Source organism: Nocardioides allogilvus (assembly GCF_003047285.1).
GTDB lineage: Bacteria > Actinomycetota > Actinomycetes > Propionibacteriales > Nocardioidaceae > Nocardioides > Nocardioides allogilvus.
Map to the genome: position 1 here is coordinate 558,436 of NZ_PZYX01000002.1, position 52,213 is coordinate 610,648.

At 70.8% G+C, this 52,213-nt stretch carries 62 protein-coding genes, 3 tRNA genes, 1 pseudogene and 1 riboswitch (2 of these 67 running past the window's edge); of the genes and pseudogenes, 23 read left to right on the forward strand and 43 right to left on the reverse strand.

What is annotated here, in order from left to right; genetic code table 11:
* Both orn and C9J87_RS06060 read left to right on the forward strand, forming a co-directional pair.
* Positions 1 to 175, forward strand: partial view of an oligoribonuclease gene (orn, locus tag C9J87_RS06055; RefSeq protein ID WP_107705024.1) — the 3' end only. It extends 458 nt beyond the left edge of the window; 175 of the gene's 633 nt are visible here — the last part of the coding sequence; its start codon lies beyond the left edge, outside the window; it ends in the stop codon at positions 173 to 175.
* A gap of 46 nt (positions 176 to 221) precedes the next feature.
* A tRNA-His gene (locus C9J87_RS06060) sits at positions 222 to 297 on the forward strand.
* Positions 298 to 357: 60 nt separating this feature from the next.
* Here C9J87_RS06060 and C9J87_RS06065 read toward each other — a convergent pair.
* Positions 358 to 1,008 (reverse strand): DUF4396 domain-containing protein, encoded by a 651-nt coding sequence (locus tag C9J87_RS06065; protein ID WP_232819844.1) that lies wholly within the window; start codon positions 1,006 to 1,008, stop codon positions 358 to 360.
* Between the two features lie 74 nt (positions 1,009 to 1,082).
* Here C9J87_RS06065 and C9J87_RS06070 point away from each other — a divergent pair, with 74 nt between their 5' ends.
* The 3 genes from C9J87_RS06070 (at position 1,083) to C9J87_RS06080 (ending at position 3,473) form a co-directional block, all read left to right on the forward strand.
* Positions 1,083 to 1,703 (forward strand): DUF305 domain-containing protein, encoded by a 621-nt coding sequence (locus tag C9J87_RS06070; RefSeq protein ID WP_107704967.1) that lies wholly within the window; start codon positions 1,083 to 1,085, stop codon positions 1,701 to 1,703.
* A gap of 36 nt (positions 1,704 to 1,739) precedes the next feature.
* Positions 1,740 to 3,320 carry a phytoene desaturase family protein gene (locus C9J87_RS06075; RefSeq protein WP_107704968.1) on the forward strand — a complete coding sequence of 527 codons (1,581 nt, stop codon included), beginning with the start codon at positions 1,740 to 1,742 and terminating at the stop codon, positions 3,318 to 3,320.
* An 80-nt stretch (positions 3,321 to 3,400) separates the two neighbouring features.
* Positions 3,401 to 3,473, forward strand: a tRNA-Lys gene (locus C9J87_RS06080).
* A 22-nt stretch (positions 3,474 to 3,495) separates the two neighbouring features.
* Here the strand turns inward: C9J87_RS06080 and C9J87_RS20535 are convergent.
* From C9J87_RS20535 to C9J87_RS06115, 8 genes and pseudogenes are all read right to left on the reverse strand, one after another.
* Positions 3,496 to 3,591 (reverse strand): annotated as a pseudogene (locus C9J87_RS20535) (toxin-antitoxin system HicB family antitoxin); the annotation flags it as partial.
* Positions 3,592 to 3,612: 21 nt separating this feature from the next.
* The gene (locus tag C9J87_RS06090; protein WP_232819845.1) at positions 3,613 to 4,119 is read right to left on the reverse strand and encodes a pyridoxamine 5'-phosphate oxidase family protein; all 507 of its coding nucleotides are present in this window, start codon (positions 4,117 to 4,119) and stop codon (positions 3,613 to 3,615) included.
* Positions 4,120 to 4,290: 171 nt separating this feature from the next.
* A complete protein-coding gene (locus tag C9J87_RS06095) occupies positions 4,291 to 4,590 on the reverse strand; it encodes a GroES family chaperonin (protein ID WP_051204383.1) in 300 nt (99 codons plus the stop codon).
* Between the two features lie 52 nt (positions 4,591 to 4,642).
* Complete coding sequence (locus C9J87_RS06100) at positions 4,643 to 4,891, reverse strand: DUF3618 domain-containing protein (RefSeq protein ID WP_107704969.1); 249 nt, start codon at positions 4,889 to 4,891, stop codon at positions 4,643 to 4,645.
* On the reverse strand, positions 4,888 to 5,643 hold the full coding sequence (locus C9J87_RS06105) for an energy-coupling factor ABC transporter ATP-binding protein (protein ID WP_010832040.1): 756 nt from the start codon (positions 5,641 to 5,643) through the stop codon (positions 4,888 to 4,890). Before C9J87_RS06105 ends, C9J87_RS06100 begins: the two co-directional genes overlap by 4 nt.
* The gene (gene cbiQ / locus C9J87_RS06110) at positions 5,640 to 6,305 is read right to left on the reverse strand and encodes a cobalt ECF transporter T component CbiQ (protein ID WP_107704970.1); all 666 of its coding nucleotides are present in this window, start codon (positions 6,303 to 6,305) and stop codon (positions 5,640 to 5,642) included. The genes C9J87_RS06105 and cbiQ overlap by 4 nt, the downstream gene beginning before the upstream one ends.
* A complete protein-coding gene (locus C9J87_RS19915; protein WP_010832038.1) occupies positions 6,305 to 6,631 on the reverse strand; it encodes a PDGLE domain-containing protein in 327 nt (108 codons plus the stop codon). The genes cbiQ and C9J87_RS19915 overlap by 1 nt, the downstream gene beginning before the upstream one ends.
* Positions 6,628 to 7,326 (reverse strand): energy-coupling factor ABC transporter permease, encoded by a 699-nt coding sequence (locus C9J87_RS06115; protein WP_010832037.1) that lies wholly within the window; start codon positions 7,324 to 7,326, stop codon positions 6,628 to 6,630. The genes C9J87_RS19915 and C9J87_RS06115 overlap by 4 nt, the downstream gene beginning before the upstream one ends.
* Before the next feature lie 166 nt (positions 7,327 to 7,492).
* Here C9J87_RS06115 and bcp point away from each other — a divergent pair, with 166 nt between their 5' ends.
* From bcp to C9J87_RS06130, 3 genes are all read left to right on the forward strand, one after another.
* Complete coding sequence (bcp, locus tag C9J87_RS06120; protein ID WP_107704971.1) at positions 7,493 to 7,963, forward strand: thioredoxin-dependent thiol peroxidase; 471 nt, start codon at positions 7,493 to 7,495, stop codon at positions 7,961 to 7,963.
* A gap of 146 nt (positions 7,964 to 8,109) precedes the next feature.
* Positions 8,110 to 8,182 (forward strand) — tRNA-Leu (locus tag C9J87_RS06125).
* Between the two features lie 61 nt (positions 8,183 to 8,243).
* Positions 8,244 to 9,116 (forward strand): bile acid:sodium symporter family protein, encoded by an 873-nt coding sequence (locus tag C9J87_RS06130; RefSeq protein WP_010832035.1) that lies wholly within the window; start codon positions 8,244 to 8,246, stop codon positions 9,114 to 9,116.
* Here the strand turns inward: C9J87_RS06130 and C9J87_RS06135 are convergent, their stop codons facing one another.
* The 5 genes from C9J87_RS06135 to C9J87_RS06155 form a co-directional block, all read right to left on the reverse strand.
* The gene (locus tag C9J87_RS06135; RefSeq protein ID WP_107704972.1) at positions 9,117 to 9,728 is read right to left on the reverse strand and encodes a non-canonical purine NTP pyrophosphatase; all 612 of its coding nucleotides are present in this window, start codon (positions 9,726 to 9,728) and stop codon (positions 9,117 to 9,119) included.
* Positions 9,725 to 10,462 carry a ribonuclease PH gene (rph, locus tag C9J87_RS06140; RefSeq protein WP_107704973.1) on the reverse strand — a complete coding sequence of 246 codons (738 nt, stop codon included), beginning with the start codon at positions 10,460 to 10,462 and terminating at the stop codon, positions 9,725 to 9,727. Before rph ends, C9J87_RS06135 begins: the two co-directional genes overlap by 4 nt.
* Before the next feature lie 14 nt (positions 10,463 to 10,476).
* Positions 10,477 to 11,310, reverse strand: a complete 834-nt coding sequence (locus C9J87_RS06145) for an SGNH/GDSL hydrolase family protein (protein WP_107704974.1) — start codon at positions 11,308 to 11,310, stop codon at positions 10,477 to 10,479.
* Between the two features lie 176 nt (positions 11,311 to 11,486).
* Entirely contained in the window at positions 11,487 to 12,299 is an 813-nt protein-coding gene (locus tag C9J87_RS06150) for an ABC transporter permease subunit (RefSeq protein WP_010832031.1), read from the reverse strand.
* On the reverse strand, positions 12,296 to 13,213 hold the full coding sequence (locus tag C9J87_RS06155) for an ABC transporter ATP-binding protein (RefSeq protein ID WP_036490273.1): 918 nt from the start codon (positions 13,211 to 13,213) through the stop codon (positions 12,296 to 12,298). The genes C9J87_RS06150 and C9J87_RS06155 overlap by 4 nt, the downstream gene beginning before the upstream one ends.
* Before the next feature lie 99 nt (positions 13,214 to 13,312).
* Here C9J87_RS06155 and C9J87_RS06160 point away from each other — a divergent pair, with 99 nt between their 5' ends.
* Positions 13,313 to 14,491 (forward strand): sensor histidine kinase, encoded by a 1,179-nt coding sequence (locus C9J87_RS06160; RefSeq protein WP_010832029.1) that lies wholly within the window; start codon positions 13,313 to 13,315, stop codon positions 14,489 to 14,491.
* Positions 14,488 to 15,156 carry a response regulator transcription factor gene (locus C9J87_RS06165; RefSeq protein WP_010832028.1) on the forward strand — a complete coding sequence of 223 codons (669 nt, stop codon included), beginning with the start codon at positions 14,488 to 14,490 and terminating at the stop codon, positions 15,154 to 15,156. Before C9J87_RS06160 ends, C9J87_RS06165 begins: the two co-directional genes overlap by 4 nt.
* A 38-nt stretch (positions 15,157 to 15,194) precedes the next feature.
* Here C9J87_RS06165 and C9J87_RS06170 read toward each other — a convergent pair whose 3' ends face one another.
* The 3 genes from C9J87_RS06170 to C9J87_RS06180 form a co-directional block, all read right to left on the reverse strand.
* Positions 15,195 to 15,956 (reverse strand): MBL fold metallo-hydrolase, encoded by a 762-nt coding sequence (locus C9J87_RS06170; RefSeq protein ID WP_010832027.1) that lies wholly within the window; start codon positions 15,954 to 15,956, stop codon positions 15,195 to 15,197.
* On the reverse strand, positions 15,953 to 16,765 hold the full coding sequence (gene murI / locus C9J87_RS06175; protein WP_010832026.1) for a glutamate racemase: 813 nt from the start codon (positions 16,763 to 16,765) through the stop codon (positions 15,953 to 15,955). The genes C9J87_RS06170 and murI overlap by 4 nt, the downstream gene beginning before the upstream one ends.
* Positions 16,766 to 16,829: 64 nt before the next feature.
* Positions 16,830 to 17,195 (reverse strand): winged helix-turn-helix transcriptional regulator, encoded by a 366-nt coding sequence (locus C9J87_RS06180; protein WP_107704975.1) that lies wholly within the window; start codon positions 17,193 to 17,195, stop codon positions 16,830 to 16,832.
* Between the two features lie 100 nt (positions 17,196 to 17,295).
* Between C9J87_RS06180 and C9J87_RS06185 the strand changes: the two genes are divergently transcribed.
* Together C9J87_RS06185 and C9J87_RS06190 are read left to right on the forward strand one after the other, a co-directional pair.
* Positions 17,296 to 18,156 (forward strand): NAD(P)H-binding protein, encoded by an 861-nt coding sequence (locus tag C9J87_RS06185; protein ID WP_107704976.1) that lies wholly within the window; start codon positions 17,296 to 17,298, stop codon positions 18,154 to 18,156.
* An 80-nt stretch (positions 18,157 to 18,236) separates the two neighbouring features.
* Positions 18,237 to 19,295, forward strand: coding sequence for an alkaline phosphatase family protein (locus tag C9J87_RS06190; protein ID WP_010832023.1), 1,059 nt, complete (start codon positions 18,237 to 18,239; stop codon positions 19,293 to 19,295).
* Positions 19,296 to 19,307: 12 nt separating this feature from the next.
* Here the strand turns inward: C9J87_RS06190 and C9J87_RS06195 are convergent, their stop codons facing one another.
* The 6 genes from C9J87_RS06195 to clpS all read right to left on the reverse strand — a co-directional run bounded on the left by C9J87_RS06195 (position 19,308) and on the right by clpS (position 22,856).
* The gene (locus C9J87_RS06195; protein ID WP_010832022.1) at positions 19,308 to 20,258 is read right to left on the reverse strand and encodes a PLP-dependent cysteine synthase family protein; all 951 of its coding nucleotides are present in this window, start codon (positions 20,256 to 20,258) and stop codon (positions 19,308 to 19,310) included.
* Entirely contained in the window at positions 20,255 to 20,527 is a 273-nt protein-coding gene (locus C9J87_RS06200; RefSeq protein WP_010832021.1) for a MoaD/ThiS family protein, read from the reverse strand. The genes C9J87_RS06195 and C9J87_RS06200 overlap by 4 nt, the downstream gene beginning before the upstream one ends.
* Positions 20,527 to 20,964, reverse strand: a complete 438-nt coding sequence (locus C9J87_RS06205; protein WP_036490269.1) for a Mov34/MPN/PAD-1 family protein — start codon at positions 20,962 to 20,964, stop codon at positions 20,527 to 20,529. Before C9J87_RS06205 ends, C9J87_RS06200 begins: the two co-directional genes overlap by 1 nt.
* 191 nt (positions 20,965 to 21,155) lie before the next feature.
* Positions 21,156 to 21,968 carry an NUDIX hydrolase gene (locus C9J87_RS06210; RefSeq protein ID WP_232819846.1) on the reverse strand — a complete coding sequence of 271 codons (813 nt, stop codon included), beginning with the start codon at positions 21,966 to 21,968 and terminating at the stop codon, positions 21,156 to 21,158.
* Positions 21,965 to 22,549 (reverse strand): DUF2017 domain-containing protein, encoded by a 585-nt coding sequence (locus C9J87_RS06215; protein ID WP_010832018.1) that lies wholly within the window; start codon positions 22,547 to 22,549, stop codon positions 21,965 to 21,967. The genes C9J87_RS06210 and C9J87_RS06215 overlap by 4 nt, the downstream gene beginning before the upstream one ends.
* Before the next feature lies 1 nt (position 22,550).
* Positions 22,551 to 22,856 (reverse strand): ATP-dependent Clp protease adapter ClpS, encoded by a 306-nt coding sequence (gene clpS, locus C9J87_RS06220; RefSeq protein ID WP_010832017.1) that lies wholly within the window; start codon positions 22,854 to 22,856, stop codon positions 22,551 to 22,553.
* Positions 22,857 to 22,958: 102 nt separating this feature from the next.
* Between clpS and C9J87_RS06225 the strand changes: the two genes are divergently transcribed.
* The gene (locus C9J87_RS06225) at positions 22,959 to 23,729 is read left to right on the forward strand and encodes an enoyl-CoA hydratase-related protein (RefSeq protein WP_010832016.1); all 771 of its coding nucleotides are present in this window, start codon (positions 22,959 to 22,961) and stop codon (positions 23,727 to 23,729) included.
* Here the strand turns inward: C9J87_RS06225 and C9J87_RS06230 are convergent, their stop codons facing one another.
* Entirely contained in the window at positions 23,730 to 24,257 is a 528-nt protein-coding gene (locus C9J87_RS06230) for a DUF1697 domain-containing protein (RefSeq protein ID WP_036490266.1), read from the reverse strand.
* A 43-nt stretch (positions 24,258 to 24,300) separates the two neighbouring features.
* On the opposite strand from C9J87_RS06230, the gene C9J87_RS06235 reads away from it, so the two are divergent.
* From C9J87_RS06235 to C9J87_RS06245, 3 genes are read left to right on the forward strand one after another with little or no spacing between them, the layout of a single operon-like run.
* Positions 24,301 to 25,089: a transporter substrate-binding domain-containing protein gene (locus tag C9J87_RS06235; RefSeq protein WP_010832014.1), complete on the forward strand. Its 789-nt coding sequence runs from the start codon at positions 24,301 to 24,303 to the stop codon at positions 25,087 to 25,089.
* Between the two features lie 44 nt (positions 25,090 to 25,133).
* Positions 25,134 to 25,925, forward strand: coding sequence for an amino acid ABC transporter permease (locus tag C9J87_RS06240; RefSeq protein ID WP_010832013.1), 792 nt, complete (start codon positions 25,134 to 25,136; stop codon positions 25,923 to 25,925).
* Positions 25,925 to 26,686: an amino acid ABC transporter ATP-binding protein gene (locus tag C9J87_RS06245; RefSeq protein ID WP_010832012.1), complete on the forward strand. Its 762-nt coding sequence runs from the start codon at positions 25,925 to 25,927 to the stop codon at positions 26,684 to 26,686. Before C9J87_RS06240 ends, C9J87_RS06245 begins: the two co-directional genes overlap by 1 nt.
* On the opposite strand, the gene C9J87_RS06250 is transcribed toward C9J87_RS06245, so the two are convergent.
* Positions 26,683 to 27,600 carry a LysR family transcriptional regulator ArgP gene (locus C9J87_RS06250; RefSeq protein WP_010832011.1) on the reverse strand — a complete coding sequence of 306 codons (918 nt, stop codon included), beginning with the start codon at positions 27,598 to 27,600 and terminating at the stop codon, positions 26,683 to 26,685. The genes C9J87_RS06245 and C9J87_RS06250 overlap by 4 nt on opposite strands.
* Positions 27,601 to 27,672: 72 nt before the next feature.
* Here C9J87_RS06250 and C9J87_RS06255 point away from each other — a divergent pair, with 72 nt between their 5' ends.
* Positions 27,673 to 28,272: a LysE/ArgO family amino acid transporter gene (locus C9J87_RS06255; RefSeq protein WP_010832010.1), complete on the forward strand. Its 600-nt coding sequence runs from the start codon at positions 27,673 to 27,675 to the stop codon at positions 28,270 to 28,272.
* A gap of 84 nt (positions 28,273 to 28,356) precedes the next feature.
* Positions 28,357 to 29,199, forward strand: a complete 843-nt coding sequence (locus tag C9J87_RS06260) for a phosphatidylinositol-specific phospholipase C/glycerophosphodiester phosphodiesterase family protein (RefSeq protein WP_107705028.1) — start codon at positions 28,357 to 28,359, stop codon at positions 29,197 to 29,199.
* On the opposite strand, the gene C9J87_RS06265 is transcribed toward C9J87_RS06260, so the two are convergent.
* Positions 29,178 to 29,975: a helix-hairpin-helix domain-containing protein gene (locus tag C9J87_RS06265; protein ID WP_010832008.1), complete on the reverse strand. Its 798-nt coding sequence runs from the start codon at positions 29,973 to 29,975 to the stop codon at positions 29,178 to 29,180. The two genes, C9J87_RS06260 and C9J87_RS06265, sit on opposite strands and share 22 nt — an antisense overlap.
* A gap of 95 nt (positions 29,976 to 30,070) precedes the next feature.
* Between C9J87_RS06265 and C9J87_RS06270 the strand changes: the two genes are divergently transcribed.
* Complete coding sequence (locus C9J87_RS06270; protein WP_010832007.1) at positions 30,071 to 30,949, forward strand: oxygenase MpaB family protein; 879 nt, start codon at positions 30,071 to 30,073, stop codon at positions 30,947 to 30,949.
* 108 nt (positions 30,950 to 31,057) lie between these two features.
* On the opposite strand, the gene hppD is transcribed toward C9J87_RS06270, so the two are convergent.
* Entirely contained in the window at positions 31,058 to 32,269 is a 1,212-nt protein-coding gene (gene hppD, locus C9J87_RS06275) for a 4-hydroxyphenylpyruvate dioxygenase (RefSeq protein ID WP_107704977.1), read from the reverse strand.
* Positions 32,270 to 32,351: 82 nt separating this feature from the next.
* Between hppD and C9J87_RS06280 the strand changes: the two genes are divergently transcribed.
* The gene (locus tag C9J87_RS06280; protein ID WP_010832005.1) at positions 32,352 to 32,819 is read left to right on the forward strand and encodes an Lrp/AsnC family transcriptional regulator; all 468 of its coding nucleotides are present in this window, start codon (positions 32,352 to 32,354) and stop codon (positions 32,817 to 32,819) included.
* A 13-nt stretch (positions 32,820 to 32,832) separates the two neighbouring features.
* Here C9J87_RS06280 and C9J87_RS06285 read toward each other — a convergent pair whose 3' ends face one another.
* Positions 32,833 to 33,471 (reverse strand): IclR family transcriptional regulator, encoded by a 639-nt coding sequence (locus tag C9J87_RS06285; RefSeq protein WP_107704978.1) that lies wholly within the window; start codon positions 33,469 to 33,471, stop codon positions 32,833 to 32,835.
* Between the two features lie 114 nt (positions 33,472 to 33,585).
* Between C9J87_RS06285 and C9J87_RS06290 the strand changes: the two genes are divergently transcribed.
* Positions 33,586 to 35,100, forward strand: coding sequence for a calcium-binding protein (locus C9J87_RS06290; RefSeq protein ID WP_107704979.1), 1,515 nt, complete (start codon positions 33,586 to 33,588; stop codon positions 35,098 to 35,100).
* Positions 35,101 to 35,197: 97 nt separating this feature from the next.
* On the opposite strand, the gene C9J87_RS06295 is transcribed toward C9J87_RS06290, so the two are convergent.
* The 4 genes from C9J87_RS06295 to C9J87_RS06310 all read right to left on the reverse strand — a co-directional run bounded on the left by C9J87_RS06295 (position 35,198) and on the right by C9J87_RS06310 (position 38,548).
* Positions 35,198 to 36,988 (reverse strand): DEAD/DEAH box helicase, encoded by a 1,791-nt coding sequence (locus C9J87_RS06295; protein WP_107704980.1) that lies wholly within the window; start codon positions 36,986 to 36,988, stop codon positions 35,198 to 35,200.
* Entirely contained in the window at positions 36,985 to 37,263 is a 279-nt protein-coding gene (locus C9J87_RS06300) for a DUF3039 domain-containing protein (RefSeq protein WP_010832001.1), read from the reverse strand. The genes C9J87_RS06295 and C9J87_RS06300 overlap by 4 nt, the downstream gene beginning before the upstream one ends.
* A 57-nt stretch (positions 37,264 to 37,320) precedes the next feature.
* On the reverse strand, positions 37,321 to 37,887 hold the full coding sequence (locus C9J87_RS06305; RefSeq protein ID WP_107704981.1) for a YqgE/AlgH family protein: 567 nt from the start codon (positions 37,885 to 37,887) through the stop codon (positions 37,321 to 37,323).
* 130 nt (positions 37,888 to 38,017) lie between these two features.
* Positions 38,018 to 38,548, reverse strand: coding sequence for a hypothetical protein (locus C9J87_RS06310; RefSeq protein ID WP_107704982.1), 531 nt, complete (start codon positions 38,546 to 38,548; stop codon positions 38,018 to 38,020).
* A 143-nt stretch (positions 38,549 to 38,691) separates the two neighbouring features.
* Here C9J87_RS06310 and C9J87_RS06315 point away from each other — a divergent pair, with 143 nt between their 5' ends.
* On the forward strand, positions 38,692 to 39,396 hold the full coding sequence (locus tag C9J87_RS06315; RefSeq protein ID WP_107704983.1) for a TetR/AcrR family transcriptional regulator: 705 nt from the start codon (positions 38,692 to 38,694) through the stop codon (positions 39,394 to 39,396).
* Between the two features lie 3 nt (positions 39,397 to 39,399).
* Here the strand turns inward: C9J87_RS06315 and C9J87_RS06320 are convergent, their stop codons facing one another.
* From C9J87_RS06320 to C9J87_RS06355, 8 genes are all read right to left on the reverse strand, one after another.
* Positions 39,400 to 40,383, reverse strand: a complete 984-nt coding sequence (locus tag C9J87_RS06320; RefSeq protein ID WP_010831997.1) for a DUF3048 domain-containing protein — start codon at positions 40,381 to 40,383, stop codon at positions 39,400 to 39,402.
* 128 nt (positions 40,384 to 40,511) lie between these two features.
* Complete coding sequence (locus C9J87_RS06325) at positions 40,512 to 41,627, reverse strand: HupE/UreJ family protein (protein ID WP_198652283.1); 1,116 nt, start codon at positions 41,625 to 41,627, stop codon at positions 40,512 to 40,514.
* Positions 41,624 to 45,163 carry a metallophosphoesterase gene (locus tag C9J87_RS06330; RefSeq protein WP_107704984.1) on the reverse strand — a complete coding sequence of 1,180 codons (3,540 nt, stop codon included), beginning with the start codon at positions 45,161 to 45,163 and terminating at the stop codon, positions 41,624 to 41,626. The genes C9J87_RS06325 and C9J87_RS06330 overlap by 4 nt, the downstream gene beginning before the upstream one ends.
* 405 nt (positions 45,164 to 45,568) lie before the next feature.
* Positions 45,569 to 46,138, reverse strand: coding sequence for a C40 family peptidase (locus tag C9J87_RS06335; protein WP_084622784.1), 570 nt, complete (start codon positions 46,136 to 46,138; stop codon positions 45,569 to 45,571).
* Between the two features lie 4 nt (positions 46,139 to 46,142).
* A riboswitch (cyclic di-AMP (ydaO/yuaA leader) is annotated at positions 46,143 to 46,302 on the reverse strand.
* A gap of 205 nt (positions 46,303 to 46,507) precedes the next feature.
* Positions 46,508 to 47,275 (reverse strand): SDR family NAD(P)-dependent oxidoreductase, encoded by a 768-nt coding sequence (locus tag C9J87_RS06340; RefSeq protein WP_107704985.1) that lies wholly within the window; start codon positions 47,273 to 47,275, stop codon positions 46,508 to 46,510.
* Between the two features lie 37 nt (positions 47,276 to 47,312).
* Complete coding sequence (locus tag C9J87_RS06345) at positions 47,313 to 48,431, reverse strand: hypothetical protein (RefSeq protein ID WP_010831991.1); 1,119 nt, start codon at positions 48,429 to 48,431, stop codon at positions 47,313 to 47,315.
* 41 nt (positions 48,432 to 48,472) lie between these two features.
* Positions 48,473 to 48,895: an HIT family protein gene (locus C9J87_RS06350; protein WP_107704986.1), complete on the reverse strand. Its 423-nt coding sequence runs from the start codon at positions 48,893 to 48,895 to the stop codon at positions 48,473 to 48,475.
* On the reverse strand, positions 48,888 to 49,520 hold the full coding sequence (locus tag C9J87_RS06355; protein WP_107704987.1) for a sulfotransferase family 2 domain-containing protein: 633 nt from the start codon (positions 49,518 to 49,520) through the stop codon (positions 48,888 to 48,890). Before C9J87_RS06355 ends, C9J87_RS06350 begins: the two co-directional genes overlap by 8 nt.
* A gap of 51 nt (positions 49,521 to 49,571) precedes the next feature.
* Here C9J87_RS06355 and C9J87_RS06360 point away from each other — a divergent pair, with 51 nt between their 5' ends.
* Entirely contained in the window at positions 49,572 to 50,234 is a 663-nt protein-coding gene (locus C9J87_RS06360; RefSeq protein ID WP_157953126.1) for a hypothetical protein, read from the forward strand.
* 5 nt (positions 50,235 to 50,239) lie between these two features.
* Here C9J87_RS06360 and C9J87_RS06365 read toward each other — a convergent pair whose 3' ends face one another.
* The 3 genes in view from C9J87_RS06365 to C9J87_RS06375 are tightly spaced (each overlapping or abutting the next) and all read right to left on the reverse strand, a layout consistent with a single transcriptional unit that may run on beyond the window.
* Positions 50,240 to 51,394 (reverse strand): NAD(P)/FAD-dependent oxidoreductase, encoded by a 1,155-nt coding sequence (locus tag C9J87_RS06365; RefSeq protein WP_107704989.1) that lies wholly within the window; start codon positions 51,392 to 51,394, stop codon positions 50,240 to 50,242.
* Entirely contained in the window at positions 51,391 to 52,011 is a 621-nt protein-coding gene (gene folE / locus C9J87_RS06370; protein ID WP_010831986.1) for a GTP cyclohydrolase I FolE, read from the reverse strand. The genes C9J87_RS06365 and folE overlap by 4 nt, the downstream gene beginning before the upstream one ends.
* Positions 52,008 to 52,213, reverse strand: the 3' end of a protein-coding gene (locus C9J87_RS06375) for a hypothetical protein (RefSeq protein ID WP_107704990.1). Its footprint extends 220 nt past the window's final position; 206 of the gene's 426 nt are visible here — the last part of the coding sequence; its start codon lies beyond the right edge, outside the window; it ends in the stop codon at positions 52,008 to 52,010. The genes folE and C9J87_RS06375 overlap by 4 nt, the downstream gene beginning before the upstream one ends.

Genomic DNA, 52,213 nt, shown 5'->3' on the forward strand with positions numbered 1-52,213 from the left:
CGGCAACCACCGGGCGCTGGCCGACATCCAGGAGAGCATCGAGGAGCTGCGCTACTACCGCGAGGCGGTCTTCGTCCCGCAGCCCGGCCTTGACAGCACCGCTGCCCGCGAGATCGCGGCCAAGCACGCCGGCACGATCACCGGCCTCGGCCCCGATTCAGAATCCGCGCACTGATTGCCCTACACTTCTCTCGGTCTCGCGCCGTTGTGCGCGAGCCATGGTGGGTATAGCTCAGCTGGTAGAGCGCCGCCTTGTGGTGGCGGATGTCGCGGGTTCAAGTCCCGTTACTCACCCCAATGAAACCGCAGGTCAGGGACATGTCTCCTGACCTGCGGTTTCTGCTTTTCCACGCAGCGTCAGCGTCGACTCGATGCATGCGAGGTCTCCGTCACCTGCTCGTCCCCGAGCCGGTCGGCGACCGAGACCACGAACCCGCCGAGCATGAACGCCACGATGGCTGCGACCAGGGTCGCGGTCGTCAGCGTAGGGATGAAGCGGCGCGCGCCGCTCACCGCTCCCCCGGCGTGGTGGCCGTGGGTCAGCGCGTGACCCTTGCCGCGCTGGAGGAGGTAGCGGTTGACCGGCCAGGCAGCGAAGAAGGCGACGGTCAGGGCGAGCATCATGCTGGCCCAGAAGACGGGGTTGACCAGACCTGCGTCCATGGCCCCCGGGATGAGGGCCATCACCGCGTTGTCCACGACCTCCATGGTCGCGATCGACAGCGTGTCCGCGGCGAGCACGAGGCTGAGCGCGGCACCGAACCCCAGGCCCGCCTTGACCAACGGCAGCGTCGAGAGCGCATAACCGAACAGGAAGGCGAGGGACACCGCGAGGAGGATGGTCCAGCCGGCGCTCAGGCCGATCGCGGTGCCGATCATGAGGCCGGCGATCTCACCGATGGCGCAGCCGGTGAGGCAGTGCAGGGTGGCGCTGAGCGCCATCGAGTTCACCCCGCTCATCGCTGCATGGTCGTGCCCGGCGTGTCCGTGGTGCGGCGTGCTGGTCATCTGGCTTCCTCCGTTGTGAATGATGGAGTGGTTCATACCGACTCGAACCAATACCCTAGGGGGGTATATTCCTCATGCGCCACCCCAATGTCGGCGGAGTGCTCCGCACGACCGCCGTGGCTCTCATCCTCGCCCTGGCCGTCGCCTGTGGCGAGGACTCCGCGTCCGCGCCGGAGCGCTCCGCGACCGAGCACAACGCCGCCGACGTCACCTTCGCCTCCGAGATGCTCCAGCACCACGCGCAGGCGCTCTCGATGGTCGACCTGACCCTGGACCGCCCGCTCGACCCGGAGGTGCAGGACATCGCCGAGCAGGTACGCGCCGCCCAGGCACCCGAGATCCAGACGTTCTCCGAGTGGCTCACCGACTGGGACGAACCGATCCCCGAGACGATGCGCGACCACTCCAACGCCGGTCACGACATGGAGCACATGGGTGAGTCGATGGAGGGCCTCGACACGAGCATGCCCGGCATGATGTCGGCCGACGAGATGACCGCTCTCGAGGAGGCCCCCGACGGCGAGTTCCAGGCGATGTGGCTCGACATGATGATCGAGCACCACCGCGGAGCCGTCGAGATGGCGCAGGCCGAGACCGAGGACGGGCAGTACGAACCAGCCGTCGAGCTGGCCGAGGACGTCATCGACACCCAGAGCGCCGAGATCGAGGCGATGGAGGCCCTGCTGCCCTCCTGACCGCTCTCACCCGAGGGTGGGACTACCTTGGCTCAGGTGAGCAACGGTCAGCACAGCTACGACGTCGCCATCGTCGGCGGCGGCCACAACGGTCTCGTCGCGGCCGCCTACCTCGCCCGCGCGGGCCTCTCGGTGGTCGTCCTCGAACGCCTCGGCCACACCGGCGGCGCGGCCGTCTCGGTCAGCCCGTTCGCCGGCCTGCCGGCCCGGCTGTCGCGCTACTCCTACCTCGTCAGCCTCCTGCCCGAGCAGCTGATGGCCGACCTCGACCTCGACGTCCGGCTGGCGTCACGGAGCACGGCCTCCTACACGCCGTACACCCGGGACGGACAGGCCGGCGGCCTCCTCATCGAACGGCCGGAGGGTGAGCTGACAAGGAAGTCGTTCGCCGCCCTGACGGGATCGGACCGGGAGTACGACGCCTGGCGGGAGTTCTACGCCGACGTGACCGACCTCGCGCACGCCGTCGCGCCGACCCTGATGTCACCGCTCCCCCTGGAGCGCGAGCTGCGCGAGGCCGTCGATCCCGGCCTCTGGCGCGACGTCGTCACCCAGCCGCTCGGACGGACGATCGAGGAGCGTTTCCTCGACGACACGGTCCGCGGCGTGGTCGCCACCGACGCCCTGATCGGCACCTTCGCGTCGCTGCACGACCCGACGCTGGTCCAGAACCGCTGCTTCCTCTACCACCTGATCGGCAACGGCACCGGCGAGTGGCGCGTGCCCATCGGCGGCATGGGCGCGGTGACCGACGCGCTGGCCCGTGCGGCCACCTCGGCGGGCGCTGAGATCCTCACCGGCGCAGGCGTGAGCCGGATCGAACCGGGCTCCAACTCGGCCACCGTGGTCTGGCACGACGGGTCGCGCGAGCAGTCGCTGACCTGTCGCCGCGTCCTGTCGGGTGTCGCGCCGTGGGTGCTGCGCATCCTGCTCGGCGACGGCGAGGACGACGCCAGCAAGCCGGAGGGCTCGCAGCTCAAGATCAACTTCCTCCTGGACCGGCTGCCCGAGCTCAGGTCGGGCGCTGACCCGGCCGTCGCCTTCGCCGGCACCCTGCACCTCGGCGAGGACTACACACAGCTCGAGACGGCGTACGCCGAGGCGTCGGCCGGGCAGGTCCCGACCACGATGCCGGGCGAGGTCTACTGCCACTCCCTCAGCGACCCCTCGATCCTCGGGGACCTGGCCGCGCAGGGCGCGCACACGCTGACCTACTTCGGGCTGCACACCCCGGCGAGCCTGTTCGAGGGGCCGGGTGGTGCGGCGGCCAAGGACCTCGCGGTCGAGCGCGCGATCGCCTCGCTCGACGAGCACCTGGTCGGATCGATCCGCGACTGCATCGCCACCGACACCGACGGCAACCCCTGCATCGAGGCGAAGGTCCCCCAGGACATCGAGCGCGACCTGGCCATGCCGGGCGGCCACATCTTCCACGGCGACCTGGACTGGCCGTGGGCGCCCAACCGCGCCCGCCGCAACACCGCGGCCCAGCAGTGGGGCGTCGCGACCGACCACGACGTGGTGCTGCTCTGCGGCTCCGGGGCGCGGCGCGGCGGCGCCGTCTCCGGCCTCGGCGGCCACAACGCGGCCCAGGCCGTGCTCGCAGATCTCGGCTGACACATCTCGATTTCACCCGTGGGTCGCATGCGTGTAGAGTTCAACCTCGTTGCGCAGCGCTCCACCGCGCTGCGCAATATGCGCCAGTAGCTCAATTGGCAGAGCAGCTGACTCTTAATCAGCGGGTTCGGGGTTCAAGTCCCTGCTGGCGTACAAATGAGAAGGTCAGGACCGGTCACCGGTCCTGACCTTCTTGCGTTCGAGCCGCCTCGGCCGCGTGCACGACGAGGTCCCGGTGGAGTCCTTCACCGATGCGCACGTTGAAAGTCCCGGAGGCCTTCGGACGAGCGGTTCAGTCGAGCTCCCGGACGGAGGCCGCGGTCGTGCCGCCGAGCTCCATGGCCGGCAGGCCGAGCTTGCGGTGGTCCCAGGTCCGGGTTCGCTCGACGTCGAGGCGCACCACCACACGGTTGTGCATCATCAGGTCGAGGAAGGGCCGCAGCTCAGGTGTGTACGGCGCGTTGTAGCGCTCGAAGATCTGCAGGCACACACGCTCCAGCAGCTCGGCGTCGTCATCGAGGACCACCCCGCGGCCCTCCATCGAGACGCCGCGCAGCTGGTCGTAGGTGTGACCGGCCTCGACCAGGAACGTCATCCGGTCGTCGCGGCGCAGGTTGCGCACCTTCTGCGACTTCGGCTTCGTCTCCAGCCAGACGTGTCCGTCGACCCACGCGAACCACATGCCGACGAGGTGGAGCTGGCCCTGCGGACCCAGCGTGGCCACCGTCGAGCTGCGCTGCTGGCCCAGGAAGGTGTCGATCTCGGAGTCGTCCATGACGATCACGTCGCGCTGCTTCACGCGCTCACCCTAGGCGGTGAGCGGGGCGGACGGCCTGCACGAGCGGGGGGATCCGCACAGGCCGTCCAACGACGTCTCGACATTCACGGGGGTAATGTCGCGACCCAGCCATCCTCACCCCGGCCGGGGTCCCGTGGCTAGCCCCTCACCGGGACTTCCCGCTTTTCGCTCCTACAGGTAGAGGCCCGTGGAACCCGCGTCCAACCGCTCGGCGGCGACCGCGTGCGCGTCGCGCTCGCGCATCACGATGTAGACGTCTCCCTGCACCTCGACCTCGGACTTCTCGTCGGGGTCGAACAGCACCCGGTCGCCGACCTCGACGGCCCGGACGTGCGGGCCGACGGCGATGACTCGCGACCACGCGAGTCGGCGGGCGCCCATCTCAGCGGTCGCGGGAATGACGATGCCGCCAGACGAGCGACGCTCTCCCGACTCGGGGTCGAGCTCGACCAGGAGACGGTCGTGCAGCATCTTGATGGCTGCTGCGCCCGAGGTGGTGCTCACGGGTGGATCAGGCCCGCGGTCAGCGGACGATCTTGCGCAGCAGGGCGAGCACCACGATCGCGCCGACGACTCCGCCGGCGACCTTGATGATGTTGTCGGTGCGCGGGGCGCCCGTCTCGAGGTCCACGAAGCTGGACTTCACCGACGTCACCTGGCGACCGACGATGGTCTTCGGGCTGGCGCGGTGGGTGAGCTGGTCGATCGTGCTGGCGAGGCGCTGCCGCGTCTCCTCGATCTCGCGCTCGAGCGCGCTCAGTTCGTTGGTCACGCCGGAAGGCTACCAACCGAGCGCGGATCGAACCCCCAGGGCAGTTCCAGCCGGTGGGCGGCCATGAGCGGCGCATCGGTGAGCACGTCGAAGGTCCGACCGTCCGCCACCACGATCCCGTCGCTCAGGACCAGTGAGCGCGGGCAGAGCTCCAGGGCGTACGGCAGGTCGTGGGTCACCATCAGCAGCGTCACGTCGAGGCTGCGCAGGATGTCGGCGAGCTCGCGACGACTGGCGGGGTCGAGGTTGGAGCTGGGCTCGTCGAGCACGAGGATCTCGGGCTCCATCGCCAGCACCGTCGCCATCGCCACGCGCCGCCGTTGCCCGAAGGAGAGGTGGTGGGGCGGGCGGTCCGCGAAGTCGGCCATGCCGACCAGGTCGAGCGCCGTCATCACCCGCTTGTCGAGCGCCGCGCCCTTGAGACCGAGGTTGGCGGGGCCGAAGGCGACGTCCTGGCGGACCGTCCCGAGGAAGAGCTGGTCGTCGGGGTCCTGGAAGACGATGCCGACCCGTCGCCGGATCTCCTGCAGGTTCCGCTTCGCGACCGGCAGCCCGCTCACGGCCACCTCGCCGGCGCCGGCGGTGAGGATGCCGTTGAGGTGGAGCACCAGCGTCGTCTTGCCCGCGCCGTTGGGTCCGAGGAGGGCGACCCGCTCCCCCTGGTGGACGTGCAGGTCGACGCCGTACAGCGCCTGGTGTCCGTCGGGGTAGGCGAATGCCAGGCCGCGGACGTCGAGGACCGGGGTGCTCATGGCAGACGTCCGTCGTAGCCGCGCGACAGCATCGCGAGGTGGACCCGCTCACCGCGCTCGTAGGAGCGGATGAACAGCGACCCCATCGCCCGCGCCAGGGTCGGCCAGTGCTGGGGCGAGCGAGGCTCGCAGCCGCGCGAGCGCATGGCGACCATCATCCGCGCCAGCTCGGCGGTGACGACGTCGAGGTAGCGGATCATGAATCCCATGATCTGCACGATCAGGTCGGGCATCCGCAGGCGTTCGAGACCGCGGAGCACGTCCTGCGGCTCGGTGGTCGCAGCGAGGGTGAGCGAGGCCAGCACGCCCAGGGTGCCCTTGATCAGCAGCGCCCCGGCCGCGAGCAGCCCCGGTTCGGAGACGCTGACGCCGAGGACGTCGATGCGTGGGCCGTAGGCGACGAACGGCACCAGCACCGCGAAGACCGCGAACGGCACCTCGATCACCATGCGCTTGGCGAGGTACGGCGCAGGCACCCGCGACAGCAGGACGACGCCGACCAGGGCGGCGGCCTCGACGGCGAACACGGCATAGGCCTGGCGCGGCGTGGCGACGACCACGAGCATGAAGACGACGAGGGCGACGATCTTCAGGTGGGCCGGCGCGCGGTGGATAGGACTGTGCGCGTGGAAGTGCAGGCGGTGGCCGTGGCCGGCGCCCATCAGCCGTCGTCCTGGTCGGTGCCCGGCTCCTCGGCGCGGGAGCGGCGGCCGAGGGTCCAGAAGAGCGCACCGCCGAGCAGCGCGACCAGCCCCACCCCGGCCAGCCCGGCCAGGGCGCCGCTGAGGCGCTCGTCCTCGACCCCCTCGGTCTGGTAGTCGGCCAGCGGGCTGTCGTCCGTCGCCGAGTCCTCGGCCGAGTCACCGAAGCCGGTCTGGCCGGCGACGTACTCCAGGCCGTCGGGGTGGCTGCTGGCGTAGTAGCTCGCCACCCCGGCGAGCAGCAGCGTCAGCAGGACGCCGATCGCGAAGAAGGTGCGCCGGTTCATCGCACGACCTGCGAGTCGGGCAGGCGGATCTCGAGCTCGCGGGCCTGTAGCACCGGCGCGGCGCCGTACACGAGGTCGGGGCGCACGCCGATCACGCTGGCGACGACCAGGCCGGTGATGGCCGCCTCCCCCAGCGCGATCAGGGTGTGCCAGCCCACCATCGCGACCAGCACCTTGGCCGGGTCGACCGGGAGGGTGCCACCGAGCGAGAAGAGGGCAGTGAAGGTCGTGGCGGCCGCGAGCACGCTGACGAAGCCGGCGACGGCCGCCGCGGCCACGATCGAGGGCGTACTGCGCGGCAGAACCCGGCGCAGCCCCGCGAAGACCAGCCACCCGATGCCGGCGCCGACGAGCGCCATCAACGTGACATTGGTGCCCAGCGCGGTGATGCCGCCGTCGGCCATGAACAGGGCCTGGACGAGCAGCACCACCGAGATGCAGAGCACGGCCGACCACGGACCGACGAGGACCGCCGCCAGCGCTCCGCCGAGGAGGTGGCCGCTGGTGCCGGCGCCGACCGGGAAGTTGATCATCTGAGCGGCGAACACGAAGGTGGCGACGAGGCCTGCCATCGGGGCCGTTCGGTCGTCGAGCTCGCGGCGCGCACCCCGCAGGGCGAGTCCCACGCCAGCAGCCGCGATCGCACCCGTCGCCAACGAGGTCGGTACGTCGAGAAAGCCTTCGGGGACGTGCACGCGTGCCTCCTGGAGCGGTCGGTAGATTGCCGGTGGGCGGGCTCCCCCGAACGCCGCCCACCTGGCACCGCCACCTTATTGCATCTTGTTTGCAACAACCACCTGACCCCAACGACGGGATCCGACCTGTCCGCCCGGGCAGGTCCCCCGACCCAGGAGACCCCGGATGACCGACCGCCTCGCCCCCGGCGACACCGCCCCCGACTTCACCCTCACCGACGACACCGGCGCCGAGGTGACGCTGTCCGGGCTCCGCGGACGCAAGGTGATCGTTTACTTCTACCCCGCCGCCATGACCCCCGGTTGCACCAAGCAGGCCTGCGACTTCACCGAGTCCCTGGAGTCGCTCAAGGGCGCCGGCTACGAGGTGCTGGGAGTCTCGAAGGACAAGCCCGCCAAGCTCGCGAAGTTCCGCGAGCGTGACCAGCTCACGCTCGCGCTGCTGTCCGACGAGTCGCTGGAGGTCCACCGGGCCTACGGCGCGTTCGGCGAAAAGAAGCTCTACGGCAAGGTCGTCGAGGGCGTCATCCGCTCGACCTTCGTGATCGACGAGGACGGCAAGATCGAGCTCGCGCAGTACAACGTCAAGGCCACCGGCCACGTCGCCAAGCTGCGTCGGGACCTCGGGCTCGCCTGACGGCGGGCTGCGCTGCTCGTCGGGGGCGCGGGGTAGTCAAGTGAGACCTTGTGGGAAAACCGTCGACGGAGTGCAAACTCTCACTCAACTACCCCGCGCACCCCGCGCGTACCCGTCCGCGCAAGCACCTACGCTGGGCGCACCAGGCGCTCGTAGCCCAACGGCAGAGGCAACAGGTTTAGGTCCTGTCCAGTGAGAGTTCGAATCTCTCCGAGCGCACCCCACGCAACGTGATCGCGATTTCGGCCCCGCCGAGGCCTCACGTCGCTAGTGTCCGCACATGGACTCTGCGCTGACAACCATCGGGCTCCCGATCGCACTCGGCATCATCATGCTCGGACTCGGGCTCGACCTGACGATGGCCGACTTCCGTCGCATCGGGAAGAACCCCAAGGCCGTGCTGGTGGCCCTCGCTGCACAGCTGGTGATCCTGCCGATCATCTGCTTCGGCCTGGTGCTGCTCTTCGACCTGCCACCGCTGCTCGGCATCGGCATGATGCTCCTCGCGGCCAGCCCGGGCGGGACGACCGCCAACCTGTTCAGCCACCTGTTCCGCGGCGACGTCGCGCTCAACATCACGCTGACCGCGATCAACTCGATCATCGCGATCGCGACGCTGCCGATCATCACCAACCTCGCGATCGCCTACTTCGACCGCAGCGACGACGTCAGCATGCCCTTCGCCGAGGTGGTCAAGGTGTTCGCCATCATCTTGATCCCGGTCGGCATAGGCATGGCGATCCGTCACCGTTCACCCGAGTTCGCCGCCCGCATGGACCGCCCGGTCCGCATCGGCTCGGCCATCATCCTGGCGACCCTGGTCCTGGGCATCATGGTCGACCAGCGCAACAACATCCTCGACTACCTCGGTGACGTCGGCCTGATCGCGGCCATCTTCTGCGCGACCAGCCTCGTCGTGGGCTACGTCATCCCCAGGGCCGTCGGCATCGTCGAGTCCCAGGCCATCGCGTCGTCGTTCGAGATCGGGGTGCACAACGGGGCCCTGGCGATCTTCGTCGCGGTCGAGGTCCTCGACAGCGTCGAGATCTCGGTGCCGGCCGCGGTCTACTCCGTCGTCATGTTCGCCCTGGCCACCCTGTGGGGGATGGCCGTCTGCCTCAAGATCGACTCGCAGGAATACGTCGACGCCTGATCAGGCGAGCGCCGCGGCGATCCGCGGCGCCAGCGCCCGCAGCGCCTGGCCGCGGTGGGAGATGCGGTCCTTCTCGGCCGGGTCGAGCTCGGCGGAGGTCAGGTCGGCCTCGGCGTGCTCGTCCGCCACGAAGAGCACGTCGTAGCCGAAGCCACCGCTGCCCCGCGTCTCCCGGATGATCCGGCCGGGCATCCGGCCGTGCTCGACCAGCTCGGCGCCGTCGGCACCGACGAACGCGACGGCGCACTCGAACCACGCGTCGCGCCTCTCGTCCGGTACGTCGCTGAGCTGGGCGAGCAACAGAGCGTTGTTGCGCTCGTCGCTCTTGGGAGGGCCGGCCCAGCGAGCCGAGAGCACGCCCGGCATCTCGTTGAGCGCGCTCACGCACAACCCGCTGTCGTCGGCGATCGTCGGCAGCCCGGTCGCCGCGAACCCGGCGCGCGCCTTGAGCAGGGCGTTGCCCGCGAACGTCGGCTGGTCCTCGACCGGCTCGGCGTAGTCGGTGACGTCGTCGAGCCCGACGACCTCCACCCCGTCGACGTGCTCGGCCAGGATGCGCTGCATCTCCACCAGCTTCTTGGCGTTGCGCGAGGCGAGGAAGACGCGGCTCATCGAGCGAGCGCCTCCTGCTGCAGGCGCGTCAGGTCGACGCAGCCCTTGGCCGCCAGGTCGAGCAGCGCGTCCAGCTCGGCGCGGTCGAAGGCAGCGCCCTCGGCCGTGCCCTGCACCTCGACGAAGGACCCGGTGCCGGTCATCACGACGTTCATGTCGGTCTCGGCGCGGACGTCCTCCTCGTAGGGCAGGTCGAGGCGCGGCACGCCGTCGATGATGCCGACGCTGACGGCAGCGACCGAGCCGGTCAGCGGCTCTCCCATCAGCGCACCGGTCGAGTGCAGGTGGGCGACCGCGTCGGCGAGCGCGACGTAGGCGCCCGTGATCGCGGCGGTGCGGGTGCCGCCGTCGGCCTGGAGCACGTCGCAGTCCAGCACGATCGTGTTCTCGCCGAGTGCCTGGTAGTCGATGATCGCCCGCAGCGAGCGGCCGATCAGGCGCGAGATCTCGTGGGTGCGACCGCCGATGCGGCCCTTGACCGACTCGCGGTCGGAACGGGTGTTGGTCGCCGCGGGGAGCATCGCGTACTCGGCCGTCACCCAGCCCAGGCCCGAGCCCTTGCGCCAGCGCGGCACGCCCTCGGAGGCCGACGCCGAGCACAGCACCTTGGTGCCGCCGAACTCGACCAGCACCGAGCCGGCGGCGTGGTCGAGCCAGTTGCGGGTGATGGTGATCGGGCGGAGCTGGTCGTCCGTGCGGCCGTCGGCGCGGGCGGGGGCGATGGGAGTCGTCATGGGGACAAACCTAGTCAGGCGACGACCTCGTCGCGGAGCGGGCCGACGTCGGGCCCCGGCAGGGCCGGCATCCGCGCCAGCTCGCCGCCTCGCCGGGCACCCAGCTCCGCCAGCGCCATCCGCGCGCCCCACGGTCCGAGGTCGCCCGCCCGCCGCGCGAGCCACGGCAGGCCGGCCCTGGCCAGCCAGGCCAGGTCCTCCCGCCGGGAGGGCGCCAGACCCGCGTCGCTCCCGGCCGGAGGAGGTACGACGAGATATCCGCACTCGGCCAGCAGCTCGGCGTACCACCGCGCGACCGCCCGGTGACCCGACCCCGAGGGATGCAGCCGATCCACCGACCAGAAGGCGCGTGTCGCCACCTCCGGACGCTGCGCCAGGTCGATGCGCACCCCGCCGTGCTGCGCATGGATCTCGTCGTACGTCGCATTGAGCTGCTGGATCCGCCGCCACATCGGCCGTCGGAGCCAGCCGGGGAGGCCGAGCACCGAGGCATGGTCGTGGTAGCGGACCGTCAGCAGCAGGGCACCGGAGCCGGCCAGCCCGGCGGCTGCCGCGAGCAGCCGCTCGCGGACCAGGACTGGGTCCCAGGACGACTTCATCGTGTCGTTGACGCCGACGATCAGGGAGGCGAGGTCGGGCCGCTGGGCCAGCGCGCTCCCGAGCTGTGGGTCGAGGACGTCTCTCGTGGTCCCGCCGGAGACCGCGAGGTTGGTGAAGCGCACGTCGTAGGACTCATCCAGCGCGTCGGCCAGCAGGGCCGCCCAGCCCCGCCACCCGCCGTGCACCGGGTCGCCGACGCCGAAGGTGGTGCTGTCGCCGAGGGCCGCGAACCGCAGCTGACACCGCATGCCCGCAGCGTGCCGGCGCCCGGGAAGCGGCGCGCTGTTTCCCGGTGACGGTGAGTCCAACGCGGCGTGAAGATCCGCGGTGGTGACGCACACGCCAGCCGGGGCCGGTCATCCCCGTGGAAGACCGGACCCGGCTCGGTGTGGCCCCTCCCCCGCGGTGGGCCAGCCTGTGGGAGCTACTTGAGCTCAGCCCTCGCCACCCGGCGCAGGCCGAGGACGAACGGCAGCACGACCCAGATCAGGACCGTGACGATCACCCGCATGAGATCGGTGGTGTCGGTCTCTTCACCGGTGGTGAAGACGGAGGTGGCGAAGCCCAGGTCGATCCACGGGATGATGTCCCGGGCCCAGGCGAAGAATCCGTAGAGCGCCCCGTAGACCATGAACGGCAGCAGCATGGCGACGATGTAGTAGACGGCGACCGCGGCCGGGGTGCTCAGCAGGGTCAGGCCGAAGGCGAACGCCATCGAGAAGTAGGCGACCTGGGTGAGGACGGTCCACGCCAGGGTGCCCGCCTCCATGTCCCACACCGGGTCGATGCCCGAGACGGCGGCGCCGACGATGTTGCCCAGGGCGCCCAACGCAACGGCCAGGGCGACGGTGGCGAGCGCCAGCAGGAGCACGGTGACGAACTTCGCCCACACGACGCGCATGCGGTGGGGCTCGAGGGTGAAGGACACGAGGCCGGTGCGCTGGCTCCACTCGCTGGTCACACTGGTGATCGCGAGCACCGGCACCAGCAGCGACACCGGCGCGGTCATGATCTGGCCCCAGGTGTTGGCCGAGATCGTCTCGTCGGTGAGAGCGAGCACGATGAGCGGAATGCCCAGCGCCAGCGCGATCAACGCGCCGGTGAGGGCGAGCAGCCAGAAGCCGGCCCGGGTGTCGTACATCTTGCGCAGCTCGACCGAGACCAGGCGCCCGAAGGGCACCTGCGAGGTCGAGGAGAGGTCGATCGTGGGGGTCGGGTCTGCAGCAACGGCGGTCATACCGCGACTTCTTCGGCAGTGATGCTCTCGCGCTGGGTGTCCGCGGTGAGCTCGAGGAACAGGTTCTCCAGGCCGCCCTCGGCGGGCCGCAGGTCGGTCAGGACGAGCTGCTTGTCCGCTGCCACCCGGCCCACCTGCACCGGGTCGGTCTCGACGCGCAGGCCCTCGCCGGCGGCCGACACGGCGAAGCCGCCGGCCTCCAGCGCGCTCGAGAGCGACGCGAGGTCCAGCGCGGTGACGTGGGTGGCGCCGCCGGCGCGTCCGGCCAGCAGCTCCTGCTTGGTGCCGCTGGCGACGATCTGGCCGCGGCCGATGAGGATCATCTCGTCGGCGATCAGCTCGACCTCGTTGAGGAGGTGGCTGGAGAGCAGGACCGTTCCGCCGCGGTCGGCGTAGTCCTTCAGCAGCCCGCGCATCCAGCGGATGCCGGCGGGGTCGAGACCGTTCGCGGGCTCGTCGAGGATCAGCACCGACGGGTCGCCGAGCAGGGCGTGGGCGATGCCGAGTCGCTGGCGCATGCCGAGCGAGTAGTCGCGCAGTCGGCGCGTCGCCTCGAGGTCGGACAGGCTCACCAGCGCGAGCATCTCGTCCACCCGCGAGAGGGGCAGGCCCATCAGCTTGGCGCCCAGGGTGAGGATCTCGCGACCGGTGCGACCCGCGTGCTGGGCTGACGCGTCGAGGAGCACGCCGACGTGCCGGCCGGGGTTGGGGATGTCGCGGTAGTGGTGGCCGCCGATCGTGACCTCGCCCGCGGTCGCGGGTGTCAGGCCAACCATCACCCGCATCGTGGTGGTCTTGCCGGCACCGTTGGGTCCCAGGAAGCCCGTCACCCGACCCGGACGGCAGGTGAAGCTCACGTCCTTGACGGCCGCGAAGTCGCCGTACTGCTTGGTCAGAGAGTCCACCCGAATCATGTCCGCCACTCTGTCCGGTGGGGGACGCACGGACATCGGTCGCAGGGCTCGACCTTGCCCCTACCAAAGTAGGGGTGCGCGCCCCTTAGCCTTGCCCCCATGGACGGCCCACCCGAACGCCCGCGCGCCGAGGACACCCGGCCGGAGCTGACGTTCGGGGGCCAGGCCTGGCGCCTGGCCGTCTGCCTCGCCTTCTCGATGCTCGTCTGGTCGCAAGCGGTCGAGAAGGAGTGGAGCGAGCACCGCTCGATCTTCTGGTTCGAGATCGCCCTGGGGGCGACCGCGTTCGTCGTGGTCATCTTCCGGCGCCGAGCACCCGCCGCCATCGCGGCCGTGACCGCGGGCCTGAGCATGTTCTCCGGTATCGCGGCGGGCCCGGCCACGCTGGCCGCCGTGTCGCTCGCCACCCTGCGGCGCCCGACCCCGATCATCGGCATCGGCCTGCTCAACTTCGCCTGCGCCATGACCTACACGCTCTACGCGCCCTTCGACCTGACCGAGCCCATCTGGGTCTCGGTCGTCATCAACCTCGTCGTCAACGCAGGCATGATGGGCTGGGGCATGTATCTCGGCTCCCGGCGCGAGCTCATCTGGACCCTGCGCCAGCGCGCGTCGCGCGCCGAGGCGGAGCAGGAGCTCCGGGTGGCGCAGGGCCGCAGCCAGGAGCGCGAGCGCATCGCCCGTGAGATGCACGACGTGCTCGCGCACCGCATCGCCCAGATCTCCATGCAGGCCGGCGCTCTCGCCTTCCGCGACGACCTGGCCGCCGAGCAGCTCCGCGACGGCCTGGGCGAGATCCAGGGCAAGTCCAGCGAGGCGATCAACGAGCTGCGCGGGGTGCTCGGGGTGCTCCGCGACCGCACGACGGGCGAGCTGGTCGAGGGGCCGCAGCCGACGTACGACGACATCGCCGCCCTGGTCGAGGAGTCCCGCGCGCACGGGGTGCACGTCGAGCTCAGCGACCGGGTGGACCGCTCGACCGAGGCCGTGCCCGACCCCGTCGGCCGCGCGCTCTACCGGATCATCCAAGAGGGGCTCACCAACGCGACCAAGCACGCGCCCGGCGCCCTCGTCACCATCGCGCTCAGCGGATCGCCGGCGCACGGCATCGACGTGGTCATCCGCAACCCGCTGGGGTTTGCGACCGGCTCCACCCCCGGCGCCGGGCTCGGGCTCGTGGGACTGGCCGAGCGGGCCGAGCTGCGCGGTGGCACGCTCGAGCACGGCAGCGACGACGGCGTGTTCGTGCTGAGCGGCTCTATACCGTGGACCCCATGAAGCCGGCGACGAGAACCATCCGGGTGCTCGTGGTCGACGACGATCCGCTCGTCCGCTCGGCTCTGGCGCTGATGCTGGGGGGCCAGCCCGACATCGCGCTCGTCGGCGAGGCCGGCGACGGCGTCGAGGCGCTCGCCATGACGGAGCGCGAGCGTCCGCAGGTCGTGCTGATGGACATCCGGATGCCGGTCATGAACGGCCTCGACGCGACGAAGGCGCTGGTGCAGCTGCCGCAGCCCCCGGCCGTGATCGTGCTGACGACCTTCCACGCCGACGACTACGTCTTCGCCGCCGTCGCGGCCGGCGCCGACGGGTTCCTGCTCAAGGACACTCCCCCGCACGAGATTGTCTCTGCCGTACGCCGAGTGGCTGACGGCGAGGCGATCCTCTCGCCCTCGGTGACCCGCACCGTGCTGGAGCAGATGCGCCTGACGCAGCCGCTCGACCGGTCGGCCGCCGCGGAGGAGCGGATGGCGGCGCTGACCCTGCGCGAGCGGGAGGTCGCGATCTGCGTGGGCCGGGGGCTGAGCAACGCCGAGATCGCGGGCGAGCTCTATCTCTCGATCCCGACCGTCAAGGCCCACGTCTCGCGGCTCTTCGACAAGCTCGACTCGACCAACCGCGTCCAGATCGCGATGGTCGTGCACGACGCGGGCCTCGTCTGAGGACAACGGGCGTCCGGCCACCCGGCGGGGCCGAGCGCTCAGAGCTCGATGACCATCCCGGCGACGGCGAGGTCGAGCGGACCGCTCCACGTCGTCCTGGCCTCGACCAGCGCGTCCTGCTGGTCGTGCCACGGCGGGATGTGGGTGAGCACGAGCCGTGCGACACCGGCCTCGGTGGCGGTCGCGCCGCAGTCGGAGCCGGTCATGTGCAGGTCGGGCGGGTTGTCGGCACCGTCGCGGAACGACGCCTCGCACAAGAGCACGTCCGCGCCGGCCGCGAGCTCCGTCAGCTCCGGGCAGGGACCGGTGTCGCCGCTGTAGACGACGGTGCGACCGCCCACGGTGACCTTCAGCGCGAACGCGTCGACCGGGTGCACGACCCGGGTGGACTCGATCGTGAAGGGGCCGATCCGCACGGGCTCGCCGTGCGCGAAGAAGTCGAACTCCTCCGTCATGCCGGGCTCGAGGGGCAGGTCGTAGGCGCGCGCGAGCCGGCCGGGGGTGTCCGCCGGTCCCCACACGGGGATGCGCGGCTGGGCACCGGTCGGGTGGTACTTGCGCATGACGTAGTAGCCGCACATGTCGAGGCAGTGGTCGGCGTGCAGGTGGCTGATGAACACCGCGTCGATCGTCAGCGGGTCGACGTAGCGGTGCAGCTGTCCCAACGAGCCGTTGCCCAGGTCGAGCAGGATCCGGAAGGCCCGTCCGTCCTGCTCGGCCTCGAGGAGGTAGCAGCTGGCGGGCGAGTCCGGGCCGGGGTAGGACCCGGAGCACCCGATGACGGTGAGACGGGCGGTCATGACAGGCCACCGGCGAACTGCGAGGCGCCCAGCAGCTCGGTGCCGAGGAAGCGGCGACCGATCGTCTCGAACTCGGCAGGGTCGCCGGTGGTGGCGAACGAGTAGGCCGGCACGCCGCCCTCGCGCATCAGGTCGGTGCGGACCAACAGCTTGTAGACGTCCTTGGCGCACTCCTCGGCCGAGCTGACCAGGGTGACGCCGTCGCCCATGACGAGCGAGATGACCCCGGTGAGCAGCGGGTAGTGGGTGCAGCCGAGCACGAGGGTGTCGACCCCTGCGTCGACGAGCGGCTGGAGGTAGTCGTGCGCGACGTCGATGAGCTCGCTGCCTCCGGTCACGCCCTGCTCAACGAAGTCGACGAAGCGGGGGCACGCGCGGGTCAGGAGCTCGACCTGAGGGGCTGCGGCGAACGCATCGTCGTAGGCCATCGACTCGGCGGTGGCGCGCGTGCAGATCACCCCGATCCGGCCGGTCCGCGACGCAGCGACGGCGCGACGGGTGGCGGGCAGGATCACCTCGACCACGGGCACGTCGTAGCGCTCCCGGGCGTCGCGCAGCATCGCCGCGCTCGCGGAGTTGCACGCGATGACCAACGCCTTGACACCCTCGGCATAGAGGTGGTCGAGGCACTCGAGGGCGTATTCGCGGACCTCGCCGATCGGCTTGGCGCCGTACGGCGCTCGCGCGGTGTCGCCGACGTAGCGGATCGATTCGTGCGGGAGCTGGTCGATGACCGAGCGTGCGACCGTCAGTCCGCCGAAGCCGGAGTCGAAGATCCCGATCGGGGCTTCGCGGTCTTGGGTGGGCACGGGGCAAGGCTAGGGCCGCGGTCTGGGAAAGGCACGCGCCGGGCCGCGTTGGCCCGGTCACACGTCACGTGGTCGGGCGGTCCCCCGCGTGCCCGGCGACCCACTGCATCAACGGGACGAGGAGCGCGGCCAGCTGTTCGCCGGGCTCGGTCAGGGAGTACTCCACGTGGGGCGGTACGACGGGTCGGGCCTCGCGATGGACCAACCCGTCGTCGGCCAGGGTGCGCAGCGTCTGCGCCAGCATCTTCTCGCTGACGCCCTGCGCGCGGCGGCGCAGCTCGCTCCAGCGCAGCGGCTCCCCCTCGGAGAGGGCCAGCAGCACCAGCACGCCCCACTTGCTCATCACGTGGTCGAGCAGGACCCGGCTCTGGCAGGCCGCCGGGAACACGCCGTCGGGATAGAGCTCGCGGAGGTTGCCACTTACCAACATGTGCGTACCTTACTTCAAAGTGGGTACTACCCCATGGGAAGTTAGCGGTGCCCCCCTTCGTTGGACCGGACGACAAGCCCTCCAACGAACAGGACATGACATGACCACCTACCTCGTCACCGGCGCCAGCGGCCAGCTCGGCCGCCTCACTGTCCAGGCCCTCCTCGAGCAGGGGGTGGCGGCCTCCGACGTCGTCGCGACCGCGCGCAACACCGACGCCATCGCCGACCTGGCCGCCCTCGGCGTCGTGACCCGCGCCGCCGACTACACCGACCCGACCTCGCTCAAGGAGGCCTTCGCCGGCGTCGACCGAGCCCTGCTCGTCTCGTCCAGCGCCGTCGGCGAGCGGGTCGCCCAGCACGCCAACGTCATCGGCGCGGCACGCGATGCGGGCGTCGAGCTGCTCGGATACACCAGCATCACCCGGGCCGACAGGGCGCAGATGATCTTGGCCGGCGAGCACCGCGCGACCGAGGACCTGCTGGCCGCGTCCGGGCTGCCGGTCGTGCTGCTGCGCAACTCGTGGTACCTCGAGAACTACACCGCGCAGGTCGCCACCGCCCTCGAGCACGGGGTCGTGCTCGGTGCCGCCGGCGAGGGTCGGGTCAGCGCCGCCACCCGCGCCGACTTCGCGGCCGCGGCCGCCGCCGCACTGGTCGCCGACGACCAGGCCGGTCGCGTGCACGAGCTCGGTGGCGACACCGCCTTCACCCTCGAGGAGTACGCCGCAACGCTGGCCGCCGAGTCCGGCCGGCCCGTCGCCTACCAGGACCTGCCCGCGCCGGAGCTCAGTGCCGCCCTGGTCGGCGCCGGCCTGCCCGAGCCGTACGCCGACGTGCTCGCCGACTCCGACCTGGGCCTGGCGCGCGGTGAGCTGCTGGTCGACTCCGGCGACCTGTCCCGGCTGATCGGTCGCCCCACGACCACGCCGGCCGAGGCGATCCGCGCCGCCCTCGCGTGACGCCGTCCCGGCCGCGCGGTGCGACGCACCGCGCGGCCGGCGGTGCGGACTGCGCCGTACCGCCCGCTTAGGCTTCTCGCATGTCGCGTCTCGGAGTCGTCCTGCCCGCACTCACGCTCGTCCTGTCCGGTGGCCTGGCCTGCGCCGCCGCCAGCGAGGCTCCCGACGCGGCGGCGCGGCCCACGACGGCCGAGCGTCGGATCGACACGCTGGGCCCCATCGACACCGTCGTGGCCATCTCGATCGACGGCCTCAACCCCAATGCGATCACCAAGCTGCGCAAGCGCGGCACTCCCGCGCTGCACCGGCTGATCCGCACCGGCGCGAGCACGCTCAACGCACGCACCGAGCTCGAGCTGACCGACACGCTGCCCAACCACACGGGCATGGTCACCGGGCGCCGCATCGAGGCCGCCACCGGTGGGCACGGCGTGACGTGGAACGACGATCGACGCAGGCCCTCGACGGTGCAGGCTGCGGCCGGCCACGAGGTCGAGTCGGTGTTCGACGTCGTGCACGACGCGGGTGGGAGCACCGCCTACTTCGCCAGCAAGACGAAGTTCTCGCTGTGGGAGCGCTCCTGGGACGAGGCCATCGACACCGACGTGATCATCGAGAACAACCGGCGGCTGACGCGACGGTTCGTCGCGGACCTGGCCGGCACCACCCGCAGCTTCCGCCTCCTGCACCTCTCCGCGCCCGACGCCGCCGGTCACGACCACGGGTTCATGAGCCCGCGCTACCTCGAGACGGTCACGGCCACCGACCGGCTCGTCGGCAAGGTGCTGCGGGCGATCTCGAGCTCCCCGACGCTCTCCGGGCACACCGCCGTCATCCTGACCTCGGACCACGGCGGCCGTGGCGCCAGCCACCGTGCGCCGAACCGACCGGCCAACTACACGGTGCCCTTCATGGTCTGGGGTCCCGACGTCGCCGTCGCCGACCTCTACGACATCAACCCGACCTACACCGATCCCGGTCGCACCCAGTCGACCTACGACGACGCGACCATCCGCAACGGCGACGTCGCCAACCTCGCGCTCGACCTGCTCGAGCTGCCCGCCGTCACGGACAGCGAGCACAACGTCGCGCAGGACCTCGTCACCCTCACGACCGACCCGAATCCGGCCGCGGGCTGACGCTCGGAGGCGTCAGGCCCAGAGCTGGCCGTCGAGGCGGTCCTCGGCCTCGTCGACGGTGCCCTCGTAGGCACCGGTCGAGAGGTACTTCCAACCGCCGTCGGCCACCACGAACGCGATGTCGGCCTTCTCCCCCGCCTTGACCGCCTTCGCGGCCTGGCCGAGCGCGGCATGCAGGATCGCGCCCGTGGAGATGCCGGCGAAGATGCCCTCGAGCTCGAGGAGCTCACGGACGCGGCGTACGGCGTCGCGCGGGCCGACCGAGAACCGTGAGTCGATCAGGGTCGCGTCGTAGAGCTCCGGCACGAAGCCCTCGTCGAGGTTGCGCAGGCCGTAGACGAGCTCGCCGTAGCGGGGCTCGGCGGCGACGATGCGGACGTCGGGCTTGGTCTTGCGGAAGAACCGCGAGACGCCCATCAGGGTGCCGGTGGTGCCGAGCCCGGCGACGAAGTGGGTGATCTCGGGGAGGTCGGCCAGCAGCTCGGGGCCGGTGCCCTCCTCGTGCGAGAGGGCGTTGGCCTCGTTGCCGTACTGGTAGAGCATGACCCAGTCGGGGTGCTCTCCAGCGATCTTCTTGGCGACCCGGACGGCCTCGTTGGAGCCGCCCGCGGCGGGCGAGGAGACGATCTCGGCGCCCCACATGCGCAGCAGCTGGCGGCGTTCCTCGGAGGTGTTCTCCGGCATCACGCAGACGATGCGATAGCCCTTGAGCTTGGCGGCCATGGCCAGTGAGATGCCGGTGTTGCCGCTCGTCGGCTCGAGGATCGTGGCGCCGGGTCGCAGCGTCCCGTCCTTCTCCGCCTGCTCGATCATCTTGAGCGCGGGCCGGTCCTTGATGGAGCCGGTGGGGTTGCGGTCCTCGAGCTTGGCCCAGATGCGGACATCGGGGCTCGGCGACAGTCGCGGCAGCCCGATCAGCGGCGTGCCGCCCACGGACTCCAGCAGGCTGTCGAAGCGGGTCATCCGCCTGCGACCGCCGGCAGCACGACGACCTGGTCGCCGTCGGCGAGCTCCGCGTCGAGGCCACCGATGAAGCGGACGTCCTCGTCGTTGATGTAGACGTTGACGAACCGGCGCAGGTCGCCGTTGTCGATCAGGCGCTCCTTGATGCCGGGGTGGTTGCCCTCTAGGTCGTCGATCAGCGCCGTCAGCGTCGCGCCCTCGGCCTCGACCGCCTTGGCGCCGTCGGTGTAGGTGCGAAGGATGGTGGGGATGCGGACCTCGATGGCCATCAGGGGGTGCTCTCTTCCGTAGGCGTGATCGTGACGTCTTCTTCGGTCACGACACCGTCGATGATTCTGTATGACCTGAACTCGACGGGGCCGTCGTTATTCCCGTGCTCGCGGGTGCTGACCAGGACGTAGTGCGCGTTGGGCTCGCTCGCCAGCCCGATGTCGGTGCGACTGGGATAGGCCTCGGTGGCTGTGTGCGAGTGGTAGACCACCACCGGCTCCTCGTCCCGCTCGTCCATGTCCTTGTAGAGCTGGAACAGGTCGGTGGAGTCGAACTCGTAGAACGTCGGGCTGCCCGCGGCGTTGACCATCTCGATGAAGCGCTCGGGCCGGTCGCTGCCCTCGGGGCCGGCGACGACGCCGCAGGCCTCGTCGGGGTGGTCGCGCTTCGCGTGCGCGACGATCGCGTCGTACGTCGCCTGGTCGATGGTCAACACGAGGTCAAGGGTAGGCGGCGCCTCCGCCCGCGCCGTACCGCGTCTCAGACGAGCGCGACGGCGGTCACCTTCCGCCTCCCCCCTGAACTTCCACTCGTGCGGGTGGAAGTCCATCCGCCGCTGAGCGGGGGACGGGCGGATCGGGCCTGAACTTCCACTCGTGCGGGTGGAAGTTCATCGGTGCGGACGGTTCAGACGAGGGCCGCTGCGGCGCACGTGGCGCTGCAGGCGTCGAGCAGCTCGCCCTCGGAGAAGCCCGAGCCGGCGAACCATGCGGGCGCCGTCAGGCCCAGCGCGAGCAGGGACTCGCGCGAGGTGTCCCGCGTCGGGTCCTCCTCGAAGACCTGCACCAGCTCCGGGTCGCTGGTCTCGCGGACCAGGTCGACCAGGTCGGCGATCGTCGTGGCGACGTGCACCGTCGCCCTGCCCTCGGGCCCGAGGAGCACGCCCACCCAGCCTGCTGCGCAGGAGGTCACGCCCAGCACCGGAGCAGCCGGACGCAGCGGCTCCGGGCCGATCTCGGCCTCGGACCTCCCCACGAACCGCGCCTCGCGCTCGTCGGCGAGCCCGGCCTCGACCCGGCCGGCCATGCGGGCGGACATCGGCGGCAGGTCGTCGACGGGCCACCAGCGGACGTCGGTGGACTCGTCATCGGCCACGTGGGCGGCACCGCTCACCCAGGTGCAGGAGAACGTCAGGTCGAGGTAGGCCGCCCGGTCGCCGTTGTCGTAGGTGAGCTCGGGCAGCACGGTGGTGGCGGCCAGGCGATCGACGCTGATCACGACGCCGGTCTCCTCCAGCGCCTCGCGGGCCGCCGCGATCGCGGGCTCCTCGCCCGGGTCGACGATGCCGGTGACGGGCGTCCAGGCACCGTTGTCGGAGCGCTTGACCAGGAGCACATGGTCGTCGCCGCGGGTGATGACGGCGGTGACGCCGGGCAGCCACAGGGGGTGGTGGCCGATCATCTCGCGCATCTCGACGACGAAGTCGGGGATCGGGCTCACGCCGTCAGGGCCTCGACGATCGTCTCCTGCAGCCAGCCGACCCACTCGTAGATGTCGTGGGCCTGCGCGCGGGGGTCGTCGTCGTCCATGGCGTCCCAGATCTCCTCGTCGCCGTCCTCCACGCCGAGGCGGGTGGCGAGCGCGAGCCGGATGTCGGTGAACGACCGCATCCAGGTCTCGGCGGTCGGCTCGTCGAGCTCGACGTCGATCATCAGGCCGTCCTCCTCGAGCTCGGGCGGCAGCCCGGCCTCCTCGAGGCAGTCGATGATCGTGCAGGCGGCCGCGGCCTTGCCGTCGCGCAGGCTGCCCTCGGTGAAGCGCCGGAACTCCGACGCGGCCTCGTCGTCCTCGAGATAGGCGGTGGGGAACAACCGCTGCAGCACCGGGTCCTCCGGCTCGCTGGTCGGTCCGGAGAAGTCCATCATCGCCTCGAAGGGATCGCGCGCGTCGTCGGGCACAGCCGCCTCGTTGCGCAGCAGCTCGACGATCTGCGAGGCCAGCGAGCGCAGCAGGTCGGACTCGAAGCCGGTGAAGTTGGCGATGATCAGCCGCGACTTCCGGTGGCGCGTGAAAGCCCCCACGTCAGGTCGCCTTCTCCATGGTCGCCCACAGGCCGTATTCATGCATCGCCTGCACGTCGCGCTCCATCTCCTCGCGGGTGCCGGTGGACACGACGGACCGGCCGTCGTTGTGCACCTCGAGCATCAGCTTGGTGGCCTTGGCCTCGGAGTAGCCGAAGTACTTCCGGAAGACATAGCTGACGTAGTTCATCAGGTTGACGGGGTCGTTCCACACGATGGTCACCCACGGCTTGGCCAGGAAGGTGATCTCGTCGGGGGTCAGGGTCGGTTCGACCTCGACGGGGCTTGCGGCTGACACGTTCGCCATCGTGGCACACCCGAGGGCGACTCCTCACCAGCCGGCTGCCGAGAAGACGGCGGGCCCTTCGTTCCTCCCCGGCACGCCGACCCCGGCGATACTGTCGCCGGCATGCCCGATCTCCTCACCGACGTGGCCGACGGCGTGCTGACGCTGACCTTCAACCGGCCGGAGGTCTTCAACGCGTTGAGCGGAGAGATGTCGCTCGGCCTCGCCGACCAGCTCGAGGGCGCGGTGTCCCGCTCGGACGTGCGGGTGGTCGTGATCACGGGCACCGGCGCCGCCTTCAGCACCGGGGCGGACATCGGCGGTGCCGACGCGCACGAGCGCTTCGACGCACGCGCACTCGACCTGGCCAACCGGATGGTGCGCGCGGTCGTCAACCTCGACAAGCCGGTGCTCGCGGGGGTCAACGGCATCGCAGCGGGGGTCGGCGCCAGCATCGCGCTGGCCGCCGACATCATCGTCGCGAAGGAGTCGGCCGCCTTCCTGCTGGCCTTCTCGCGAGTCGGCCTGATGCCCGACGGAGGCGCGAGCGCCACCATCGCGGCCGGGGTGGGCCGCGCGCGGGCCATGCGGATGGCGCTGCTCGCCGAGCCGCTGGGCGCCAGCGAGGCCCTCGACGCTGGGTTGATCACCCACCTCAGCACGGACGATGAGTTCGACACGACCGTCGCCACGCTCGCGCGGCGCCTCGCCGCCGGGCCGCCGCTGGCCTTCACGGCGACGAAGAGGGCCATCAACGCCGCGACCCTGAGCCACCTCGAGGGTGCCCTCGAGCGCGAGCGCACCGGCCAGACCATCCTGCTCAGGACGGCGGACGCCGCGGAGGGCATGCGCGCGTTCGGCGAGAAGCGCAGGCCCACCTTCACCGGGCGCTGATCAGCACCACTTGCGCGCCAGGGTCGTGACGACGTTGAAGTTGCGATTGGTCGCGACGCCGATCAGCCGTTCGACCCGCAGCGGGTCGACGGCGCCGGCCTCGTACGTCGGCCCCAGCAACAGGTGGCACGCACGACCGCGTACGACGGCGCGGTGCTCGGCCGTGGACAGCGCCTCGACGGCGGCCTCATCCGCGACGGGTTCCTTGAGCAACAGGACGTAATGACGCGACAGCTCGCGCTCCGCGGAGAGCTCCTCGGCGTCCCTACCGATCTGCGCGAGCTCCGCCCTGGTGAAGGCGATCGTCGGCACCTCGAAGCCGGCGACCTCGGCGAACGCGCTCTCGAGGGCCGCCTCGACCTTGACCCGGGAGCGCAGCGAGGACGTCACCCGGACGTTGCCGGTGTTGATGTAGGTCTCGACGTCGCTGAACCCGGCCATCTCGCACGCCGCCCTGATCGCTTCCTTGGGGAACTTGCGCCTGGCGCCGAGGTTGATGGCACGGAGAAACGCCACGTGGGTGGTCATGGATGAGATCATGCACACAGTCCGTTGGGTCTAAGGTGCTGGCATGAACACACGCACTCTTGCCCTCGGCCTCGGCGCCATCGCCCTCTCCTTTGCGGCCACCGGTTGCGCCAAGGACGACACCTCCTCGACCACCGAGTCGGGCATCCAGCTCGTCAAGGAAGGTGTGCTGACGATCTGCACGCACCTGCCCTACGAGCCCTTCGAGTTCACGGAGGGCGGCGAGGTCGTCGGTTTCGACCCCGCGGTGCTGGAGATCGCTGCCGACAACGAGGGGCTCGACACCGAGGTCATCGACGTCGCGTGGGAGACGATCACGACGGGCGAGGCCCTCAACAGCGGCCAGTGCGACGTGGCCGCCGGCGCCATGACGATCAACCCCGAGCGTGAGGCCGTCATGGACTTCACCGACCCCTACTTCACGGCCACCCAGGCCCTCATGACCAAGACCGGCGCGGGCATCACGTCGCTCGAGGACCTCGCGGGCAAGAAGGTCGCTGTCCAGGACGGCACGACCGGAGCCGACTACGTCCGCGAGAACGCCCCCAAGAACACCGAGGTCGTCTCCTACGAGGACTCCTCGCTCATGCAGCAGGCGGTCCTGACCGGCCGGGCCGACGCCGGCGTCAACGACAACGGCCTGCTCAACTACTTCGTCAGCGAGAACCCCGAGGTCGAGGTCGTCACGGAGTTCGAGACCGGCGAGGAGTACGGCTTCTCGGTGAAGAAGGACAGCAACGACGAGCTGCTCGCCGCCATCAACGACGGCATCGCGAGCGACGAGTACGACGCGGTCTACGAAGAGTGGTTCGGCACCGCCCCGCCCAGCTGATCGCCCCCTTCCCCGCCGACCCGTCCAAGAAGGTGACCTGATTCATGGCGAGTCCCCGCCAACGTGCCGCCCGGTGGCGTTACGTCCAGTACGCCATTCTCGTCGCCGCGTTGTTGGCGATCGCGTTCATCGCCGACTGGGCCCAGATCCAGCGGGCGTTCTGGAACTGGGAGCTGGTCAAGGAGCAGTTCCCGCGCGTCCTGACCATCGCCCTGAAGAACACGATCGTCTACACCGCGTGCGGCTTCGCCTTCGGACTGGCCCTCGGCTTGTTGCTGGCGCTGATGCGTCTCTCGAGCGTCGGGCCCTACCGGTGGATCGCGACCGGCATCATCGAGCTCTTCCGTGGCCTGCCCGCCCTGGTCGTCTTCATCGCGCTGAGCGTCGGGTTCAACCTGGCCTTCCCGGCCTACGAAATTCCGTTCGGCAACCTGGGCATCGTCACCCTGGCCCTGGGCCTCGTCGGCGGCGCCTACATGGCAGAGACGATCCGGGCCGGCATCCAGGCGGTGCCGAAGGGCCAGCTCGAGGCTGCGCGATCGCTCGGGATGTCGCACGGTCGGGCGATGATCAGCGTGGTGGTCCCGCAGGCGTTCCGGATCATCCTGCCGCCGCTGACCAACGAGCTGATCCTGCTGACGAAGGACTCGTCGCTGGTCTACATCCTCGGGCTCTCCCTCTCGGGCTACGAGCTCACCAAGTTCGGCCGGGAGGGCATGAACTCCGCCTCCAACCTGACCCCGATCATCGTGATCGCCCTGTGCTACCTGCTGATCACGGTGCCGCTGTCGATCGTCGTACGCCGCATGGAGAGCCGCTCGGAGAGGGCCCGCTGATGACCACCACCCAGAGCGACACCAGTCGAGGCGCGGCAGCGATCGACGTCCAGGACCTGCACAAGTACTTCGGCGACAACGAAGTGCTCAAGGGCATCGACTTCCACGTCAGCAACGGCCAGGTGGTCTGCGTCATCGGCCCCAGCGGCTCGGGCAAGTCCACCCTGCTGCGCTGCGTCAACATGCTCGAGACGCCGACCAGCGGCAAGATCTTCGTCGAGGGCGACGAGATCACCGACCCGGACGCCGACATCGACAAGCTGCGCGCGCGCATCGGGATGGTCTTCCAGCAGTTCAACCTGTTCCCGCACATGACCGTGCTGCGCAACCTGACCATCTCCCAGGAGAAGGTCAAGGGGCGCAAGAAGGCCGAAGCGGTCGAGGTCGCCCGCAAGAACCTCGAGAAGGTCGGGCTCGCCGACCGGGAGGACGCCTACCCAGCCCACCTCTCCGGCGGGCAGCAGCAGCGCGTGGCGATCGCCCGGGCGCTGTCGATGGATCCCGACATGATGCTCTTCGACGAGCCGACGTCGGCCCTCGACCCGGAGCTGGTCGGCGACGTGCTGGCCGTCATGAAGGACCTCGCCTCCGAGGGCATGACGATGATGGTCGTCACCCACGAGATGGGCTTCGCCCGCGAGGTCGGCAACAAGCTGGTCTTCATGGACGGCGGCGTCATCGTCGAGGAGGGCGACCCCGCCGCCGTGCTCGCCGACCCGCAGCACGAGCGCACGCAGGCGTTCTTGTCCAAGGTCCTCTAGGACCCGAGCCACTCCCTGGCCGAGGCGACCACCGCCTCGGTCAGGTCGGCGACCACGGCCGAGCCGAGGCGCCAGTGCTGCCAGTAGAGCGGCACGTCCGAGTGCCTCCCGGGGTGCAGCTCGACGAGCCGGCCGCTGGCGAGGTCGTCCCCCGCCTGGCCGATCGGGATCATCCCCCAGCCCATCCCCCGCCGCACCGCGTTGTCGAACTCGCGCACCGAGGGGATCCACGTCACCGGGGGCGCCAGGTGTCGCCGGGTGACCTTGCGCAGGAAGTCGTGCTGCAGGGTGTCGTTGCGGTCGAACGCCACGATCGGCGCCTTCGCGAGATCGGCCGTCGTCGCACCGTCCGGCAGGTGCGCGGCCATGAACTCGGGTGTCGCCACCGCGACGTAGCGCAACCGCCCGAGCCGCACCACCCGGCAGCCGGGCACCGGGCGCGGCTCCGAGGTGATGGCCGCCATGACGTCGCCGCGCCGCAGCCGCTCGGTGGTGCGTGACTGGTCCTCGCGCACGACCTCGAACGTCACGCGGTGGGCGCGCTGCACCGTGACCAGCGCGTCGATCAGCCAGGTGTAGAGAGCGTCGGCGTTCACCGCGATCGGCACCGAGGCGTACGGCGTGTCCTCGTCACCGGCCTCCCCCGCCTCGACGAGCTCGGCGACGGCCTCCCGCTCGAGGAGCTCGACCTGGGTCGCGAGCCGCACCAGCACGTCACCCGCCTCGGTCGCGGAGATCGGCTTGACCCGGTGCACCAGCACCCGCCCGACCCGCGTCTCCAGGGCCTTGATCCGCTGGCTGATCGCCGACGGTGTCACGTGCAGCTCGCGGGCTGCCGCTTCGAAGGTGCCGAAGCGGATCACGGCGGCCAGGGTGCGCAGGGCGACGGGGTCGATCTGGGTGAGGTCTTTCACAATTAGAGATCCTAATGATCCTTGCAAATACTTCGCTGGGTTAAAGGCACCTCACCCCCTAGCGTTGACCGCATGTTGAGCATCTTCGTCACCGGTCTGCTGACCGGACTCGCCCTGATCGTGGCGGTCGGCGCGCAGAACGCCTTCGTCCTGCGCCAGGGGATCCGCGGCGAGCACGTCGTCGCGGTGATCGCCGTCTGCCTGGTCTCGGACGTCGTCGCGATCACCGCCGGCGTGGCCGGCCTCGGCGTCGTGATGGAGCGCTGGCCGGCCGTGCTGCCGATCGCGCAGATCGGCGGCGGGATCTATCTCATCGCCTTCGGCATCCAGTCGGCCATGCGCGCGTGGCGGCCGAGCGCACTCGCCGCGGAGACGGGCACCACGATGTCACTGCGTCGCGCGATGCTGCTGGCGCTGGCGCTGACCTGGCTCAACCCGCACTTCTACCTCGACGCGCTGCTCATGCTCGGCACCGTCGCCAACAGCTTCGGCGACCAGCGCTGGTGGTTCTGGGCCGGTTCGCTCGTCGCCAGCAGCATCTGGTTCCCCACCCTGGGCCTCGGCGCCCGCGCGCTGCGCGGCATCTTCGCCCGCCCGTCGGCCTGGCGGGTGCTCGACTCCGGCATCGCCGTGGTGATGGGCGGCCTGGGCGTCGGGCTGCTCGTGCACTGAGCCGCGTCGGGACGTCGCGATCACGTCACCCGGCGTGCACGACGGCGCCACGTGGGCGTCAACCCCGCCGGGTCGACTCGGGACATGACCTCCCGGATCCTGGCCACCCTGTTCGCACCCGCCCTGCTGGCGTCGCTCGCGCTCTCTGCCCCGGCGGCGGCCACGACCGGAGCCGCCCCCGAGCCGGTCGTCGCGCTCCAGCAGGCCCACGCCCACAACGACTACGAGCACCAGCGCCCGCTGCTCGACGCACTCGACCACGGCTTCACCTCGGTCGAGGCCGACGTCTGGCTGGTCGATGGTGAGCTGCTGGTCGCGCACGACCTGGCCGACGTCCAGCCCGGCCGGACGCTGGAGTCGCTCTACCTCGAGCCGCTGGCCAAGATCGTGGCTGACAACGGCGGGACCGTCCACCCGGGCTGGGACGGCACCTTCCAGCTGCTGATCGACGTCAAGAGCGACGCCCGCCCGACGTACGACGCCATCCACGCGGCGCTCGCCGCCCACGAGGAGATCATGACCCGCTTCCAGCACGGCGCGCGCAAGCAGCGGGCCGTCGACGCCGTGATCAGCGGCAACCGCGACCTCGCCTTCATGTCGTCGCAGAAGAAGCGCTTCGCGGGGTACGACGGCCGGCTGGGCGACCTCGGGTCAGGCCTGTCGGCCAACGTGATGCCCCTCGTCAGCGACAACTGGACGCGCCACTTCACCTGGCAGGGCGTGGGCCCGATGCCGGCAGCCGAGCGTGCCGAGCTGGAGGCGATCGTCGCGCAGGCTCACGCAGCCGGTTACCGCGTCCGGTTCTGGGCCACCCCCGATGCTGCCCTGCCCAACCGGGAGGCGGTCTGGCAGGCACTGCGCAACGCCGGCGTCGACCACATCAACACCGACGACCTCGCGGGCCTTCAGGCGTTCCTGTCGTCCTGAGCGAACACCAGCGACTGCGCTTCCAGCGCCTCGCGCAGCCGGTCGATCGCGATCGGCCCGACGCCGTGCAGGGCGCCGAGCTCGGCCGCGGTCAGGGCGGCCACCTGCTCGAGCGTGGTGATCCCCGCCGCGCGCAACGCCTTGGTCGCCGGGGCGCCGATCCTCGGCAGCTTCGTGCCCGCGGGCCGCGGTGTGCGCTGACGCGGTGCCGACAGGCCCGAGTCGACGACGGCCTGGCCGCGGGGCGAGAGGAGGTAGCCGATGTCGAGCGACTCGGTCAGGCCGAGTTCCTTGAGCTTGCGGACGTCCTTCTTGAAGTCGGCCGTGTCGCGCCCGACCTGCGCGGCCAGGTCGGGGGCCCGCACCGTCGGGTTGAGGTCGATCAGGTCGAGGGTCTCGCGGGTCCAGGCGCCGTACGCCGATGCCTTGTCCAGCCTCGCCAGCCTGGCGTCGATCTCGGCGATCTCCTCGGCGGTGGGGATGCTCTCCCGCAGCGCCTCGCGCGGGTCCGCGCCGGCGTAGGCCAGCCCGACGCGCCAGATCGGGTCGTCCGGACGAGTGGCGAGGGCCTTGGCCAGGGCGGCGGGGGTCAGCCCCGAACGGCGGGCGTCGTCGGGCGTCGGCTCGAGGACCCGCTCGACGGAGGTCACCTCGACGACACCCACAGCCGTGCGCATCTGGGTGCCGACGACCACCCGCGGGGTGGCCCAGCGACGCAGCGCGAGGTCGACCTCCCCCGCCTTGATCGCATCGAGGATGTCGCGCCGGATCATCATGACGGGCAAGCCTGCCAGAGTCGGCCGTCGGGCGGCAGGTCGCCCGTCGGCCGCGATCCTCGGTGGGGCATGGGCCGGGCTCGTAGGCTCGATGCATGCCGTCCCTCCGCGCTCGACTGGGCCACGAGCTGTTCCGCCGCGTCGCCGGGCCCGACGGGCCGCGGCATCGCGAACGCATCCATGGCACGCCCGGGCCGCGATGGTTCGACCGCGACTCCCAGATCGTCCGCGTGCACGGCGATGCCTCGATGTTCATCGGCGGCATCCGCGCGATCCTGCTGCAGACGATGCACCCCGCCGCGATGCAGGCGGTCGCCGACCACTCGGGCTTCCGCGGCGACATGTGGGGCCGGCTCGCCCGCACCAGCCAGTTCCTCGCGGTGACCACCTTCGGCACGGCCGAGCATGCCGAACAGGCTGTCCGCGCCGTACGCACCATCCACGAGCGGGTGACGGGGACGATGCCTGACGGCACGCCCTATGCGGCCTCCGACCCGCACCTGCTGGCGTGGGTGCACGCGGCCGAGGTCGACAGCTTCCTGCTCGCGCACCAGACGTACGGCGCCCGCCCGCTCGACGCAGCCGGGTGCGACGCCTATGTCGCGCAGGCGGCGGAGATCGGCGCCCGCCTCGGGGTCATCGACCCCCCGCGCACCGTCGCCGAGCTGCGTCGGGTGCTGGACGACTTCCGGCCCGAGCTGCGTGCCACCGACGAGGCGCGCAGTGCCGTGCGGTTCCTGGTGCTCCACCCCGACCTGCCGCTCGCCGCGCGCCCTGCCTACGGCGTGCTGATCGCGGCCGGCGTCGCCCTGCTCCCCCGCTGGACCCGCCGCCCGCTGCGCCTGCCGTGGCTGCCGGTCTCCGAGCGGACCGTGGTCAGGGCGCTCGGCGTCCTCGCCACCGGCACCATTCGCTGGGCCATGACGCCCGGAGTCGACGAGGCACGCGAGCTGAGGGCCTCCGCGCAGGCGTGACCATTTGCCTGCTCAAGCGTCGAGCTCGACGCCCGACGACCCGCAGTCCCAGCGTTGAGCGTCCATGCGGACGCTTGAGCCGGGAAACCGACGCCCGGCCTCAGTCCCCTACAAGTTCCCGCGGGCGTCCTGCTCGCGCTCGATCGCCTCGAAGAGCGCCTTGAAGTTGCCCTTGCCGAAGCCGAGCGAGCCGTGGCGCTCGATGAACTCGTAGAACACCGTCGGCCGGTCACCCATCGGCTTGGTGAAGATCTGCAGGAGATAGCCGTCCTCGTCGCGGTCGACCAGGATCTTGCGCTTCTTCAGCTCCTCGATCGGCACCCGCACCTCACCGATGCGGGCACGCAGGGCCGGGTCGTCGTAGTAGGAGTCGGGGGTGTCGAGGAACTGGATGCCGTTGTCGCGCAGGATGTCGACCGAGCGCAGGATGTCGTTGGTCGCGAGCGCGATGTGCTGGCAGCCGGCGCCGTCGTAGAACTCGAGGTACTCGTCGATCTGCGACTTCTTCTTCGCGATCGCCGGCTCGTTGAGCGGGAACTTCACGCGGTGGTTGCCGCTCGCGACGACCTTCGACATCAGCGCGGAGTAGTCGGTGGCGATGTCGTCACCGATGAACTCCGCCATGTTCGTGAAGCCGAGCACCTTGTTGTAGAACGTCACCCACTCGTCCATCTTGCCGAGCTCGACGTTGCCGACGCAGTGGTCGACAGCCTGGAACAGCCGCTTGGGGTGGCCCTCGCGGCGGACCACCGTGGACTCGCGGGCGACGAAGCCCGGCAGGTAGGGCCCGCTGTAGCGCGAGCGGTCGACGAGGGTGTGGCGGGTCTCGCCGTACGTCGCGATCGCCGCCAGCCGCACGGTGCCGTGCTCGTCGGACTCGTCGTGCGGCTCGACCAGGACCGTGGCGCCCATGGCGCGGGCGTGGTCGATGCACTTGTCGACGTCGGACACCTCGATCGCCAGGTCGACGACGCCGTCGCCGTGCCTGCGGTGGTGCTCGAGCACGGGGCTGTCGGGGGTGACGCCGCCGGTGAAGACGAAGCGGGCGGAGCCGCTGCGCAGGACATAGGTCTTGGATTCGCGGTGGCCGGTCTCGGGGCCGCGGTAGGCCTCGAGCTCCATGCCGAGCGCGAGCTGGTAGAAGTTCGCGGTCTGGGTCGCGTTGCCGACGACGAAGCAGACGGCGTCCTGCGCGATCACAGGGAACGGGTCGCTCGACGCGTCGTACTCGACGAGCCCGACCAGCTGCTGGAGCTGCTCGAGGGTGAGCCCGGCCTGCTGCTCCTCGGCGGTGAGCACGGTCAGCGTGGTGTCAGTCATGCGGTCAACTCTGTCGAGGACAGGCAAGGTGTGCAACAGTACGGCGAAGTGCTGGACAACTTGCCTCATCAGGAGTCATCGCATGGACGATCTGGACAGCAGATTGATCGATCTCTTCGCTGCCGAGCCGCGCATCGGCGTCCTCGAGGCGAGTCGGCGCCTCGGTGTCGCCCGCGGGACCGTGCAGGCCAGGCTCGACCGGCTGAGCTCGAGCAGCGTCGTGATCGGCTGGGGTCCCGAGCTCTCCCCCGAGGCGCTCGGCTTCCCGGTGATGGCATTCTTGACCCTGGAGATCCGCCAGGGGTCGGGCCACAACGCGATCGCCCGCCACCTCGCCGCGATCCCCGAGGTGCTGGAGGCCTACACGATCACCGGCGCCGGCGACATGTGGGCGCGGGTCGTGGCACGGTCCAACGCCGATCTCCAGCGGGTGATCGACCAGGTGCTCGCGGACCGTGGCATCGAGCGTTCCACGACCGTGATCGCGCTCGCCGCGCAGATCGAGCACCGGGTGCTCCCGCTGGCGCGCGCCGCCGTCACGCCGGGCTAGCGGCAGCCGAGCCTCAGCGCAGCCGCTCCGCGACCTGCTGGGCCGCCGCGAGGACACGGGGTGCGACCAGCTTCTCGTCGATAGCGCCGTCGAGGGTCACGATGCCGACGCTGGCGCGCAGCCCCTCGAGCCCGCGCACCGGGGCGGCCAGCCCGTGGGCACCGGACTGGAGCTCCCCACTGGTGACGGCGTACGCCGCCGTGTCAGCGTCGCTGAGCAGGCTGATCGCCTTCCCTGCCGCCCCCGCAGTGAGCGGGTGACGCGAGCCGACGCGGTAGGCCACGTGGTAGTCGGTCCAGGTCGGCTCGACGACCGCCAGCGCCAGGGCCTCGTCGCCGTCGGCCACGGTGAAGTGGGCGGTGCACCCGATGGCCTCGGCGAGCGAGCGCAGCACCGGCACGGCGAGGTCGCGCAGCAGCGGCTGGACGGCCGAGGCGAGGTGCAGCACGCCGAGTCCCACGCACAGCCGACCACGGCCGTCGCGGCGGACCAGGGCGTGCTGCTCGAGCGTGCTGATGAGCCGGTAGACCACGGTCCGGTTGACGCCCATCTGCTGCGACAGCTCGGTGACCGTCAGCCCCTGCGGAGCCTCGGCGAGCACCTCCAGGACGCGCAGGCCTCGATCGAGCGTCTGGGAGGTCTCGGTGGCCATGGATCCAATCTAGTGACAACTTCGTGCGCGCGGCCCCCATCACACCCTCGAGTGCCTTTTGGCACCAACCCCGAGACGGGGTGTCCACACACCAGTCGATCAAGGGAGAAATCCATGCATCGCCACGTACGCCGCACGTTCGCCAGCACCGGGACGACGGCGCTCCTCGCCGCAGCACTGCTCACCGCCCCCGGTGCCCAGGCTGCCGCAGCCACGACCTGTCAGGGGAAGGAGGTGACCATCGACGGCACCGGGCAGGCCACCGTCACCGGCACTCCCGCCAACGACGTGATCGCGGCCGGCCAGGGCTCGAGCGTCTCGGCACTCGCCGGGGACGACACCATCTGTGTGCTCCCCAGCACGGCCACCACGCCCACGTCGGTCGATGCCGGCGAGGGCAACGACTCCGTCGACACGTCCACGCTCGCCGCGGGTGTCACCGTCACCACGACGTTGGGCGCCGGTGACGACACCTACGCCGGTGGCGCCGCCTCCGACCAGGTCGCCACCCGCGAAGGCGCGGACACGGTCTCGACCGGGGCCGGCAACGACGGCGTCGGCAGCGGCATCGCCGCCCAGCCCAACGGGGACAAGCTCGACCTCGGTGTCGGCGACGACGTCCTCGACTGGCACGGCATCCAGGCGCCGGGCGGCAGTGTCGACCTCGGCGAGGGCGCCAACACCCTGGCCGACAGCGACGGCGGCGTCGTCGCCATCAACGCCGTACCCCGCAAGCTCGACCGCAACGCTGTCACGGCCCTGCAGTGGAAGGGCACGGTGACGACCTACGTCGTCGAGTCCACGGCGACGTCCGCCGCGTTCACCGGCACCAACGACGCCGAGACCTTCATCCTGCGCGACCCGGCTGCCGGGGCGACGCCGACGAAGGTGGCCGTCGACATGGCCGGCGGCAACGACACCGTCACCATCCGCTCCAACGTCATCGACGGCTCGAGCTGGGCCGGTGGCGACGGCACGGACCTGTTCCAGGTCGCCCACAACTACGGCGAGCTGCTGATCAACCTCAACAGCGGGCAGTTCGAGACCGGGGCGCCGGACGTGACGGTCGACCAGACCGTCCGGACCTTCGAGAACGTCGACGCCGTCACGACGTCGATGACCGTCAAGGGCACGCACCAGGCCAACGTCATCAACGTGGAGGGCTGCGACGTGCGGCTCGCCGGTCGCGCCGGCGACGACAAGCTCGCCTTCGGCACGGACATCGAGAACGCGCCGAGCGTGACCTGCTCGACGACGACGATGACCGCTCGAGGCGGGAAGAACGACGACGAGATCACCGGCACGAACGGTGCCGACAAGCTGTTCGGCAACCGCGGCCGCGACTCGATCGACGCCCTCGCCGGCAACGACGTCATCTTCGGTGGCGACGACACCGACCGCGTCAACGGCAACGCCGGGGACGACAAGGTCCGTGGTGGCCGAGGCAACGACGAGGTCGGCGGCAACGACGGCAACGACCGCGTCCAGGGCGACCAGGGCAACGACCGCCTGCTCGGCCAGGCCGGCAACGACGTCCTCGTCGGTGGCCGCGGCTTCGACCGCGCCAACGGTGCGGACGGCTTCGACAAGTGCTTCGCCGTCGAGCGTCGCCGCAACTGTGAGCGCTGAGCAAGACTGATCACAGCACACCGGCCGTCGTCCGCACCCGCGGGCGGCGGCCGGTCCGCGTCCCCGGGCGGGACGGTGAGTCGGTCGTACGTCGCCGTCAGGACGTCTTCTTGACGGCCCACTCGCGCACGCGGTTGATGCGGGCGTGCAGCTGCTCGGCGGTGGCGACCGCGGCTGCGGGACCGCCGCACTCCTTGCGCAGCGCGGCGTGGGTGATGCCGTGGGCCTGGCCCGTGCGGTGGTGCCAGGCGGCGACCAGGCCGTTGAGCTCGCGACGCAGCACCGCGAGCTGCTCGTGGGTGGTCAGCTCGGCGACCGTGTCGGGCTCGCGCCCTGCCGCGGCGGCCTTCTGGCGCTTGGCGCGCTCGCTGGTGCGCGAGTGCAGGAGCTCCCGCACCTGGTCGGGCTCGAGCAGGCCGGGGATGCCGAGGAAGTCCATCTCCTCCTCCGAGCCGACGTGCACCTCTCCGGAGTGGCCGAACTCGCCGCCGTCGTAGAGCACCCGGTCGAAGGACGCGGTCGAGCCGAGGGCCTCGAAGGACATCTCCAGCTCGCCGGAGGCGCTCTCGCTGGCGTTGGCCTGGGCCAGCAGGTCGTTCTCCGCGGCGAAGATGTCGTCCTCGTTGCCGACCTTGCGGCCCAGCACGTGGTCGCGCTCCACCTCCATCTCGGAGGCGTAGCCCAGCAGGCGCGGCACGGACGGCAGGAACACCGACGCCGTCTCGCCGCGGCCCCTGGCACGCACGAAGCGGCCGACCGCCTGCGCGAAGAAGAGCTGGGTGCCGGTGGTGGTGGCCCAGACCCCGACGGCCAGTCGCGGCACGTCGACGCCTTCGGAGACCATGCGGACCGCGACCATCCAGCGCTTGTCGGACTCGGCGAACTGGCTGATCTTCTTCGACGCGGCCTTCTCGTCGGAGAGCACGACGACCGGCGACTCGCCGGTGATCTTCTTCAGCAGCCCGGCGTAGGCGCGAGCGGACTCCTGGTCGGAGGAGATGACCAGCCCTCCGGCGTCGGGCATGTGGCGGCGTACTTCCGAGAGGCGCTTGTCTGCGGCCTCGAGCACGGCCGGCATCCACGACCCCGAGGGATCGAGCGCGGTGCGCAGCGCCTGGGCGTGCATGTCCTTCGTCAGGGGCTCGCCCAGCCGGGCGAGGATCTCGTCACCGGCACGGGTGCGCCAGGTCATCTCCCCCGAGTAGGCCATGAAGAGCACCGGGCGCACGACGTGGTCGGCCAGCGCGTGGGCATAGCCGTAGGTGAAGTCGGCGACCGAGCGAGGGATGCCGTCCTCGCCGGGCGCATAGGTGACGAACGGGATCGGGTTGATGTCGGACCGGAAGGGCGTGCCGGTCAGGGCGAGCCGCCGGGTCGCCGGCTGGAAGGCCTCCTGGACTCCCTCGCCCCACGACATCGCATCACCCGCGTGGTGGATCTCGTCGAGGATCACCAGGGTCTTGAAGCGCTCGGTGCGGATGCGCATCGCGAGCGGGTTGACCGCGACCCCGGCATAGGTCACGGCGATGCCGACGAAGTCCTTCGAGGTCTTGCCGGAGCCCGCGCTGTAGGTCGGGTCGAGCGGGATGCCGGCTCGCGCCGCGGCCTCGGCCCACTGGGTCTTGAGGTGCTCGGTCGGCGCGACGACGGTGATCCGGTCGATGATCCGCCGGCCCAGCAGCTCGGCTGCGACCGTCAGCGCGAAGGTCGTCTTGCCGGCGCCCGGCGTCGCCACGGCGAGGAAGTCGCGCGGGGAGGTGGCGGCGTACTTGTCCATCGCCGCCTGCTGCCACGCACGCAGCGACGGGGCCGTCCCCCACGCGGCACGATCGGGCCAGGCTGGGGTGAGGACGGGCGCAGGGGTGATGGGCTCGGGGCGCCCAGTCACGCGTCGGGGCCCTGATTGCCCGAGTCGCCGCCTCCGGGCTTCATCTGCTCCCAGATGTCCTTGCAGTCGGGGCAGACCGGGAACTTCTCCGGCGCACGCGACGGCACCCAGACCTTCCCGCACAGGGCGATCACGGGGGTGCCCATGACCATCGCCTCGGTGAGCTTGTCCTTGGGGACGTAGTGACTGAACTTCTCGTGGTCACCCTCATCGGTCGGCTGGGTCCGACGGTCTTCGATCGTCTGCGTGCCGGGCGAGAAACCGATGGTGCTCATGACCCCAAGCCTAACGTCCGCAGCGAGCGAAGGGGACCTCGGCGACACCCCTCGCCTTCAGTTGGTCTCCGGATCGAGGGGTCGGGTCAGGTGCCAGGCGAGATGGCCCGGCTGTCGACGGATGATGTCGCGCCACAGGTCCGTCGTGTCGGCCCGGAAGGCGTCGGCACTCTCCCCCGCCACGACATACCAGCTGCCCTCCTCGATCTCGCCCTGCAGCTGTCCGGTGTCCCAACCGGCATAGCCGGCATAGACCCGGAGGCCGCCGAGGCTGCCGTCGAGGAGCTCGACAGGAGTGTCGAGGTCGAGCATCCCCAGGCGCCCCACGACCGACCGGTAGCCCACCGGCTCGTCGTCGGCGTCGCGCAGCAGCGCGACCGCGAGGGCGCCGTCGGGGCTGACCGGGCCGCCCCGGAAGAGCACCTCGGGTTCGGCGCACAGGGCGTCCCAGGGCCGCAGCACCTCCGCCACCGGCACGGGCGACGGCCGGTTGAGCACGACGCCGAGCACGCCCTCGTCGTTGACGTCGAGCAGCAGGATGACGGTCTTCGCGAAGTTGGGATCGATCAGCTCGGCCGTCGCCAGCAGCAGCGTGCCCGGTGCCACGTCGGTCCCGTGGATCATGGCGCCAGTATGGCGCACGCGGACCGTGCCCACCGAGACGCAGGACGACCCCCGTCCGACGCTGGGAGGGAGGATGCGGCTGGGAGGAACCGCGGGCGTCGGACGAGGGCCGTCACATTCGAGGTGGCCGTCAGGCCGCGTGCAGCACCGCCCGCAGTCGATCGACGAACGAGGTCGGCGCGGGAGAGATGACGCGCTGCGACGCAGGCGCCAGGGCCGCTCGGGCACGCTCGGCGATCTGGGCACCGACACGGGCCGCACGCTCGTCGCGCGCGGACGTCGCACCCGCCATCACGGCCAGCAGCGTGTGCTCCTTGGCCGTCGAGGTCGCCATGGCCGAGGCCATCGCGTCGTCGAGGGGCTCGGCGCGGTGCCGGTCGAGGATCGCCAGCACACCGGGGAGCTCCTCGGCGGTGGCCTGCCAGGCGTCGATGACGGCGCCCTCGAGGTCCATCGGCTGGGTCATGAGCTCGCGCTCGATGCGACCGGCCAGGCGGGTGTGCCAGCGCAGCGTCAGGGCGCCGAGCAGCGTCAGCTCGTCTCCGAAGGTCTCAGTGACACCTTCGACGCTCATCGGCAGGTGGCCGTCGCGTCGGGCGTCGGCCTCGGTGATCACGGCACGAAGGACTTCTCCGCGGCGGTGAAAGGACGTCCAGGTCATGGCAGATCCCTTTCTGTGTGAGTCACATACCGTTGGTACGTACTCAGAGTATGCGATGGTTCTTCGGCATTCAAACAACACCGCCGTGACTCCGCCCACACGGGCTCCGTGGACTCTCCGCGCCGCGGTCCTAGACTCGCGGGATGACCAACGCCTCCAAGCTGATCCCGAAGGTGCCGGGGGTTCCCCGGGTGCCGAGCCGGCGGGCGCAGTTCTCCTCCTCCACCAAGCGTGCCCTCGTCGAGGTCGCCGAGGAGCTCTTCGCCGAGCAGGGCTATCCCGCGACCTCGCTGGACCAGATCGTGGCCGGGGCCGAGGTGACCAAGGGAGCGCTCTACCACCACTTCTCGGGCAAGCAGGCCCTGTTCGAGGCGGTCTTCGAGCGGATCGAGAACGAGGCCCGCAAGTCGATCCAGGCCGGCCTCAAGGGCGAGCGCGATCCCTGGCGCAAGGCCCAGGCGGGGCTGCGGGCGTTCCTCGACGTCGTCCAGGAGCCGGGCTACCGCCGGGTCGTGATCCAGGACGGACCGTCGGTGCTGGGCTACGAGCGGTTTCGCGAGCACGAGGAGCGCTCGACGTTCGCGACCGTCGTGGAGATCGTGCGCGCCGTACTCACAGCCGGCGAGTGGGACCTCGACGAGGAGATGCTGCAGACCTTCACCCGCATCTTCTTCGGCGCGATGTCGTCAGCCGGCGAGTCGGTGGCCTCGAGCGACGACCCGGCGACCGCTGCCGTGCGCGTGGAGATGGCGATCGGTTTCATCCTGGCCGGGCTCCAGTCCCTGGCCGACGCAGGCGTGCCGATCCCGGCGCCGCAGGACGCGGACACCGGGACCGACGAGGGCTGAGTCCTACTTCGCCCAGGTGACGCTGCCGGTGCCCTGCGGCACCAGCTCGATCCACACGTGCCCCGCGGGCACGGTGAGCTCGTCACCCTTCTTCGTCTCGAGCTTGATCGCGCCGGTCAGCCCGTCCTTGGTCCAGGTGCCCTGGACGACCTGGCCGTCGTGGAACAGCTGCGCCGGACCGCTGCCCTCGAACTTCGTCTCCGGGACGAGGTAGCCGGCGGGGTCGCGGTAGCCCGCGTCCCCGATCCTGACCCGCAGGGACAAGATGGAGGTGGCCGGGAAGTCGTCGCCGTCCGCGGCATAGGAGTTGGTGTTGACGTACTTCCCGCCCTGGAACTGCCAGGTGGTCGTGTGTCCGCCGAAGGCCGCCGACAGCGTGCGGGCCTTCTTGCCACCGGGGAAGTCGGCCTCGGTGCCGAAGTCGAGATAGGGCTCCGGCGCCTCCGAGCCCTTGATCCCCTTCGCGATGACGTTCGGCTGCGAGAAGAGGTTGTACGGCGCCGAGCGCGACGTCTCGCGGTAGATGCCCTTGGCTCCCTCGGTGACGAACGGGATGCCCGCCTTCTTGACCCGGTCGAGCGTGATCTGGGCCGCGCCACTGGTGATGACGTGGGCGCCGGTCGGCACGATCCCGATGTCGCTGGCGCGCATCGAGCGCACCGGTCCGACGACCTTGGGGACCTTGGAGTAGTAGAACGCCGCGAGCCGGGTCATCCCACCCTCGACGAGCTCCTCGACGACCATGTCGGCGGAACCGAGTCCGACCTGTGGGGCGCTGGACGACGTGTTGTCGACCTTCGTGACGAGCACCGGGTGGCTCGGGTAGTCACCCTCGACCTCGAGGCCGGTGAGCGGCCACAGGGCCGGCGGCTCGGGCGTCTCGCCGGCGTCGGGCTCGGCCGAGGACGACGGGCTCGACTCGGGGGCTTCGTCGCCGCTGCAGGCAGCCAGCCCGGTCAACAGGGTGGTGGCGGCAAGGACAGCCATGAGGCGTCGCAGTCGGGGGTGCACGCGTTCTCCGATCACAGGGGTCGATCAGTGGGCAGAAGCTCGACGCCCAGTGTCGCTCCGGCGCCAAACGCGGCACGGAAGGCGCGCCCGAACAGTGGTCCCGCTCACACCGGGGCGACGCCGGCGACGAGGCGGTCGACGAGCCAGACCGTCGCGGTGATCGCGACCACGACGGCCGCACCGGCCGTCACGACCTGCCCGCGGGGCAGCCGTCGGAGCACCAGCACGATCGGGAACAGCAGCGCGACCAGTGCGAGCTGGACGAGCTCGATGCCGAGGTTGAAGGCGAGAAGCGCGCCCAGCAGGTCCCAGGACGCCCGCTCGTCGAGGCCGAGCGCGCCGGCGAAGCCGAGGCCGTGCAGCAGCCCGAAGCCGAACACGACCGGCAGCCGCCACCGCTCCCCTCGCCCGACCACGCCCAGCACGGCGACCACCACGATCGAGAGCGCGATGACCGGCTCCACGACCGCGGACGGCACCGACACCACCCCGAGCGCCGCCAGCAGGAAGGTGACGCTGTGGGCGGCGGTGAAGGTGGTCGCGGCCAGCACGACGTCGCGCACCGATCGGGAGGCGAGCAGCAGCGCGACCAGGAACAGCAGGTGGTCGAGCCCGAGGAGCAGGTGCTCTCCCCCGAGCACCAGGAACTCGGCCCACTGCCGCGACTCGTGGCGCTCGCCGGGCGTGATGGCGTGGGTGTCGTCCTCCCCCGTCAGCACCGTCGTCCCCTCGGTGCCGTCGAGGTCGTGGTGCACCAGCGTCCGGGTGCTGTGCACGAAGGTCTCCGAGTCGGGGAACAGCGCCGAGAACAGCGCGTGCGCTCCGCCGGGAGCGCCCTCGCAGTCGTAGCCGAGGGTGATCAGCGCGTGGGCACGCCCGTCCCGCTCGGTCCGCTCCGGTGCCGCGGTCGGCGTCGCCGTACACCTCACGTCGTCGTAGGCGACCTGGAAGCGTTCGGAGACGTACGCCGCCACGTCGGCCCGGTTCGCGTCGAGCTGTCGCACCTGCCCGGCCGGGTCCGTGGCGCCCCAGGCCTCCTCGCGGAGCCAGGCGGACTTCATCAGCAGGTCGTACTCGACCTCGATCTCGGCGCGGACGTCGACGCCGTCCACGGTCGAGACGTCCACCCGGGCCGTCGTCATCGCTCCGTGCGCACCGGCGGGGGCGGCACCGGTGCCGAGCACCAGGACCGCCCCGACCAGCGCGAGGAGCAACCTCACCGAGCGAGCACGAGGTCGTCGATGCGGACCGGGCGGCCCTCGGCGTCGAGGGTGGCGAAGATGCTCGGGTCGGACGTGGTGGTGCCGCCGCCGGCCGAGCGGGCGGTGACCACCCAGGCGTAGGCAGTGCCCTGCTTGAGGCCGGTCCACGGCACGCTGGCGACCTGGCCGGACGGCACCGTGGCCTCGCCGATCACAGTCGTCGGCGCGTACACCGCGACCGAGTCGGTCTCGAAGCCGGTCGTGCGGCTGGTCAGGTCGACCGGGAGCACCATCGTGTCCTCCTGGCCGTTGTAGCGCTTGTCGATGTCGAACTCGGTGGCCCCGAAGTCGTCGAGCAGCGGCGAGTAGGTGTCGACCGACATCTCGCCGCGGTCGACGTCGAACTGCAGCATCCGGAAGAAGCTGGCGCCGAAGCGCAGCTGGTCCTGGGGGCTGTAGCCGCCGACCTCGGTGAGCCCGAGACGGTCGGCCGAGACGGTGTAGAACTGGTAGTCCGCGAGCAGCTCGACGACGCCGTTGCCGATCGCGCCGACCTGCGGCTTCACGTTGGTGCCGACGCCGTGCTCGTGTCCGGCGAGGATCAAGAACACGTTGGGGTTGTCGCTCACGATCGTGTTGAAGAGCATCGCGCCGTCAGGTGCGGAGAACGTCGACCCGCGACCGTCCGGGCTCTTCGACGGCTTGATGTAGTCATGGGAGAGCAGGATCCCGTTGCGGCCCGGGAAGCGCTTGAAGATCCCGTCCGCCCACTCCGCCTCGTCCCGGGTCACGCCGTAGGACAGGCCGACGACGACGAAGTCGATCCCGCCCGCGGAGAACAGGTCGAAGTGGTTCTGGTTGTCGCCCGGCTGCCACGGGCCGCCGTAGGACCCGTTGGCCCAGCGCCGCGCGGCGTCGGCGTAGCGGTCGGGGCCGTAGTAGCGGTTGTAGATGGCGTCGGGTCCGTCCTCGGTGCCCGACTGGTTGTCGTGGTTGCCCGCGATCACGCCGTTGGCGACGCCCGCGTCGTCGAGCACCCGCTGCTGGCGCGACGAGACCTCCATCTCGCCGACGGCCTGCTGCTGCATGGCCGGGGTCGCGGGCTTGCGGATGTTGTTCTCGATGATGTCGCCGGTGTGGGCGACGTAGGCGATCTTGCGCTGCTCGGCGTTCGCCGCGACCCAGCGGGTCACGTCGCCGTACGCCTTCTCCCAGATCGCGCGCTCCTCGGCCGTCTCCTGCTCGACCGCGCCCTCGGAGAGGTACTGCGTGTCGGTGTAGTGGACGAGCGAGAAGTCGTAGCCCGCCGGGTCGTCGAAGCCGACCTTGCCGCTGGCGTCGAGGTCGTCGGCGAAGGGGTCCTCGCCCGTGACGAGCACGTGCACGAGCTGCCCGTCGAGGTAGCGCCCGTCGACGGTCGCCGTCAGCACGGTCGGCGCGTCGGCCGCTCCGCGCGCCGCGGACACCGGGTCCCACCTCTGCGCCTGGAGGTTCCACGCGTGCAGGACGGCGCGCCGGGCCGGGTCGATCGTGCCCTCCCAGCGCAGCACCGGTGCGGTCACCTTGCCCTTGATGGCGACGTCGAAGCGCTGGTAGGCGACGTCCGTGGCCGCCGCGGACGACAGCGTGCCGGCGTCACCGGGCGCCAGCACCTTGGTGCTCCCGATCCGCTGCTCCCCCGGGATCTGCAACGTGGTCGGCGCCTGGTCGGTGGTGCCCTGCCAGCCCTGGGTCGGGGTGAGGATCTGCGCCTGCGCGAAGGTCGCGGTCACCGGGCCGCCGTCGGGCTCGGCCACCGTGGCGCTCAGGGTCGCGGTGCCACCGATGTCGGTCGACCCGGAGGCGGGCCTGAGGTCGGACGGCACGTCCGGGATGCCGGCGGAGCGGAAGCTGATCTCGCGGGTCGCGGTGTTGCCGAGCGAGTCGGACGCCGTGACCGCGACCGTGTGGTCGCCCGCGGCCAGGCCCGGCCCGATCGGGGCGCCGAGCCCGACCGGCCGCCCGTCGAGGGCGTACGTCGCCTCGCCCTCGATCCCGCTGGCGTCGGCGAGCTCCACGGCCAGCGAGACCGCCGAGGTGATGGTCGAGCCGGCGGCCGGGGTGGAGCCGACGACCTCGGGAGCGGTGTTGTCGACGACGAGCAGGCGCGTGGCCGTCTCGCCGGTCGTGGACGTGGCCGCGAGCGTGTGCTCGCCGTCGGTCAGCGCGGCGGTGTCGAGGGCCGCCCGGACCCCGCCCTGCGGGGCGTCGACGGAGAAGGTCAGCTCGACCTCGCGCAAGGCGGTGGCCGACGACCCGCAGTTGCCGTCGCCCATCGAGTAGGACGTCTTGATGCCCTGGCCCGTCGCCGTACCGGACGCAGGCGTCAGCGCGATCTTCGAGATCGTGAAGTCGTCACGGTTCTGCCCGCACGAGCCGGTCGTGGTCCCGGTGACGACGGTGACGGTGTTCAGCCCCGGCACCAGCCGGTCGTTGGGGAACATCACGTCGACGCGCTGGTTGACGAAGTCGCCGCCCATCTCCGCCTTCACGCCGTTGACCAGCACGTGGTTGTGGTACTTCGCCTCGATCGAGTTGCTGCCGACGTCGAAGCTGAAGGCCGCGGCGCCGTGGCCCAGGGTCGGGGTCGTCGCCAGCGGGGAGCCGTCGACGGTGATGGAGGCGACGCTGCCGGGCGTGCCCGCGAGGAACGACGCGAGCACGGGCTGCTCACCGGCCGCGATGGTGCCGTCGGCCGGCATCAGGCGCGGAGCTCCGGCAGGGGCGTTGTTGACCGTGACCGTGTGCTCGGTCTGCGCCCCCGACTCGGTGACCGCGGTGAGGGTGTGCGCCCCGTTGGTCAGGGTGGAGGTGTCCAGCTCGGTGGTGAGGCCGGTGGTGCCGACCGGGTCCCCGAGGACGAAGAAGGTGAGGGTGGCGTCCTTGCGCAGCGACGTGTTCGAGCCGCAGCTGCCGTCGCCCATCGAGTAGGAGTACTCGTTCTCCTCACCGTCGGCGACCTCGCCGAGGAGCTCGAGCGACACGTTGCTCACGACGAAGTCGTCGTGGTTGGTGCCGCAGCTGCTCTGGATGGTGCCGGTCACGACCTGCACCGTGTTCTCGCCCTGGACGAGCGCGTCGTTCGGGACCTCGAGCGTCGTGCGCTCGTCGACCAGGTCGGGCAGGTCGATGCGGTGCTCGCCGTTGACGAGCAGGTGGTTGCCGTAGCGCGCCTCGATCGAGTTCGTGCCGACGTCGAAGCTGATCCGTGAGGTGCCCACCGTCGGCGTCGCCTCGAGCCGGCCCTCGTCGGCCCACAGCGAGACGACCGAGTCGTCGGCGGTGGTGGGCGTCGAGGCCACGGTCTGCGTGCCCTCGACGAAGGCACCGTCACGCGGGGACAGCGTCGCAGGCGCCAGCGCGGTCGCGCTGGGCTTCGGCTTCACGAGGAGCGGCTGGGTCGATGCCGGGGTGATGAACGCCCCCGTGGACAGCATCACGCCGGCCAGCGTCACCAGCAGCGCCAGCGCCCTGACCGGTCGGAGGTGGACAGGGCTCGCTGAGTTGCGGCGCATCGGCGCGCGTCCTTCCGTGAAGACCTCGAGAACCAGACGTGTGGACGGGCCCGAACGGCCGGCCGGCGCTCAATCTGGTCGCTCTTCGAGAACTCCCGGGGAGCCGGGTGCGACGCCTCGGCGAACAGCCTGCGAACCACCCTGCTCACGCCAGCGCCCATACCCACGCGCACACCACGCCCACGGCCCACCGGAGCCCCGCCCGAGCCCGCCCGGAGTTACCGAACAGTCAGGTGGCCCCCAGCCAAAATCCCCAGCCGTACCCTTCGGTAGCGCAAAGGGGGGCGAGCCGGGGCGGGCGTCGCGGCCGGCAGGGCAGAACCCTCGCCGGCCTGAAATGACGAACGGCTCGCCCGCTCCGAGGAGCAGGCGAGCCGTGTCAGGCAGCTTCGTCAGGCAGGCGCGTCAGCGCAGGGTGCCGGCGAACCAGGAGCTGGTCCAGGGCGCAGCCACGGTGACCCGCTGGCCGGAGCCGGGCGCGTGCACCATCATGGCGTGGCCGTTCTGGTAGCCGATGAAGATCGCAGCGTGGTAGACCCCGCCGGAGTTGAAGAAGAACATCAGGTCGCCGGGGCGCATGTCCTGCTTGGAGATGCGACGGGTGTGGGCCGCCTGCGCACCCGAGGTGCGCGGCACGTCGAAGCCGGCGCCGCGGTAGCTGTAGTAGATGAGCCCCGAGCAGTCGAACGCGTTCGGGCCGGCAGCGCCGTACGAGTAGGCGTCGCCGCGCTGGGCCATCGCGGTCTGCTGCGCGGAGGAGATCCGCGCGGAGAGGCGCTGGGCGGACCGCTGCCGACGCGAGGCCATGGTCTTGTCGTACTTCGTGACCTGGCTGTCGGAGAGGGCGACCGCGCCGGACCGGGTGGTCTGGCTGTCGGCAGCATGGGCGGGGGCGACGGCCACGGTGGTGGCCGTGACGCCCAGGGTGACGATCGTGAGCGCGCAGGAGCGCGCCATGCGACGAATCGCAGGCATGGCAGATTCCTTTCCCACGCCTGTGAGGTGAGCTGTCGGGTTGGAGCTGGAAAGTGCTCCGTCACTCGCGTGACTTCACCCCGAGCCGCGATCGTCGAGCGACGATCCCGGCGTGGAACCTGTGGGTCCCCCACTCCTGCCCGATGAATTCGTGTCTCGGGGGACGCTCCGGACGGGCAGGATTCGGCGAACCCGGAGCGGTGGTGCTCGAGCACGCTATGCATGCGAAAGCGCCGCCGTCCAACTCGAAATGCACGAAAAGACACCGCTCAGGCGTAGCGCGTGAGCGGTGTCTCAGTGCGGGAGTGACCCCCGTCTCGCCGCTGCTGTGAGCGGCGTCTCGCCGCCCGTGTGAGCGGCGTCTCGTCGTCAGCCGAGCTTGGCGCCGCCGTCGACGTAGAGCGTCTGGCCGGTGATGTAGGACGCCTCGTCGCTGCACAGGAAGGCCGCGGCAGCCGCGATGTCCTCGGGGAAACCGACCCGGCGGACCGGGTTGTGGTCGGCGTTGAGCTTGCGGAACTCCTCGACGTCCATCTTCAGCCGGGCGGCCGTCGCGTCGGTCATCTCGGTGGCGATGAAGCCGGGCGCGATGGCATTGGCGTTGATGCCGAACGGGCCGAGCTCGATGCCGAGAGTGCGGGTGAAGCCCTGCACGCCCATCTTGGCCGCGGAGTAGTTGGCCTGGCCGCGGTTGCCGAGCGCGGAGACGCTCGAGAGGTTGAGGATCTTGCCGTACTTCTGCTCGACGAAGTGCTTCTGGGCGGCCTTGGTCATGTTGAAGGGGCCCTTGAGGTGGACGCCCATGACGAGGTCCCAGTCCTGCTCGGTCATCTTGAACAGCAGGTTGTCGCGGGTGATGCCGGCGTTGTTGACGAGGATGTGGATCCCGCCGAGCCCGTCGACGACAGCCTGGATCGCGGCCTCGGCGGCCGCCACGTCGGAGACGTCGCAGCCCACGCCGATCGCCTTGGCACCGTCGGTCAGCTCGAGCCGGCCAGCGGCTTCCTGCGCGGCTGCCTCGTCGAGGTCGACGATGGCGACCGACGCGCCCTCGCTGGCGAAGCGCTGCGCCGTACCGAATCCGATGCCGCGCGCGGCTCCGGTGATGACTGCGACGCGACCGTCAAAGCGACCCATGGTGACTCCTGACATCAAAGAACTGGACGGGCCGACCTTAGTACCCCCACGACCGCGCCTCGTCCCAGGCCAGCACCTCGCGCCAGTGCTCCCTGCGCGCGAGCGTGACCAGCGCGTCCTCGTCCTTGGTGACCGGGTCGAACGTCGAGAGCACGGCGCGGGGCGGGCCGGCATCGCAGGTCGCGGTGTGGGCGATGACGAGCCGCTCGTCGCGGGTGTCCACGAGCGAGATGCCGCCCCGGCTCCCCGGCACGCGGACCACCTTGACCTCGCCGGCGCGGTTCTCGCGGGTGATGAACGAGCCACCACACGGACCGTTGCCCTCGTAGTAGGACCGCCCGCCGACGACCCGCACGTCGGAGTCGTCCCAGCTCGGGCCGTGGAAGCCGGGTGAGGTCGTGGGCCGCAGGCCGGCCATCGGCGTGACGGTGCCGTCGAGGCCGACGGTGACCAGCTGGCTGCCCTGGCGCGAGAAGCAGGAGGCGAGCAGCGTGGTGGCGGCGTGCCAGCGCAGCGGTCGACACTCCCCCGGCGTCGCGATCTCGCGGCCGGTCGAGCCGTCGAGCGGCAGCACGGCCAGGTGGCCGACGTCGGCGACCAGCACCGCCGAACCGTCGGGCGTCGCGATGGCGCCGCCCTGGGAGGCCTGCCCGACCACGCTGCGCTCCCCGGCCCACGTGATCGAGAGGATCTTGCCGCTCAGGGTCTGCGACAGCACGCCGGCGCCGTCGGGCCGCAGCCCGGTGGCCATCTCGCGCCGGGGCAGCGCGAGGGTCTGGCTCGCGCCGCTCTCGAGGTTGAGCCGGACCGCCTGCGCGCGGGCCAGGCTGACGTAGCGCTTGAGCAGGGCCGTGCGGGTGTCGGCGTCCCAGTCGACCAGGGTGAAGCTGCTGGGGTCGACGCCGTGCTCCAGCGGCTGCCGGCGCGTGGCGTGGAGGGCGTAGCGGGTGCCCTCCGGGGAGATCAGCTCGAGGCTGCGCGCCCGGACCCGGAGCTCGCCCTGCCGGGGGACGCCGCGGTCGATCGTCGCGAGCACCCATCCGTCGCCGACCCGGTCCCACGGCACGCTCGAGCGGGCACGCACGGAGCCGGCCTGGGCGGGCGCCACCAAGGTGACCATCAACAGGACCAGCAGCGGTCCGAGCAGCTTCCTCATGCCCCTGTGACGCGGCCGGTGCCCGAATCGTTGCAGGGGGCTCAGTGAGCGAGCGCCTCGCGGAGCCGGGCGGCGTGGTCGTCCATCTCGCCGGCACCATATTTCGTGCGCGGCCAGAAGAAGCCGCGCAGCCCGTCGCCCTTGGTGCGGGGCACGACGTGCAGGTGCAGGTGGGGCACCGACTGGCTGACGGTGTTGTTGATCGCGACGAAGGAGCCCTGCGCCCCGAGCGCCGTGACCGCGCTCGCCAGGTCCTGGGCCGCAGCGAGGAAGCCGTCGCGCTGCGATGCCGGCAGGTCGGGCAACGTCTCGACGTGGGCTCGCGGCACGAGCAGGACATGACCCTTGAAGACCGGCCGCTGGTCGAGGAAGGCGACGACGTCGTCGCGCTCAAGCACCACTGCTGCCGCCGCCTCGCCGCTCACGATCTGGCAGAAGACGCAGCCAACCCGCGGGCTAGTCATAGGTGTAGCCCCACTCCTCGCAGTCGGGGGCATAGATCCGGGCGATGCGATCGCGGGTCACCGGCGTGTAGTGATCGCGCCAGTGGCCGGTGCTGAGGGACTTGTTGCGGTGGGGCAGCGGCGCCTCGGGGAGCCCGATCTCCTGCAGCGCGTGCGCGACGTCCGCGGCCAGCGACTCGGTGCGACCGATGAAGTCGACTCGGCGTCCGGGCGCGAGGAGGTAGTCGATCTGCGGCATCGCCAGTCGCGGGATCTCGTCGGTTCCGCGGAGGATGAACTCCTCGAAGTCGGCGAACTCGGCGACCCTGCGCCACATCTTGTTGCCGTCCTTCATGCCGCCCCGCTTGATCTGGGGCTTGCCCGACGCGGGACCCCACGCGTGGTTCCACTTGTCGATCATCGACCACCACGAGACCATCCGCGCCCACGGGTTGCGCACCATCGCGAACGACCAGTAGTCGGCGATGTCCGGCTCCAGGGCCAGGATGTCGCCGTACGGCGCATGGCGGGTCATCTTCTGCTTGCGGACGTCCGGGACGTGGGCGCGCAGCATCTTGTCGATCGAGTCCCCGCCGGTCTTGGGCACGTGGATGAACACGAACCGGTGGTGGTCGGAGATCAGCACGCGCCGAGGCTAGCCCACGGCGCGGACGGCCCCGGTGCAAGGATGGTGCGCGTGATGGCACTGCCCGACTACGGCTTCGTGTTGCTCGCGCTGTCCAAGACCGCCAGCACGAGCCTGGAGCGGACGCTCGCGCCGTACGCCTCCCTGGTCATCAGCAGCCCGCCCGGGATGAAGCACCTCGGCGCCAGCGGCTTCGAGCGCAAGATCGCGCCGCGGCTGGCCGAGTCGGGCCACGAGCGCGGGTCCTACGAGGTCGTCACGATGTTCCGCGACCCGGTCTCGTGGCTGGAGTCGTGGTGGCGCTACCGCGCACGGGACGGGCAGGAGGAGCGCCGGCCGGACAAGTCCACGGCGGCGGTCTCCTTCGAGGACTACGCCCGCAGCTACATCGCCGGTGACCGCCGGGTGCCCACGCCCCGCGGGCGTCCCGCCAAGTTCATCACCGTCGACGGGCTCATCGGCGTGGACAGGATCCTCGCGGTGGAGCGGCCGGACGTGTGGCAGGCCTACTTCTCCGAGCGGCTCGGGCGCCCGCTGGAGTTCGAGCGCCGCAACGTCTCGACGGCGCCGGTCCGCGGTGAGCTGACCGACGCCACGCGCGACGCACTGCGCGAGCACCTCGCTCCGGAGTGCACCGTGTGGGAACGGCTCGCCGGCAGCGGCGAGTGGGCGGGCGCTCGCGGGACCCCGTTGGCCGTGCCCGGCAGGGCCTGAGCTCCTCAGCTGCCCTGGCGGACCCGCTCGGCGAGCTCCTTCGACCGGTCCCACTCGTTGATGTGCATCGCGGCGACCAGCGTGTCCCCGCGGTGCCACCAGGCGACGAGCGAGTCATCACCGCTCGAGCCCGGCTCGATCCGGACCGAGTCGCTGCCGGCGGCCCCGGGGTGGCCGAAGTACTCCAGGCCGAGGTCGTACTGGTCGGAGAAGAACGACGGCAGCTCGTCGAAGGAGACGTCCTCGCCCAGCAGGGCGTGCGCCACGGCCTTGCCCTGGCTGACGGCGTTCTGCCAGTGCTCGACGCGCACGCGCTCCTTCAGCAGCGGGTGTGCGTGGTTGGCGACGTCGCCGGCGGCGAAGACGTCGGGGTGGCTGGTGCGCAGGCCGGCGTCGACCAGGATCCCGTTGTCGACGTCGATCCCGGCGGAGCGGGCCAGCCCGTCGTCGGGCGCGGCCCCGATCCCGACCAGCACCAGGTCGATCTCGAGCTCACTGCCGTCGTCGAGGACGGCGCGTCTGCCCTGCAGCTTCTCCACCGAGGTCGAGGTCCGCAGGTCGACGCCGTGCTTGCGGTGGACGTCGGCGAGGCGCTGCCCGAGCTCGGGTCCGAGGGCCTTGAGCAGCGGCTGCTCGGCCGGTTCGACGAGGGTGACCTCAGCGCCCAGGCCGCGCGCCGTGGCCGCGACCTCCATGCCGATCCACCCACCGCCGACCACGAGCAGCCGGGTGCCGTCGACGATCCGCTCACGCAGGTGACGGGCGCTGTCGAGACTGCGCAGGTAGGCGACCTCGAGCTCGTCGGTGGACGCGAGCGGGAGCGTGCGCGGCTGGGCGCCGGTGGCGATCAGCAGCCGGCTGTAGGGCTGCCGGCCGTCAGCCGTCGCCACGACGTGGTCGTCGAGGTGGATGCTCTCGACGGGCGTGCCCGTCCGGAGGTCGACGTCGTGCTCGCCGTACCACTCAGCGGGCTTGAGGTAGGCGTCCTCCGCCTCGGCCCTCCCGCCGAGGTAGTCCTTCGACAGCGGGGGTCGTTCGTACGGCGGGTGCGACTCGCCTGCGAACACGACCAGCTCGCCGTCGTAGCCGCTCTCGCGGAGCTCGACCGTGGCGTTGCCGGCCGTCATCCCCCCTCCGATGATCACGATCGGCTCGGTCATCGTGCACCTCCATGGACGAGGGTGAGGAACTCGGCGCGCGCCGCGGCGTTGTCCCGCAGGTGGCCTCGCAACGACGACGTGGTCGTCGCGGAGCCGGGGGCGCGGGCGCCACGCAGCGTCATACAAGTGTGCTCGGCAACGAGCAGCACGCCAACCCCCTGCGGGCTGAGCTGCTCCTCCAGCAGGTCGGCGACCTGCATCGTCAGCCGCTCCTGCGTCTGCGGTCGCCGGGCGAAGTGGTCGACGGTGCGGGCCAGCTTGGACAGGCCGACGATCCGCGCCTGCGGGAGGTAGCCGACGTGCGCCACCCCGTTGAAGGGCAGCAGGTGGTGCTCGCAGACCGACTGGAACGGAATGTCGCGGACCAGGACCAGCTCGTCGTAGCCCTCGGTGTTGGCGAAGGTGGTGAAGTCGAACTCCGGGACGTCCAGCAGCTCGGCATAGGCCAGCGCGAGCCGGCGCGGTGTCTCCGCGAGGTCCGGCGTGGCCGGGTCGTCGGGGTCGATGCCGAGGCTGCGCAGGAGGTCCCCCGCGGCCCGGGTCGCCGCGTCCAGGTCGCGCACGGGCTCGGCGTGCGTGACCCGGTTGCGCTGCGGGACGACGGACAGGCCCGTCACCGCTTCGCCCGGTCCGAGGCCAGCCGGCCCAGGGCGAGGGCGCCGACCAGCAGCCCGAAGTCACGCAGCGCGACGTCGTAGAAGTCGCCCAGGGTCAGCAGGTTGACGATGATGCCTGCGAGCCACGCAGCGACGACATAGGCCCCGATGCGGGGTCGTACGGCGACGAGCAGCCCGGCCACGATCTCCACGACACCGACGA

What these genes read in the sequence shown, in the direction of transcription:
- C9J87_RS06065 (WP_232819844.1), bottom strand. Translation starts at nt 1,008, where the DNA reads ATGACCAGCACGCCGCACCACGGACACGCCGGGCACGACCATGCAGCG.
- C9J87_RS06070 (WP_107704967.1), top strand. Translation starts at nt 1,083, where the DNA reads ATGCGCCACCCCAATGTCGGCGGAGTGCTCCGCACGACCGCCGTGGCT.
- C9J87_RS06095 (WP_051204383.1), bottom strand. Translation starts at nt 4,590, where the DNA reads ATGCTGCACGACCGTCTCCTGGTCGAGCTCGACCCCGAGTCGGGAGAG.
- C9J87_RS06105 (WP_010832040.1), bottom strand. Translation starts at nt 5,643, where the DNA reads ATGAGCACCCCGGTCCTCGACGTCCGCGGCCTGGCATTCGCCTACCCC.
- cbiQ (WP_107704970.1), bottom strand. Translation starts at nt 6,305, where the DNA reads ATGGGCGCCGGCCACGGCCACCGCCTGCACTTCCACGCGCACAGTCCT.
- C9J87_RS19915 (WP_010832038.1), bottom strand. Translation starts at nt 6,631, where the DNA reads ATGAACCGGCGCACCTTCTTCGCGATCGGCGTCCTGCTGACGCTGCTG.
- bcp (WP_107704971.1), top strand. Translation starts at nt 7,493, where the DNA reads ATGACCGACCGCCTCGCCCCCGGCGACACCGCCCCCGACTTCACCCTC.
- C9J87_RS06130 (WP_010832035.1), top strand. Translation starts at nt 8,244, where the DNA reads ATGGACTCTGCGCTGACAACCATCGGGCTCCCGATCGCACTCGGCATC.
- C9J87_RS06135 (WP_107704972.1), bottom strand. Translation starts at nt 9,728, where the DNA reads ATGAGCCGCGTCTTCCTCGCCTCGCGCAACGCCAAGAAGCTGGTGGAG.
- rph (WP_107704973.1), bottom strand. Translation starts at nt 10,462, where the DNA reads ATGACGACTCCCATCGCCCCCGCCCGCGCCGACGGCCGCACGGACGAC.
- C9J87_RS06145 (WP_107704974.1), bottom strand. Translation starts at nt 11,310, where the DNA reads ATGCGGTGTCAGCTGCGGTTCGCGGCCCTCGGCGACAGCACCACCTTC.
- C9J87_RS06150 (WP_010832031.1), bottom strand. Translation starts at nt 12,299, where the DNA reads ATGACCGCCGTTGCTGCAGACCCGACCCCCACGATCGACCTCTCCTCG.
- C9J87_RS06155 (WP_036490273.1), bottom strand. Translation starts at nt 13,213, where the DNA reads ATGATTCGGGTGGACTCTCTGACCAAGCAGTACGGCGACTTCGCGGCC.
- C9J87_RS06160 (WP_010832029.1), top strand. Translation starts at nt 13,313, where the DNA reads ATGGACGGCCCACCCGAACGCCCGCGCGCCGAGGACACCCGGCCGGAG.
- C9J87_RS06165 (WP_010832028.1), top strand. Translation starts at nt 14,488, where the DNA reads ATGAAGCCGGCGACGAGAACCATCCGGGTGCTCGTGGTCGACGACGAT.
- C9J87_RS06170 (WP_010832027.1), bottom strand. Translation starts at nt 15,956, where the DNA reads ATGACCGCCCGTCTCACCGTCATCGGGTGCTCCGGGTCCTACCCCGGC.
- C9J87_RS06180 (WP_107704975.1), bottom strand. Translation starts at nt 17,195, where the DNA reads ATGTTGGTAAGTGGCAACCTCCGCGAGCTCTATCCCGACGGCGTGTTC.
- C9J87_RS06185 (WP_107704976.1), top strand. Translation starts at nt 17,296, where the DNA reads ATGACCACCTACCTCGTCACCGGCGCCAGCGGCCAGCTCGGCCGCCTC.
- C9J87_RS06190 (WP_010832023.1), top strand. Translation starts at nt 18,237, where the DNA reads ATGTCGCGTCTCGGAGTCGTCCTGCCCGCACTCACGCTCGTCCTGTCC.
- C9J87_RS06195 (WP_010832022.1), bottom strand. Translation starts at nt 20,258, where the DNA reads ATGACCCGCTTCGACAGCCTGCTGGAGTCCGTGGGCGGCACGCCGCTG.
- C9J87_RS06200 (WP_010832021.1), bottom strand. Translation starts at nt 20,527, where the DNA reads ATGGCCATCGAGGTCCGCATCCCCACCATCCTTCGCACCTACACCGAC.
- clpS (WP_010832017.1), bottom strand. Translation starts at nt 22,856, where the DNA reads ATGGCGAACGTGTCAGCCGCAAGCCCCGTCGAGGTCGAACCGACCCTG.
- C9J87_RS06225 (WP_010832016.1), top strand. Translation starts at nt 22,959, where the DNA reads ATGCCCGATCTCCTCACCGACGTGGCCGACGGCGTGCTGACGCTGACC.
- C9J87_RS06230 (WP_036490266.1), bottom strand. Translation starts at nt 24,257, where the DNA reads ATGACCACCCACGTGGCGTTTCTCCGTGCCATCAACCTCGGCGCCAGG.
- C9J87_RS06235 (WP_010832014.1), top strand. Translation starts at nt 24,301, where the DNA reads ATGAACACACGCACTCTTGCCCTCGGCCTCGGCGCCATCGCCCTCTCC.
- C9J87_RS06240 (WP_010832013.1), top strand. Translation starts at nt 25,134, where the DNA reads ATGGCGAGTCCCCGCCAACGTGCCGCCCGGTGGCGTTACGTCCAGTAC.
- C9J87_RS06245 (WP_010832012.1), top strand. Translation starts at nt 25,925, where the DNA reads ATGACCACCACCCAGAGCGACACCAGTCGAGGCGCGGCAGCGATCGAC.
- C9J87_RS06255 (WP_010832010.1), top strand. Translation starts at nt 27,673, where the DNA reads ATGTTGAGCATCTTCGTCACCGGTCTGCTGACCGGACTCGCCCTGATC.
- C9J87_RS06260 (WP_107705028.1), top strand. Translation starts at nt 28,357, where the DNA reads ATGACCTCCCGGATCCTGGCCACCCTGTTCGCACCCGCCCTGCTGGCG.
- C9J87_RS06265 (WP_010832008.1), bottom strand. Translation starts at nt 29,975, where the DNA reads ATGATGATCCGGCGCGACATCCTCGATGCGATCAAGGCGGGGGAGGTC.
- C9J87_RS06270 (WP_010832007.1), top strand. Translation starts at nt 30,071, where the DNA reads ATGCCGTCCCTCCGCGCTCGACTGGGCCACGAGCTGTTCCGCCGCGTC.
- hppD (WP_107704977.1), bottom strand. Translation starts at nt 32,269, where the DNA reads ATGACTGACACCACGCTGACCGTGCTCACCGCCGAGGAGCAGCAGGCC.
- C9J87_RS06280 (WP_010832005.1), top strand. Translation starts at nt 32,352, where the DNA reads ATGGACGATCTGGACAGCAGATTGATCGATCTCTTCGCTGCCGAGCCG.
- C9J87_RS06285 (WP_107704978.1), bottom strand. Translation starts at nt 33,471, where the DNA reads ATGGCCACCGAGACCTCCCAGACGCTCGATCGAGGCCTGCGCGTCCTG.
- C9J87_RS06290 (WP_107704979.1), top strand. Translation starts at nt 33,586, where the DNA reads ATGCATCGCCACGTACGCCGCACGTTCGCCAGCACCGGGACGACGGCG.
- C9J87_RS06300 (WP_010832001.1), bottom strand. Translation starts at nt 37,263, where the DNA reads ATGAGCACCATCGGTTTCTCGCCCGGCACGCAGACGATCGAAGACCGT.
- C9J87_RS06305 (WP_107704981.1), bottom strand. Translation starts at nt 37,887, where the DNA reads ATGATCCACGGGACCGACGTGGCACCGGGCACGCTGCTGCTGGCGACG.
- C9J87_RS06310 (WP_107704982.1), bottom strand. Translation starts at nt 38,548, where the DNA reads ATGACCTGGACGTCCTTTCACCGCCGCGGAGAAGTCCTTCGTGCCGTG.
- C9J87_RS06315 (WP_107704983.1), top strand. Translation starts at nt 38,692, where the DNA reads ATGACCAACGCCTCCAAGCTGATCCCGAAGGTGCCGGGGGTTCCCCGG.
- C9J87_RS06320 (WP_010831997.1), bottom strand. Translation starts at nt 40,383, where the DNA reads ATGGCTGTCCTTGCCGCCACCACCCTGTTGACCGGGCTGGCTGCCTGC.
- C9J87_RS06330 (WP_107704984.1), bottom strand. Translation starts at nt 45,163, where the DNA reads ATGCGCCGCAACTCAGCGAGCCCTGTCCACCTCCGACCGGTCAGGGCG.
- C9J87_RS06335 (WP_084622784.1), bottom strand. Translation starts at nt 46,138, where the DNA reads ATGCCTGCGATTCGTCGCATGGCGCGCTCCTGCGCGCTCACGATCGTC.
- C9J87_RS06340 (WP_107704985.1), bottom strand. Translation starts at nt 47,275, where the DNA reads ATGGGTCGCTTTGACGGTCGCGTCGCAGTCATCACCGGAGCCGCGCGC.
- C9J87_RS06345 (WP_010831991.1), bottom strand. Translation starts at nt 48,431, where the DNA reads ATGAGGAAGCTGCTCGGACCGCTGCTGGTCCTGTTGATGGTCACCTTG.
- C9J87_RS06350 (WP_107704986.1), bottom strand. Translation starts at nt 48,895, where the DNA reads ATGACTAGCCCGCGGGTTGGCTGCGTCTTCTGCCAGATCGTGAGCGGC.
- C9J87_RS06365 (WP_107704989.1), bottom strand. Translation starts at nt 51,394, where the DNA reads ATGACCGAGCCGATCGTGATCATCGGAGGGGGGATGACGGCCGGCAAC.